We start from the raw sequence: 57,671 nt of genomic DNA, 5'->3' as shown, positions 1-57,671 counted from the left end.
GGCCGAACCTCAACCTCGCGGTGTTCACCTTCGCCGACGACGAGACCAAGAACCGCCGGCTGCTCAGCCATGTCCGGTCATCGCGCGGACCAGGCATCGTGTACGTCGCGACCCACCGCCACGCCGAGGACCTGGCGCACGAGTTGGTGATCGCTGGTGTGCCGGCGCAGGCGTACCACGCGGGTCTGTCGGCCAAGCAGCGCCGAGAGGTCCAAGACAGTTTCCTCGCCGATCACTGCCGGGTCGTCGTCGCCACGATCGCCTTCGGGATGGGCATCGACAAACCGGGGATCCGCTGGGTCAGCCATGCCGAGCCGCCGGGCTCGATCGACGCGTACTACCAGGAGATCGGGCGCGCCGGCCGCGACGGCGAACCGGCCGACATCGAACTGTTCTACCGGCACGCCAACCTCGGCCTCAACCGTTTCTTCGCCTCGGGCGGGGTGACCGACGCCGACCTCCTCGCCGTCGCCACGGCGATCCATGAGCACCGCCCGGCGGACATCCCCGAACTGGCCGCCGCGAGCGGCCTCAGTCCGGCCCGGGTCGAACGCGCTCTCGGCCGGCTGACGGACGCACGAATGGTTGCCATCAGCCACCGTTTCCACCTGGCTCCCCGAGTCGACGTCGACCGGGCAGTCGCCGCCGCGTCGGCGGTCGAGCACGATCGCCGCGAGGCCGCTCGCTCGCGCGTCGAGATGATGGCCGCGTACGCGGAGTACGGCGGCTGTCGTCGCGAATGGCTCCTCAGCTATTTCGGCGAGCAGTACGACGGCCCCTGCGGCAACTGCGACAACGATCTCGCCGGACGCACCGCTGCCCCAGTCGCCGACCAGCCCTTCCCGGTCGGCAGCAGAGTCACCCATCCCACCTTCGGTGGCGGCCAAGTCGAGCACTACACCGGCACCGCCATGACGGTCCTCTTCGACCGAGTCGGCTACAAGGAACTCCGCACCGCCTTCATGATCCACAACCACCTGCTCAAGCCCGAGTCCTGAGCCGCTACAGGGCGAGCTCGGCCACGGCCGCGGGCCGCCACCGAACTGTACGAGCACTGTGTGAGTCCTGCCTGTGGTCTGTGGCGCGCTCGGGCCCGAGGCTGGAGTCATGACAACAATCGCATGGCTCCCGGACGAGTGGAGCCACCCGGTGCGGGTGCCGCTGACGACAGGACATCACCTTCGCCCGATCCGGGCGACCGACGTCGACCTGGACATGCAGGCGGTGATGGGCTCACAGGAGCGGCTCTGGTCGCTGTACGGCGAGTCCTGGGGATGGCCTCCCGCGACGATGACCGCCGACCAGGACCGCGAGGACCTGGCCCGGCACGAGGCGGAGATCGAGCGGCACGAGTCGTTCAACTACGCACTGTTCGACAACGGCGAAACCGAGTTGCTCGGCTGCGTCTACATCGATCCGCCGATCCAGGACGGGACGGGCGCGGAGATCTCGTGGTGGGTCGTCGACTGGCTCGTCGGCGGGCCGATCGAGGCAGCCCTCGACGAGCTGGTACCGCGCTGGATCGCCACCGACTGGCCCATCACCAACCCGCACTACACGCATCATCAGGGCAAATCAGCATGACCACCACAAGCTCGCCGGGAACGCCGTCTTCCTCGGCATCAGCCCGGCGCAGTACATAGCCGGGGTCAGTGGATCAGCTCCGGTTTCGGGAGCTGGCCGCAGGCGCCGGCGGCGTGGTGCTGCGCGGTGACCGTCACAGTCTGGTTGAGGTCGTTGTAGCCGGTCGCGGCCTGCCAGGTGCCGGTGTTGGCCAGCTGGATGGCGTACGCCGAGTTGTAAGTCTGGGTGGAGCCTGGCAGCCGGTCCTGGGACTGCAGCCGAGGCGCCGGGTCGGCGAGGTTGAGCAGCAGGCGGTACTTGCCGGGCACGGCCGGTGCACAGACCTGCTTGTCGAGCGTCGTGGTCGTGCCGGCCGGCCAGCGACGTGGGTCGGCGGGCAGGTTCACGCGGTAGCTGTGCTTGTCGCCCTGGAAGATCAACTGGACCTGACGCGGGTTGTACGGCGCCGCCCACCCGTCGTTGCGGATCCTCAGGCCGACGTCGACCGTGCCGCGCGGCCGGGTGGTGCTCGTGACCGTGCTCTGCTCGAGGGCGAACCGGTAGCCGAGCCGTTGCTGGGCGATCGTGATGTTGTCACCCCAACTCGCCAGCACGTCCGGGTGGTAGTCGGTGTTCAGGAAGGAGAAGTGCAGCCTGGCCATCTCCTCCGACGCCGACGGCCAGTCGGACCGCGGCGAGTTCACTCCGCAGGTCTCACCACCCTCGGGCACGTACTTGGTGTCCTGGGCAACGAATTCCTTGTCGAGCTCGATCGGATCACTGAGGTAGGTCCCGAAGTCGTCCGGGCTGGCCAGGAAGCAGTCGTTGTGATGACCGACCCGCGCCAAGGGCGACCCGTTGTACGCCTGCTCCGCGGTGAGACCGCCTTCAGCCCCAGTCGGTACGCCGAGCATTCGCTGTTTCATGTACGGCGTACGTACCTGGATCATCCGGTCCTTCGGAAGGGCCTTGAGCAGCGCCATGATCACCGCACGACGGTCGGCCCAGTTCTGGTCCGAGACCTGGCTCGGGTCCTGCGGGTCGGCGAAGTAGTCGGTGTAGTACCCCTCACCCCACAGTCCGACGAAGCCGGACTGGACGACCGCGATCACGTCGGCGTTCTCCCGCAGGATCGGCGTCAGTTGCGCGATGTGCTTCTGCACGCGCGCCAGCGGAGCGTCGCCGTACGGGATGGTCGGCGGCCAGCCGGGCGGCTGGGCGTACGCGAAGCGGACGATCGCCTTGATGCCGGCCGCGCGGATGGTCCGGAAGTCGGCGCGGACCAGGTCGAGGTACGCCTTGTCGAGCGTGTCCTGGCCGGCGAACTTCTCCAGGTAGAACACCCGGAGGATCTGGGTGACGTTCTCCTGGGTCCGGAAGTTGCGCAGCGTGGCCACGTTGAGCGGCACGTAGCCCGAGCCGTCGGCACGGTAGTGCGTCTCGGTGTGGTGGTAGAAGCCGCGCTCCTGGTTGGAGATCACGGCGTCGGTCTGCGCATAGTCGCGGGTCGTGACCGGCCCGGTTCCGTGGGCCGCGGCAGCGGCCTGTGGCGCGAAGACCAGACTGACGAGGGCGATGATCGTGACGAGCCGTCTCATGGGCGGGGCCTCCCTGACGCATCCTGCGACCTGGGAATAATCATGGAGTCCAGGAAAACTATGTCAAGAGCTCGGCGGGGTCAGATCGCCGAGACGGGCAATTTCCCGTCGTACCGGGTCGCCTCGACCTGCTCGAGGGCAAGCCGGACGGCGCCGAGCGCGACCCCCTCGGCACCGAACCCGGACACCCTGATCTCCGGGGTCCGCAGGCACCACCGATCGAGCTCGCGGCGCAGCGGCTCGACCAGGACGTCGGCGGACCGGGAGAAGCCGCCGCCAATCACCACCAGCTCCGGATCGAGGGTGAGGACCAGCGCCGACGCGCCGACCGCGATGTCGCGTATGTACGCACGCACGGCCCGGATCGCCGTCCGGTCCCCGTCCCTGGCGGCGAGGAAGACATCTTCGACATCGTCGCCCCCACCCAGCCAGTCGTACAGGTGCTGCGGCGCCCTCAGCCACCCGGCCGCCGGCAACGCACCGATCTCCCCTGCCGCGTTGCCGAACCCTCGGTGCAGCTTGCCGTCGATGATCAGGCCGGCGCCCGTCCGGAGACCGGCGAGCAGGAAGACGACGTTCCCGGCGTACCGGGCGACGCCGCGCCAGGACTCCGCGAGCGCGGCCAGCTTGCAGTCGTTCTCTACCCGGACTGGCCCGGGTACGAGTCGGCGAAAGTGCGCGGCGAGGTTGACACCGGTCCACTCCGGCACGGAGTCGGACAGCATCACGTTGCCGGTGCCGTCGACGAGCCCGGTGGAGGCGACTCCGGTCGACCAGATCTGATCGGGGGTGACGCCGGCTCCGGCAAGGGTGGTGGTGACACAGTCGTCGAGCATTGCAAGGCGTTCCCGGCGTCCGATCCGCGGGCTCACCGCGACGCGGGTCTGGTTCAGCACGACGCCCTCGAGATCGGTGACCATGGCAAGGATCTTGTGGCCGCCGATGTCGACGCCGAGGATCCGGCCCGCGTCGGCGCGGAATCGGTACCGACGGGCGGGACGACCGACGGTGCCCACTGCCGGCGCCAGCTCGCTCACCCAGCCACGGGCCAGCAACTCGCGGGCGACATCCTCGGTCGAGGCCCTGGACAGGCCGGTCCGCTTCGCCAGCTCCGTGAGCGTCAACGGCCGCTCGTCGCGCAGGGCTCGCAGCACGCTCAGTGCGTTGAGTTGCCGCAGCCGGGACAGATCGCCACCGCTCGGCTCATCGGTCATCGCGACCCCCGGAGTTCGGATGGACTCCCTGATAACTATAGACGGGTAGCGTCGTACCACCTGGACTGGAGGTAGGAGCCTGTGACGAGCGCCGAGGGTCGCCTGGTGTGTATCGGCGATCTGGTTGAGGACGTTGTGGTCTGGTCGGAGGGCGCGCTGCGGACCGGCACGGACAACTCGGCGCAGATCCGGCGCGGGCGGGGTGGTGGGGCGTCCAATGTGGCCGTGTTCGCGAGCAGCCTCGGTACGCCGGTCCGGTTCATCGGCCGGGTCGGGGACGACACCGCCGGCGAGGCACTCGTGCGGGAGCTGGCGCTGGCGGGCGTTGACGCCAAGGTGCAGCGGCAGGGTCGGACGGGCACGATCGTCATCCTCGTGGATGCTGCCGGCGAGCGAACGATGTTCCCCGATCGAGGTGCCGCGGCCGAGTTGGCCGACGTTCCGGACTCCTGGATCTCCGGTGCGGCGGCGGTCCATCTCTCGGCGTACTCGCTGACTGGGCCGTCCTTGCCTGTCCTCCGCCGGGCTGCGGAGATCGCCCGGGCCGAGAACGCGATTCTCACGATCGATGCGTCGTCGGTCGCTCTGATCGACTCGATCGGACCCGGCACCTTCCGCTCGCTGATCGGAGCGCTCCAGCCGACGTACATCTTTGCCAACGGCATCGAGGCCGACCTCGGCTCCCTGCGAGAGCTCGCGAGGTCCAGTACGACAGTTGTCGTCAAGAACGGTGTGGAGCCCACCGAAGTGCATGCTGATGGCAACAAATCGGCCAGTGTCCAGGTGCCGGCGATCGACGAAGTACGCGACACGACCGGAGCCGGGGATGCGTTCGCGGCGGGCTTCCTGTCCGCGGTGCTCAGTCACGCCGAGGTCGTCGACGCGGTGGAGGCCGGCCACCGGCTCGCCCGACGGGTTCTCACCGAACCTGGCGCCACCTTGACCACAGGGAGTTGCTCGTGACTGACAATGGCAGGGTGCAGACCTTCCAGCCCATCGTGGCCGACGACGTAGCGGACGCTCTCGAACACGGCCGCGCGGTCGTCGCCCTCGAGTCGACCATCTTCTCGAACCTCGGGCTGCCCGCCCCCGCGAACGCGGAAGCCCTCGAACTCTGCAAACAAGCGGTTCTCGACCAAGGCGCGACCCCGGCCGTCACCGCGATCCTCGACGGCCGTCCCCATGTCGGGCTCTCGCCGGACGAGGAGAAGCGGGTGCTGCAGGGCACGCGCAAGGTCGCCGAGCGCGATCTGGCCGTGGCGCAGGCACAAGGGTGGGATGTCGGCGTCACCACCGTCTCGGCCACGGTCACTCTGGCGCACGCGGCGGGGATCTCGGTGTTCGCTACCGGCGGCATCGGTGGTGTGCACCGCGGATCGGAACGCAGCGGGGACGTCTCGGCCGACCTCGACGCGATCGCCAACCACCCGGTCATCACCGTGTGCGCCGGAGCCAAGGCGTTCCTCGACCTGCCGCGAACCCTCGAGTACCTCGAGACCGTCGGCGTCCCGGTCCTAGGCTGGCAGCACGACTGGTTCCCGGCGTTCTACACCCGGTCGAGTGGTCTGCCGGTTCCGCACCGGGTCGACGACGAGCGGGTCGTCTGCGACGTACTCCGGTTCCGCTCGCGGCCGAACACCGGCGTCCTGCTGACCGTCCCGATTCCCGTCGAGGACGAGATCCCGGAGTCACGGATCACCGACGTACTCGCTGCTGCTCTGGCGGCAAGTGCGAGCGCTGGCGTGACCGGGCCGGCCGTCACGCCGTACGTCCTCGAGCGGATCGAGAAGGAGACGGACGGCGAGAGCATTCCGGCGAACCTCGCGTTGGCCCGAAACAACGCGGGCGTCGCCGCCCGGGTAGCTGTCAGCCTCGCGCGGTAGTGAGTACGGTTCGGGCGAGGCCCTCCGCGTCCAGGCTGTAGGTGTGCAGGAGGTCCTTGCGGGAGCTGACTGGGACGAAGTCGGCCGGCAGGGTCAGGCTGTGTAGGCGAGTGGTGGCGCCGGTTTCGCGTAGTTCTCTCGCCAACGCGTCGCCGAAGCTGCCCGATGGTGCGTTGTCCTCGATGGTGAACACGGTCCGGAAGCGGCCGGCGGCCTGCACCAGCGCGGGATCGAGGGGTTGCAACCAGCGCGGGTCGGCAACAACTACAGGTACGCCGTGACGCCGCAACTTGTCGGCCGCGTCAACAGCCGCCTCCGCTAGCGGTCCGACCGGCAGGAGCAGGATCTGCGCATCGGGCTCGGCGCGCAGTACGGACGCACTCCCCCAGCGTCCGACCGAGGCCAGGGTCCGTCCGCTGTCGCCGCGCGGAAAGCGCAGTACGGTCGGTCCGTCATCGCACGCGACGCACTCACGCAGGAGGACGCGCAGCTGGTCGGGATCGCGTGGAGCCGCGACCCGGGCACCCGGCACCAGCCCGAAGAGGCCGACATCCCACATGCCGTGGTGCGACGGCCCGTCCGGACCGGTGATGCCCGCACGGTCGAGGACGAAGGTGACCGGAGCGTGGTGCAGTGCGGTGTCCATCAGGACCTGGTCGAAGGCGCGGTTCAGGAACGTCGAGTAGATCGCCACGACCGGGTGCATGCCCGCACCCGCTAGTCCGGCCGCCGACACCACTGCATGCTGCTCGGCGATGCCGACGTCGAAGATCCGATCGGGGAACTCCACGGCAAACGCGTGCAGTCCCGTCGGCCGAAGCATCGCAGCGGTGATCGCGACGACGTCCGGTCGCTGCCGGCCGATCTCGACCATGACGTCGCCGAACACACTCGTCCAGGACGGACCCGAAGCGGCGGATGATGCGGCCGGCGACACGGTGTGCATCCGATCCGCCTCGTCCTCCTCCGCGGCTCGATAACCCTTGCCCTTGGTCGTGACACAGTGCACCACGACCGGACGACGCAGTACGGCGGCCGCTCGTAGCGCATCTTCCGTCGCGGCGAGATCATGTCCATCCACAGGCCCGACGTACGCGAAGCCGAGATCTTCGAAAAGGTTGCCGCGGGCCACGTTGTCGCGCAGTTGCCGCAAGTGCCGCGGCAGGTAGCCGGCCGTGGGTTCGTACGAACGCCCGTTGTCGTTCAGCACCACGACAACCGGCCGGCTTGGAGCAGCGGCGAGGTTGTTCAAGGCCTCCCAGCACATGCCGCCGGTCAGGGCGCCGTCGCCGACGATCGCGACGACGCGCCGATCACGGGTCCCGGCCAGCTCGAAGGCCTTCGCGATGCCGTCGGCGTGCCCGAGTGCCGTGGATGCGTGGGAGTTCTCGACCAGGTCGTGCGGACTCTCGAGCCGGTTGGGATAGCCCGAGAGTCCACCCGCCTGCCGGAGTGTGCCGAACGAATCCCAGCGGCCCGTGAGCATCTTGTGCACGTAGGCCTGGTGCCCGGTGTCCCAGACGATCGCGTCGGCCGGTGACTGGAAGACCCGGTGTACCGCGATCGTCAGCTCGACCACGCCGAGATTCGGCCCGAGGTGACCACCGGTGCGGCAGACCTGCTGGATCAGCTCGCCTCGGATCTCCTCGGCCAGTGTGGGCAGCACATCGGCCGGCAAGCCGCGCAGATCCTCGGGACCGCGCAGACCGGGGAGGAACTGCGCCGCCGCGTCGGCGCCGAGCACTGTGCTCATCGAAGCCACCCCGCGCTGAAGGACATCGTCATGCCCCGACCGCCGCGCGGAGCGACTGTCGCAGCGAGCCCATCGTGGCAACGACCGCGGTCGGCTCGTAGCCGCAGTGCGCCATACAGTTCGCGCAGCGCGGATCCTTGCCACGCCCGTAGGAGTCCCAATCCGTGTCGTCGAGCAGTTCCCGGTACGTCGCGACGTACCCGTCGTCCATCAGGTAGCACGGCCGCTGCCAGCCCTTCAGCGAGTAGAGCGGGATCGCCCACGCCGTGCAGTCGAAGTCGACCCGGCCTTCGAGGAAGTCGAGGAACAGCGGCGAGTGGTTGAGCCGCCACTTCTTCCGGCGCCCGTCGGCGAACGCCTTGCGGAACAACTGCCGGGTCTCCTCCGGACCGAGCCAGTGCTCCTGGTCGGGCGCCTTCTCGTAGGCGAACCCCGGCGAGATCTGCATGTTGTCGACACCGAGATCGTCGTTCAGATAGTCCAGTACGTCGATGACATCTTGCGGGCTGTCGGTGTCGAAGAACGTGGTGTTCGTCATCACCCGGAAGCCGGCCTCCTGCGCCTGCTTGATCGCCGCGACCGCTTCGTCGAACACGCCGTCCTTGCACACCGACTGGTCGTGGCGTTCGCGGAGTCCGTCGATGTGCACCATCCACGCGAAGTTCTTGTGCGGCGTGAACTTGTGCAGATGCTTGGGCATCAGTACGGCGTTCGTGCAGAGGAAGACGATCTTGTTGCGGGCGAGCAGTTGCCGGACGATCTCGTCGATCTCCTTGTGCATCAGCGGTTCGCCGCCGGCGATCGAGACCATCGGCGCGCCACACTCCTCGACCGCGGCCACCGCCTGCTCCACCGGCATCCGCTTCTTCAGCCAGTCGTGCGTCTGCTGGATCTTGCCGCAACCTGCGCACTTCAGGTTGCAGGCGTACAGCGGCTCGAGCTCCAGCAGGATCGGGAACTTCTCCCGCCGGAGCAGCTTCTGCTTCATCAAGTACCCGCCCAGGCGGACGGACTGCCGCAGCGGCATGCTCACTGCTGGGTCACCTCTTTCGGTAGTGAGAACCGGACGTCTTCGGTGACCGCCCCGCTCTCGGTCACGGTCACGGACCCGAGTCCGGACAGATTGCGGATCAGATTGTCGACAAGGGTCGGCGGCGCCGAGGCGCCAGCGGAGATTCCGATCCGCGTCGCGCCGGTCAGCCAGTCCAGCCGCACCTCGGCGGCGTCGTCGACGAGTACGGCGCGGGTGCCCTCGGCCTCGGCGACCTCGGCGAGCCGTAGTGAGTTGGAGGAGTTCTGCGAACCGATCACGATCACCAGATCCGCTTGGCGGGCGATCTCGCGGACCGCCGCCTGACGGTTGCTGGTGGCGTAGCAGATGTCGTCCTTGCGTGGACCGGCGAGGGCAGGGAATCTGCGCCGCAGCACGGCGGCGGTCTCGGCGGCTTCCTCGACCGCGAGCGTGGTCTGCATCGCGTAGGCGACTCGCGCGGGATCTGGCACCTGGACTGTCTCCGCCTCGGCCGGGCCGGGAACGACGATCACGTTGCCTGCGGCCTCACCCGTCGTACCGATGACTTCCTCGTGGTCGGGATGGCCGATCAGCAGGACTGTGCTGTCGCGTGCGGCGTACCTGCGGACCTCGTGGTGGACCTTCGATACCAGAGGGCAGGTGGCGTCGACCACCTGCAAGCGGCGCTCGGCAGCCTGGGTACGCACGGTCGGCGCGACTCCGTGGGCGGCGAGCACCACGACGCTGCCCTCGGGGATCTCGTCGACCTCCTCGACGAAGACCGCGCCGCGTTGCTCCAGATCGCGGACGACATGGAGATTGTGGACAATCTGACGACGTACGTAGACGGGTGCGCCGAAGCGGTCCAGGGCGCGCTCGACGATCTCGATTGCTCGCTCGACACCAGCGCAGAAGGAGCGTGGTTTGGCGAGCAACAACTCGCGGTCGCCGGTCGCGGCGGCCCAGGCATCCAGGACGGGTGCCGCTCGGCGCAGGGAGGCGAGTGCCTTGATCCCACGCAGCGGCATTCCGGCCCGCGCCAGGGGTTGCTCGGGATTGTCGACCATCGCACGGACGACAATGCACCGACCCTCGTCTCCGGCGATCAGAGCCGACTCGGTGTCGACAGCAATCGCGCCGGATGCGGCCAGCGCTCTGCGCTCATCAGCCGAGTCGACAACGTGGTCGGTAGTGACCAGCGGCCCGGTGTGCACGGTCAACCCAGCCCGCCGAAGCTCTCCCGCCACTATCTCGGCCGCATGACTCGGCACGGTCCGTCCGCCACGGCGGAGCTCGCCCGCGACGAGGTCGGCCGCGTGACTGGGGTCGGCGCGGCTCGGATCGGGCTGGCTCGGGGTGGTTTGGCTCGGGGTGGTTTGGTGGGCGTGGCGGATTTCGGTTGCGATCACCAGGTCGCCGGGGGCGATTCGATCGGTGAGGGCGCCGGCGACGCCGGCGACGAGGACGGGATCGTCGCGGATCGTGCCGGTCGCCCGCCCGGTGCGGACCGGGGGCGCGGTGAGCTTGTCGCGCAGGGCGAGCCACTCGACGTACAGCGGCGTGCAGACCGTTCCCAAGGTCATCGCGAGACCGCCCCCTCGTGATGCGGACGGTCTCTGCCGAGGTAGCGACCGAGCGCCCAGATCGGGAACACCAGCCGATACAGGTGATAGCCGATGTAGAAGTCACCGGGGAACCCGGTCCCGGTGTAGCGGTGTTCGTCCCACCCGCCATCAGGCCGCTGAGTGTCGACGAGGTAGCCGATACCCCGGCGTACCGTCTCGTCTCGCTCATCGGCCGCCACCAGGGCAAGCAGCGCCCACGCCGTCTGTGACGGAGTCGAGTCACCACGGCCGATCCAGCTGGGATCGACGTACGAACGCAGGTCCTCACCCCAGCCACCGTCAGGATTCTGGTGATCAGCCAGCCACCGAACGGCACAGCGGATGACCGGATCGTCAGCGGAGGTTCCAGCCGCGATCAACGCGGGAACGACGGCACCGGTGCCGTAGACGTGGTTCGTGCCCCACCGACCGAACCAGGACCCATCCGATTCCTGGGAATCGAGCAGCCACCGCACGCCGCGGCGGCACTCGTCGGTGCCGGTCTTGCCTTCGGCCGCGAGCATCTCCACGACATGAGCGGTGACGTCGGCCGACGGCGGATCGATGACCGCACCGAAGTCACAGAAGGGAAGCCGCAACGGTGTCGTGTCGGTGTTGTCGGCATCGAACGCACCCCAGCCACCGTCGGCGGACTGCATACCGGCCGTCCACTCCACCGCGTCGTCGAGGGCCGCTCGCAACACCTGCGGCTCCGGGTGCACCACCCGACGCAGCGCGAGCACAATCTCCGCGGTGTCGTCCGTGTCCGGGTAGCCGTCGTTGGCGAACTCGAAAGCCCACCCGCCCGTGGTCAGCGTCGGCCGCCGCACCTGCCAGTCACCGGGAGCATCGATCTGCTCGTCGAGTAGCCAGTCGGTGGCCTTGAGCACGGCTTTGTCGTCCGGCGCAACGCCCGCGTCCAGCAGAGCGCCAACCACCAGCCCGGTGTCCCAGACCGGCGACTGACAGGCCTCCAGCCAGCGCACGGGACCGCCAACGGTGTCTGCGTGAACCGTGAAGCCTTCGAGCCCGCGCAGCCCAGCAGCCATCACTGGATGATCCGTGGCGTAGCCCATCAGGTGCAGTGCGATCAGCGAGTACACCCACGGTGGCTGGATGCCTCCCCAACCACCATCGGCCTCCTGCCGAGCAACGATCCACTCGACCGAACGTCGCATCGCCAGCCGACGGATCCCACCGAGCGGGCCGCGAGGACCCCAGCGCGTGTAGGCGTTCAGTACGACGTCCAGCAGCTGGAAGCCACCGTCGAGACTCCATGGCGGAGCCTTGCGCGCAGCCGGCGTACCCGCGCGGAGTTGGTCGATACCGAAGTCGACCGGCCGGACCGGACGGAGCGCGCTGACGATCGTCAACGGCACGATCGTCTGCCGTGCCCAGCAAGCCCAGTTGTAGACATTCAACGGAGCCCAACCGGGCAAGAAGATCAGCTCCGGTGGCAGGTCCGGGCAGTCGTCCCACTCCCACAGGCCGAACAGCGCGAGCCACAGGTGTGTGAAGACTCGCGCCTTCTCGACTCCACCCGCACTGCGGACGAACTCCGCAGCCTTGGCCAGGTGCGGCTCGGCCGGATCGTCGCCGGCCATCCGCAGCGCCACCCACGCCTCGACCGTGGTGGACAGATCACCGGGTCCGCCGGGGAACGTCGCCCATGTGCCGTCGTCGCGTTGCTGGGACCGGATCCACCGCGCCGTCTCCGCATCGGTCTGAGCGGTAGCCACTCCGAGGAATCGCCGCAGCATCAGATCCTCGGCGTCCATCGTCACGTTGGTTGCGAGATCCCCCTTCCACCAGCCGTCCTCGTGCTGCAGAGACCGCAGGTACTCCACCGCCGCGTCCAGACAGTTCTCGACGCGGAGGTCGGACTTCTCGTCCTGGGCAAGCCTTTCGGCCGTCACAGCTGTCGCTCCGCAACGAACTGCGCCAATTGATCGAGCTGGTCACGGTTGGCCGGTGTGACACCTGCGGCGTCGAGTGCCTTGCCCGCCTTGCGAACCCGTTCGTCGGCCTCGGCCAACGCCCACTCCCGACCACCAGCGCGTTCGATCAGTACGGCGGCCTGCCGCAAGCTGTCCTCCGTCGGTGTCGTGGGGTCCGCGAACCAGTCCGCGAGCTCGCGACCGACTGCACCGCCGTGCTCGAGCGACCACACCACCGGCAGCGTCTTCTTGTGTGCACGCAGATCCGAGAACACCGGCTTGCCAGTCCGCTCCGGTGCTCCCCACACGCCGAGGATGTCGTCGACGAGCTGGAACGCCAGTCCCAGCTCCCACCCGTAGGTGCGGAACGCGTCAGAGATCACCTCGTCGGCGCCGCCGAGGATCGCGCCCAGCTGCGCCGACGCACCCAACAGTGCGCCCGTCTTACCGCCGGCCATGTCGAGGCACTCGGCCAGCCCGACATCGTCCCGCCGTTCGAACGCGACATCGAGGACCTGCCCGCGGATCAGCTCACGCGTGGCCACGGCGAGCGCACGACCGGCGCAGCGCGCGGGTGGAGCCTCGCACTCGGCCAGTACCTCGTCCGCCAAGCAGGCGAGCGCATCACCGACCAGGACCGCCGTGGCGTCACCCCAGATCGCCCAGACCGTACGCCGGTGCCGTCGCTGTGTGTCCCGGTCCATCAGGTCGTCGTGGATCAGCGAGAAGTTGTGCACCAGCTCGACCGCAACGCCGCCTGGCACCCCCGGACCGGGCGACCCGCAGACCGCCTCGGCGACCAGCAGCACCAGACCAGGTCGGATCGCCTTGCCGGAGCTGCCGCTGGCCGGTCTCCCCTCTTCGTCGCACCAGCCGAGGTGGTACGACGCGACGAGCCGGGTGTGGTCGTCGAGACGAGCCACGGCCTCACGCAGTTGGGGCTCGACCAGGTCCCGGCTGCGGGCGAGGAGCTCCAGGACGTTGCTGTCCGCCGGCATGGTCGAGGGCTGGACCGCCGTCACGACAACACGTCCTCGGACGGCAGCGATGGGCGAAGGGGCGCCCGCAGTACCGAGGCCGCGGCCGACTCTCCGCTGCGTACGGCGCCCTCCATGGTGGCCGGCCAACCGGTGGCGGTCCACGCGCCGGCCAGATGCAGGCCCGGACGTGCGGTGGTCGCGGTGGGCCGGAAGCGACCGGAACCCGGTGCCGGCCGGAAGGTGGCATGTCGCTCTCGGGTCACGAAGAACTCCTTCACACGTGCGTCGGCAGCCGCGGGGAGCAGCTGCCGGAGGGCGGGCACCAGCACCTCGCGCAGCTCGGCAACTGGCATGTCGATGAAGTCATCCGCGGCCGACAGCGAAATCGCGAGGTACTGCTCGCTGCCGGCGTGGTTCGCAAGGCTCTGCGGCGTACGGTCGAAGACCCACTGCAACGGGCTGTCCACACCGGCGACGAACGGGTCGTCGAGAGCAACCCGGTCGAGAACCACGTGTGCGTTGACGATCGGCGAGCTGCCGAGCGCCTCAGCCCATCCGGCCGGCAGGTCGACCGCGCCTTCTGGAAGCAGCCGCGCTGCCTCCGACGGTGGCACCGCGAGTACGACGTCGTCGTACCTCTCGGCGTCGATCTGCCAGCCACCGTCCACGTCGTCGAGCGATTTCACCCGCGCGTGCAGGCGGACATCGACACCTGCGGCGGCGAGCGCGCGAGCGGCGGCATCACCATGGAGTTGTTGCAGCGGGATCAGCGGCCAACCGATGTCGGCGGCATCGGTCTGCTCGAGCAGACCGACCTGGAAGACAGTGGCTGCGACCGCGAGCGAGGCGGCGTCGGCGCGCGCGTTCAGGGTGGCGACACCGATCAGCTCCCAGAGCGCCTCCACGGCGCGGGCGTCCTGCCCATGCGCGGCCAGCCACGCACCGAACGACTGTGCATCAGTCGCAGCGTCCTCCCGGTCCACCCGCCCCAGCGCCAGCGCGGCACGCACCGCCTGCATACGCTCCGAGAAGCTGAGCCAGCGGTACGTCGCCAAGGCCCGCCCAAGGTGCAGCGGTGCCGGCATCTTCGTACGCCGGATCCGCCCAAGACCAGCGTGCCGGCCACTGCGCACCGGTACGTCGAGACGCGGCTGCAGGTGCACGTGGTCGCGCACACCGAGCCGATCGAGCAGCCCGAGGTACGACGTACAGCAGCGGAGGAAGACATGTTGCCCGTTGTCGATCCACCGGCCGTCGCGTTCGAACGAGTGGGTCAGCCCGCCGAGCTTCGGCCTGGCCTCGAGCAGATGCACCTCGCGACCCGCGTCGGCCAGCGCGAGAGCGGTGGTGATGCCGGCGAGGCCACCGCCGACGACAGCCACCCGGCTCACGAACGAGCTCCCGCCAGCGACGCGATCGCGACCTGCGCCTTCTCCCCCGCCGACAACGACAGCCGGCGGTCGTACACGAGCACCGGGTTGGCCGCGATCCGTCGCAGCAGGTGGTGATAGATCCCCGACATGGCCCGACAGGACGCGCCGCTGCGCCAGTCCAGGGACGGCAGCAGTCGCCACCCGAGCGAGTACCAGTCCTGCGCCCGTCCGGTGGCGAAGCGGATGTACGCGGCCAGCCGGCCTTGCGGGTCGTCGAGGTTGCCCCGCTCGTCGAACGTCAGCCGGACTCCGAAGCGCTCGAGCTCGTCCGCGGGCAGGTAGATCCGGTCGTTGCCGAGGTCCTCGCGGATGTCGCGCAGGATGTTGGTCTGCTGCAGCGCGATGCCGAGCTGGTCGGCGTACAGCGCGAGGGTGTCGAGGTCGGCATCGGCCTCCGTCGGCCCGAAGATCGACAAGCAGAGCCGGCCGACCGAGCCGGCGACGCGCCGGCAGTAGACGACCAACTCGTCGAAGTCGGCGATGCGGACCTGCGACAGGTCGGTCTCGACTCCGTCGACGAGCTCCTCGAAGGCCCCGATGGGCACCGGGAACCGGCGTACGGCGTCGGCGACGGCCACGTAGACGGGTTCATTCACGTCGTCGAGCCGCCCGAGGTTCTTCCGGATCCGATGCAGCGCCGTTCGCTTCTCCTCCAGCGGCAGGTCGCCGTCACCGATGTCGTCGATCCGCCGGGCGAGCGCGTAGAGCGCACACAGCGCGTTGCGCTTCTGCGGGGGCAGCAGCCGGATGCCGTAGTAGAAGTTCCGGGCTTCGGTCCGGGTGATCTCCGCACAGGCGACGTACGCATCCAGGACCGTGGGGCTTCCCGTCATCGTCATCGAGCAACCGCCCCGGCGACCAGTCGGAGGGCTCGGGCGGCGGTATCCAGCTTGGACGGACGAGCAGACCGGGCCAGGACGTCGCCGCCGGTACGTCGCAGCGCGCGGACTGTGGCCTGGCCCCCGGCAACGAATCCCGCCACACTCACCCGAGCCCATCCATCGAGCCTGGTCACGATCGCGGCCCCCTCCTCGAGCAGGCCGGCGGCGCGCTCGATCTCGAAGTTCATCAACGCTCGCAGTTGCGGTGTTGCCTCGCGGTTGTCCAGGTCGGCCTCCGCAACGGCGTATGTCCGGAGATCCTGCTGCGGCAGGTAAATCCGGCCGGCCCGCCGGTCCTCGGCCACGTCCTGCCAGTGCTCCAGCAGTTGCAGCGCGGTGCAGACCCGGTCGGACAGCCGCTCGGTCTCCGAGTCGTGTACGTCGAAGACGCCGAGCACCATGCGGCCGACCGGATCGGCCGACAGCCGGCAGTAGCCCTGCAGTTCCGCAAAGGTCTGGTATCGCGAGACTGACTGGTCCTGCAGGTTGGCCCGCACCAGCTGGTGGAAGGGCTCCGCGGCCAGGGCGTGCTCGAGGACGACCGGGCGTAAGCGGCGCAGTACCGGGTGATCGGGCTCGGTGCCGGCCCAGATGTGGTCGAGGTCGGCCGCGAAGGCGCGCAGCGCCGCCGTCCGGTCTCCCGCCCGGCTGTCACCCAGCTCGTCGACGGTCCGGGCGTACCCGTAGACGGCGTGCAGCACCATCCGATGCCGCGCCGGAAGCAACCTCAGCGCCACCGGGAAATTCTCGCCTTGCTCCCTCCTAGCCAATGCCCGTTCGCCGACCCGGTCCGATGGGACCTTCTGCACTCCTTCAGGATGCACGTTCCCATGATGGGAAGCGGTTTCATGCCAACTCTGCCCCGCTGGACCACATTCGGACGGCAAGAATTTGTCACGGGGATACAGTTACCCGTGGGATGACGTATCCGTAGGACACCTGTCTGGCCGGCGTTCGGCAGGGAACGCATGGGAGTCTTCACATGACCGTCGCCACATTCGACCGTGCCCGCCTCGAGGAGGCCTTGCTCGAGGGGCTGCCTGGCCTGCTCTCCGAGGTTCGTGACCGGCTCGCCGAGCACTGGCCGGACTACGCCGCGTTCCTCGATGCCGAGCGCGACGCGGTGGTGGAACCCGCCGCCCTGTTCGTGCATCGGCTGCTGGACATGTCGATCGCCGACCTGTCCAGCCCGGAGCGGGCCAGCCTCGACCGTGCCGACGAAACGGTACGCCTGGTCTTCGAAGAGATCGGTCGCCGGCAGCAACAGGTCGGCAACGACCTCACCCGGCTCCTCACCGCCTTCCAGCTCGGTGCCCGGATCGCGTGGCGGCACGTCGCGGCGACAGCGCTGCGGCTGGATTTCGCACCGGACAACCTGGCCGCGCTGGCCGACTCGGTCTTTGTCTTCGTCAACCAGCTCTCGTTCTCGGCGGCCAACGGGTACGTGCAGGAGCAGCTCGACGACGCGCTCGCCCGCGAGCGCCGCCGCGAGGAGCTCGCGAACCTGCTGCTGTCCGGCCGAGCCAGCACCGAGGCGATCCGGACCGCCGCGCTGCAGGCGGCGTGGCGGATCCCTGAGACGGCCGCGGTGGTGATCTACATCGACGGCGACCACGAGCTCGCTCGCACGATGGTGAGCCGCCTCGAGCCGGGCGCACTCCCGATCCGCCGCAACGGCGTGGTCTTCGGCGCGATCATCCCGGAACCGTCCGGTCCCGGCCGCCGGCTTCAGCTGAGCCGGGAGCTCACCGGCCTCGGCGCCGTGGTCGGCAATCCGGTGCCACTGGCCGAGCTGCCCCGCAGTCTCGAGATCGCCCGGATCGCGGCCCGCCTGCGCAAGACGGGAGTGCTCACTGACGACCCGGTGTTCGCCGACGAGCATCTCGATGCGCTGATCGTCTGGCGCGACGAGTCGCTGGTCGCGGCGCTGCGCGAGGAGATGCTGGCTCCGTTGCAGGGCGAGACCGAGGCTGCGAGAGCGCGGCTCACCGAGACGCTCGCCAGTTGGCTGCGCCAGTTCGGGGACCGCCACGCGATCGCCGAGGAGCTGCGGATCCATCCACAGACCGTTCGTTATCGGATGGCGCGACTCCGGGCGCTGTTCGGCGACCGCCTGGACGACCCGGAGTCACGCGCTCGGCTCTTCCTCGCCCTCGAGTGGCCTGCTCCCTGACACCGACACGGGACTGCTCTCCCGCAGCCGTGCCAAGGTGGCGTCGAGGTGGTTGGCCACCGCCGCGGCGTCGAGCAGTTGCGGATCGGTCGCCAGCCCGATGCCCAGCACGCCGTTCCAGCTGAGCGCGCCGACCGCGAGCGGAGTCTCCGGCACCAACGGCAGGATCGGGTACGTCGGTCCCGTGCCGACCCCCGCGAACGTCAGCGCGACCGTCGGCCCCGGCATGTTGGACACGACCGCGTGCAGGAAGCGTGGACCGTAAACAGTCTGTGCGAACCATCGGGCGAACGGCTCAGGGACGAGCCGCAACCCAGTGGCCATGACAAAGCGGGATGCCATCGCCCGGGTGGGCCGACGGAGCCGCCGGGTCCGTGTGGCCACCTCCACGAGCAGATCGTCGAACGGCCGGCCGTCGACCGGTACGTCGATGATCACCGCAGCCGTCGCGTTGCCCTCGGCCACGCTGTCGGGTGTGCGCACCATCGTCGTCACGGAGAACCGCATCCGGCCGTCCACCGACCGCGCGAGTTCGGGTGCCACGGCGTACACCGCGTCGGCGAGCAGCGCGATCACGAGGTCGGTGACGCGCACACCGTGAGCGGCAGCGGTACGACGTACCACCTCGAGCTCGACGTCGGCGACGCCGAACCCGCGCTGCGCTGAACTCGGTGGCAGTGAGGCGGCGGTGCCGTCGGTGGCCAGTTGCGCGAGGCCAACGGCCACTGCTGCGGCGCGCCGGAGCCGGTTGGCCGCCTGTCCCGACGGCACCGGGAGCGTGGCTCGCGGCTCGAACAGACTGAGGGCCTGCAGCACCGTTCCGATGCCGTCGGCGATCGAATGGTGCACGAGCACGACCAGCGCGTCGGCGCGGCCCGGCCCGACATCGCGGACGATCGCCACCCGCCACATCGGCCGATCCCGGGGCATCGAGGTCTCGGCGAGCTCTCCCAGGATCCGCATCAGTCCGGCCTTCCCGTCCGGGGAGTGGAGCTCGGTGACGTGCCAGTCCAGATCGACGTAGTCGGCCTCGATCCAGCGCGGTCGTCGCCACCGTGACGTCGGAGCGAGGCGCTGGTGCATCCGTGGCAGGCGGGCGAAGCTGTCGCGGACCAGCGCCCGTACGTCGTCGATCGAGGGCCGGTCGTCAGTTGCTTCCAGCATCACCAGGCCGCCGACGTGCTGCGCGGCCCCGGTGCCCTCGATGTGAAGGAAGAACGCGTCACTGGACGGCACGACGGTGCCCGGCGTCCCGCGCAGCCACGTGGCCATGCCTTCCTCCTTGCTCACCGGCGTGCCTCCCCGGATCGTGATACCACCTGCTCTCCGAACCGAGCCACCAAACGCCGATAGAGCCCGGGAGCGAGCGCTCGTACGACGGGAGCGACGCGGAGCCAACCGGGGACCCACACCTCGGCGCGGTCACGCGCGATGGCGTCGACCAGCGCCTTCGCCACGTCCTCGGCGCGGACTGGGCGCGGGCGGCCGCGGTCGTACGGTCGGCCGCGGGCGGTGAAGAATCCGGTGTCGACCACACCCGGAATCGTGAGGCTCACGGTTACGCCGGTGCCTCGGAGCTCCGGCCGCAGGCTCTCGGCGAAGACGTCGAGGGCGGCCTTGGTCGCGGCGTACACGGCCTCACCGGCGACGCCCGTGCGACCGGCGATCGAGCCGACGAGTGCGACGTGGCCGGCTCCGCGATCGAGCATCGGTGGTAGGAGGCGGCGTACCAGCTGAAGAGGTGCCAGGAGATCGAGCGCTACCAGGCGGTCGATCTCGGTCGCGGTCATCTCGGCGAACGGGCCTGACCAGCCCAGGCCGGCGTTCGCCACGACGATGTCGATCTGGCCGTGAACGTCGAGCGCGGTGTCGGCGAGCTGCGCGGCCGCACCGGGGACGGCAAGATCGCCGAGGAGTGGCGCTCCCCCGATCCGCTTGGCGACTGCCTCGGTACGCTGCTCGTCCCGGCCGTGCACGATCACCCGGGCGCCGGCTGTGGCCAGCTGCTCCGCGACCGCCGTACCGATGCCCGCCGACGCACCGGTCACCAGCGCGATCATCCCGTCAAGTCGCATCCGCACCTCCTCCGCCCCCATTCCAGCACGCGCCGCCGGCGGGAACTTTCACGCAGGGTGGTACGGCGGCTGGAGGGCGAAGGTGAGGTTGTCAGAGCTTGGTGAGTGGATTGTCGGGATAGGGCAACGTCCCGTCGCCGGCGGGCTTGCCCAGGTGGGCGCGCAGGCCGGTGTCGCAGATGACGTATCCCCAGTTGATCAGCTGTTCCTGAACGGTGTCGTCCATCGCGTTCAGGCGCGTCGAGATCCCCGCGAGCCTGGCTGCGACAACGGGATCGGACGGCAGTGGGTCCGCGAGCGGGAAGTCGTCCACGTGGCTGCGGATCCCGACGTACATGCCGGGGCGTTTGTTGCGGAAGGCATCGATGACCTGACGTTTGCGCAGCGACCGGACCTGGTTGTCGATGACCTTGAGAACGCGGATCGTGTGCTGGGCCCAGTCCACCGGCGGATCCGCGACCGCACCCAGGTGACCGCCCGCGTCACTGACCAGGACCGTCTCGTACCGCTTCCACGCGGTCTCCAGCCCGAGGTTGTCGTATACACCGCCGTCGCTCAGCCGGATCTCGTTGCGGAACTCCGGCGACGTCAGGTCGTTACCCGGCTGCGTCACCCACTCCTCCCGATCGAGGTCGACCGTGCAGGGCGAAAGGATCGGCGGGAACGCCGACGAGGCCGCCACTGCGACAGCCAGCGGCAGCCCCGGGTTGTCGATGCGGCCGACGCGATAGTCGGCCAGATACTGCTTGCTGAAACGCATCAGTACGCCGGACTCGACGTTCGTCGCGTTGATCACGAACGTCGGCTTGTCCGGAAGATCCTGCAGCGTCTTCTGACCGAACAACTGCTTGCGCAACGCCCGGACGACCCGGTCGGCCACCGAGGTGAACGGGAGCCCGATCCCGGTGAGCACAGCCGGTAGATCCACGTGGGTGCTCGCCATCGCACGGACCGGATCGACGACCTGATCCACGAATTGCTTGGCCACCCCGGCTTGGTCGAACAGCAGTTCGTTCCAATTCATCCCGAGTACTCCGGCGGTGATCGAACCGCCGGACACACTCGAGACACGATCCAATTCAGCCAGCATCCCGGCCTCGTTCAGGCGCCAGAGAACACCGACGTGGAACACCATCGCCCGATATCCACCGCCCGACAGGCACAAGGCCATTCCCGGCTGAGGATTCCGGGAGTCATCCCCCGGAATCCGGCGTACCGGCTCACCAGAAACGTGCACCTCGTCCGGTGCCGACGCAGGACTCATGTTTCCCCCTGAAGATCTCCCCTTGCGATGAGCGTCCTCCCGCCCACAACCAATTGCAAGAAGTCACCCCAGGGATCGAACGGGGTCAGGACTTGGCGTACGTCTCGGCCGCGTGGGACTCGAACTCCAGGCCGATCGCGGGCTCGTCGCCGACGACCCAGGCGTCGTGCCCAGGCTCGATCAGGTACGCGCTGCCGGCCGCGAGTCGCGCCTTGCTGCCGTCGTCGTGCACGACCTCGATCTCGCCCGACAGAAGGGTGCCGACGTGCCGGACCTGGCAGGACTCGCCGCCGACGACGGGACGAATGCACTCCGACCAGCGCCAGCCCGGTTGGAAGGTGATCTTCGCGACGCTGGCGCCGGGAAACTTCACCACGTTGACGACGGTCTTGTCCGGCGTCCTTTGCTCATCGGGTTCGTCGAACGACTTACTGTAAACGGCCATGCTCCGGCCCCCTCGATCGGGAAAGAATCATTTTCGACAATGGCCCGGATCGTCCGCCCTGAACAGATCCCGCCACTTATGGCGTGCTTACGGAGCCGGCCGCTGAGGAAACGGTGGGGTTCGTCAGGTGCAGGTGGGGCGGGTGCGGTGGTGGTGGGAGTGAGTGGCGATTGTGTGTGAAGGGCGCGGGATCAGCGTCGGTGGGTGTGATGCCGGTCAGGGTGAGAATGCCCCAGATGGCCACCGACCGGGCGATCAGTGCGAGCGGACGCTCAATGGTGCCGGACGGAACGATTCCCACCGCGCGCTCAGAACGTGACCGAACGTACCCACCGCGGAAGTAGCCGTCGCGAAGACCAGACCGCCCACCGCGATCCTCGACACGGGCCATGGCGCGGTACACGACGGCTCACGACCGCGCGACATCACCCGGCAGAGGGATCCGCTTCCATCGATCGGGTGGAGTGTTGACTAAGAGGCTGGCGGGCGACGGATCTGCGTGGCTTGGCGGAGTACTGACCAGGCGTCGGCTACTGGGCCCACGTGGATGAGTTTGTCGGGGTTGAGGACGGTGCGGATCGTCTGGATGTGGCCCTCGAAAATGTCCAGGGTCCAGGTGTTGATGACCTTGCCGTCGCGGTCGCGGAGGATGGCGCCTGGTTGGCCGTTCAGCGAGTGGGGTTCGACGGTGCCGCCGATCTGGGTGAACGGCGCGACCAGGGAGACGAGTAGGCGGGCAACCTTGTCGGCGCCGGCGATGCCGGTCCCCCACTGCGGGGCCTTGCCGCCGCTGTCGCTGACCATGCGTACGTCGGCTGCGAGCAACTCCTGCAGACCGTCGACATCTCCTTCGCTGAAGGCGTCGAAGAACCGCGAGGCGAGTACGTCGCGCTCGGCGCGGTCGGCCTCGAACCGGGGTCGGCCCGCATCCATATGACGCCGCGCCCGCACCGCGAGCTGACGGCACGCCGCCTCCGACCTCTCCACCGCCGACGCGATCTCCGGGAACCCGAACCCGAACACATCCCGCAACACGAAGACCGCACGCTCGAGCGGACTCAGCCGTTCGAGCAGGAGCAGAGCGGCCATCGACAACGAGTCGGCCAGCTCCGCCGCCCGCTCCGGATCCTCATACGGGTCCGCCAGCAACGGCTCGGGGAACCACGGACCGACGTACGTCTCCCGCCGGACGCGGGCCGACCGCAGTACGTCGATCGAGACGCGGGTCACCACCGCGGACAGGAAGGCCTTGGTCGAGGCGGGTGCTGTCGGCGAGGATTCCCAACGCAGCCAGGTCTCCTGGACCGCGTCCTCTGCCTCGCTCACGCTGCCGAGGAGCCGGTAGGCGATCGAGAACAGCAACGGTCGCAGCTCTTCGAACTCCTCGGCACGCGTCATGCCAGCTCTTCCTTGAAGCCCTGCCGCCAGGACGGGTAGCGCAGTTCCCAGCCGAGCTCCCGCTTGGCCTTGGCGTTGGAGAACCCCCGGCCCTCGGTCATCATCATGACCGCCACGTCCCCGGCCAGCGGGCGAGCGAGCCAAGTGGGGAACCGCATCGGCCGCTTCGCTCCCGCCGACGCGGCCAGGTAGGGCAGCCATACGTTGGCCGGCGCCGGTTCGTCGTCGACGATGTCGAACACACCCTTGGCCTGCTGCTCCACAGCCAGGACTGTAGCGCTCGCGGCGTCGTCGAGATGCACCCACGAGCAGTAGCCGCCGCCTCCCCCGACGACCGGGAACTGCCGCTTCAACACAGGCTCGACCAGGTCGTCCATCGCACCCGGCCCGTAGAACCAGCCATACCGCAGTACCGCGCCGCCGGCCTTGACCACCACGTCCTCGACGTGACCGATCGCCGCCATCCCGGGCTCGGCCGGCGTACCGGTCATCGGGTCCACCGGGTCCTGCTCGGTCTTCACCCAGCCGCCGGTACGAATGCCGTTCCAGGCGCCGTACCCCTGCGCGACGAAGTTGGTCACGCCGGTCGCCTCGGCGGCGGCGAGCAGGTGGTCCGTCCCCTCGGTCCGCAGCCGGTTAGTGCCGGCGAACCACCGATCCATGTGCTTCATGTCGGGCTTGCCCGCGTGGGCCACGGAGATCGCCGTCATCTGGTGCACGATCGCGTCCGGCCGAGCCTTGGCCACCGCCTCACCGACCGACGCGGCATCCAGCCCGTCCATCACGACGGCCTCGGCTCCCAGCTTCTCCAGCAAGCCCAGCTTGGCTGCGCTGGTCGTCGTAGCGGTCACCTGGTGCCCTCGCGCCACCAACTGCGGCACCAACCGCCGCCCGAGCACCCCGGTTCCACCTGCCACGAACACCCGCATGATCATCACCCATCCGATCTCAAGACTGTTCCTTCAACCCCGAGACGAGACACCCCAGCCAGCTGTGACATCGCCAGCGGCGAGCACCCACGGCGTACCCCCTGAGGGGTGTGCCGACTGACCCCGTTGGGAGGACGTACGCCGTACCGCCACACGCCTACCGTCCTTGCATCAGACGCAAGGAGGGGCCATGCACACAACGACAAGCACGACACCGACCCGAGTGCCGGCGATCCCGCAGTACTCACGCGGCATGGTGCTCGCGGTCTGGGCCGCGGCCACCGTACCGATGGCTGTCTTGGCATGGGTGGTGGCACCGGCCATCGCGGGCGACGGCGCGTCCTCCAGGCGGTTCTTCATCACGCTGCTGTCGGCGCTGACGTTCGGACTGCTGTGGCAAGCAGCTCTCGTGGTGATCCTGGTGCTGCGTGAACGACGTGATCCATCATGGACGAATGTCCGTGACCGGCTGTGGCTACGACCACCACAGACAGCGTCGAGGCGCGGTGGCCGGCTGTGGTGGTGGGTCGTGGTCTTCGCCCTGGCCCTGGCGGCGCTGGACATGCTGCCGTTCGGACCGAGCGGACCCGCTGAGCGGAACTTCGGTCACTTCCTCGAGTCCGACGCCGGGCAGGCGACGTTCCATCACGCGTGGTGGCTGTACGCACTGGTCGCGTTCGAACTGTTCCTGAACACGGTCATCGGAGAGGAGTTGCTTTTCCGCGGGCTCCTCCTGCCGAGGATGGGCAAGGCGTTCGGGCGGGCCGACTGGATCGTGAACGGCGTGCTGTTCGGCTGCTACCACCTGCACGAGCCGTGGGTGATCCCGAACGCCATCGCGACCGGGTTCCTCACCGCGGGACCGACCAAGAGATATCGCAGCGCACTGATGGGAATCGCCATCCACTCGGTAGAGTCGGTGTTCTTCCTGGTGGTGTTGCTGCCCATGGTGATCAGCTAACCGAGGGGTGCCATGAACCCCTCTCGATCGATGGTCCGGCGCCTCGCCCGCCTCCGTGCGGTCCCGGCGCCGGCCGTCGACGCGGCCATCGCCGTCGTCTTCCTGGCGCTGGTCGTGGTGGACCGGACCCAGGAACCTGTCGACGGCGGGGCGGCCATGGTCACCCTGTCCGTCGTCCTCACGCTGATGATCGCGGGCGGTCTCGTCGTACGACGTTCCTTCCCGCTGGCCGGGTTCGTCGCCGGCACGGTGGGGTTGTCGGTCGAGGCGTTGGCCGGCATCAGCAGCGCGGTGTCGCCGTACGCGAACCTGATCGGGATCTACTCGCTGGGCCTGTACGCCACGAGGCGGCGCGCCCTCCTCGGACCGCCGATGGCTGTGGTCGGTACGGCGATGTACTTCGCCGGCAACCGCGATGCCGCGGCCTTCGAGGGCGTGGGTGTGCTGTTCTCCTGGATCGCCACCTGGGCGGTCGGCTACAGCAATGCCCGACGTCGTGAGGAGCAGGAGCGTGCCCGGCGTGCGACCCGGCAGCAGGCGATCGCCGAGGAGCAGATCCGGGTGGCGCGCGAGCTCCACGACGTGGTCGGCCACACGGTGAACCTGCTCATCGTCCAGGCAGGTGCGGCCCGGCTGCTCCTGGACACCAACCCGACCAAGGCCCGCGAACTCCTGGCCGGGATGGAGCAGACTGGTCGGGACTCTCTCGCAGATCTGGACCAGGCGCTCGGCAACCTGCGCCCGGCACCGCATCCCGTCCCGGGCTTGGCACAGATCCCCGATCTGGTGCGCCGGCTCACCAGCGCCCGGGTGCGAGTGGTCCTGAGCCTCGACCCGGCGCTGCAACTGCCTCACACGCTGGATCTGTCGGCGTACCGGATCGTCCAGGAAGGATTGACGAACGTCCTCAAACACGCCGCCCCGTGCGCCGCGACCGTCGACGTTCATCGAGACGGTGACGCCGTCGTGATCGAGATCGCGGACGACGGGCCTGGACTGCCCGAACAGCACGTCCCGGGACGCGGCCTGCTGGGAATCGCGGAGCGGGTCTCGCTCTGCGGCGGCGTGCTCGAACAGGGCCGCGGTCCGGGGCGTGGGTTCACCCTGAGGGCGGTGCTTCCGCTGCCATGACGATCCGGGTACTGCTCGCTGACGACGATGCGCTGCTCCGCGCGGGACTGGCCGTCGTACTGGGAACCGCGCCGGATCTCGACGTGATCGCCGAGGCCGAGGACGGGTTGCAGGCCGTCGAACTCTGCCGCGAGCACGCACCGGACGTCGTACTGATGGACGTCCGGATGCCCGGCATCGACGGGATCGAAGCCACCCGGCGCCTGGTCGCGACCAGCCCCGACTCCCGGATCCTGATCCTGACGACCTTCCAGTACGACGAATACGTGTGGGGCGCACTGCGCGCCGGAGCCAGCGGCTTCCTGCTCAAACGCACCTCGCCGGAACGCCTCATCGACGCCGTTCGCACGATCGCCGCCGGCGAGGCGCTCCTCGACCCCGCCGTCACCCGGGACCTCATCCACCGCTTCGTCACCGGCCGGCCTGGGACCTCCGCCGAGGCTGAGTTCCTGACCGTCCTGACCGACCGCGAACAACAGGTTCTCACCCTGGTCGCCGACGGTCTGTCCAACGACGAGATCGCCGACCTGCTGGTCATTGCCGAATCCACCACCAAGACCCACGTCAAACGAATCCTCGCCAAGATCGGCGCCCGCGACCGAGCCCAGGCCGTCGTCTTCGCCTATCGCAGCGGCCTCGTCACCCAAGACCACCCCCACAACTGACCGAGACCTACGGCACTGGAGAGCGGTGTGTTGGTACGTCGAAGGGGAGGCCGCTGGATTCGGATTGGCAGATGGATTGGAGTTGGGAGTAGAGGGCGGCGACTGTCTCGGGTTCGGTGGACCAGAGGTTGGTGGATTCGGTGGGGTCGGTGGAGAGGTCGTAGAGCTGGCCGTCGGGGTGGTCGGCGTCCCAGGCGGGGTTGGCGTGCGCCTTGCCGGAGCCGGCGCTGAACAGGGCGCTGATCGACGGTTCGGAGAAGCCGCCACCGGAGCCGGGCGCGAAGATCGCCTTCCACCGGCCGGAGCGGATCGCGAAGCGGCCGCCGAGGCTGTGGTGGACCACCGGCCGGTCCGCCGAGAGCGACTCGCCCCGAGTCAGCGCGCCGAGCAGGTCCTGACCATCCTCGGCCGCTCCATCCGGAAGCGCCGTACCGGTCGCGGCCGCGACGGTGGGCAGGACGTCCGTCAAGCAGATCGGGGCCTCAAGCAACGAACCGGCCGGGATCTGCCCGGGCCAGAAGGCGATGAACGGCTCGCGGTGGCCGCCGTCCCACAGGTCGCCCTTCTGCCCACGCCAGTCCCCGTTGGGACGGTGCTGCGACATGTCGCCGTCGTCTTCGAAGATCATCGGCGCACCATTGTCGCTGGTGACGACGACCAACGTGTTCTCGGTCTCGCCGCGCTCGGCGATCGCCTGCAGTACCTCACCAACGGCCCAATCGACCAGACAGACAGCATCCGCCCGATCCCCCAGTCCGGAGCGACCACGAATGAAGTCCGGTGGTACACACGGCCGGTGCGGCGCTGAGGGCGCGAGGTAGCACAAGTACGGCGTACCCGGCTCGATCCCCCGCAGCCAGTCAACAGCCTCGCCGACGAACCGTACGTCGGCCTCGTCCTCGCGCCAGCCGTCCACCTGCAGCCCCGGCCGCTGCTCGGTCAGGTACACCTCCTTCTCCCGTTCGGGCACCCCGACCGTGCGATCGTCGGAGATGAAGGCGTACGGCGGCATGTCCAGCGACCCGGCGATCCCGAAGAACCGGTCGAACCCCAGCTCCGTCGGACCACCGGTGACCGCGGCGGTGTAGTCGATATCGTGCCCGAAGTCCGTCACGATGTCGTCGTGCAGCACCGCTCCGGGCTCGAACGCATCCCGGACCGATCCGTCACGATGGCGCCAGCCAAGCCCCAGGTGCCACTTGCCGAAGGCACCGGTCGTGTAGCCGGCGCCGCGCAGAACGCTCCCCATCGTCGCCCGGTCCGGTTCGATCAGGGCCGGACCGTGTCCCATCAGCACGAAGTTCTTCAGCGGCCCACGCCACGCATAGCGTCCGGTCATCAGGGCGTACCGGCTCGGCGTACAGACCGCGGATGCCGAGTGACAGTCGGTCAGTCGAGCACCCCCGGCGGCCAGCCGGTCGATGTTCGGGGTCGGGATGGCGGAGCCGTAGCAGCCCAGGTCCCCCCAACCCATGTCATCGGCCAGTACGACGACCACGTTCGGTCTCACGAGGTTCCTTTCAACGATGCGAGCAAGGAGCGTGCGCGCTCTTCACGATCCGGACCTGATCGGTCGTCGCCGGATCGATCTGGAAGTTGCCGTCGGCAGCGTTCGCCACACACGTGCCGTTCATGGCGACGTTCATCAGCGTCACGTCAGAGACCCGGTGATCGGGATCCCCACCGGTGAAGACGTTCGGCATCGTGAACGGCGTCTGCGCAGTGATGTCGCGGAACACCAGGCCGGAGATCTGCCCGAAGCCGAGCGCCGGGTCGTACCACTTCGGATGCTTCTCCAAGATGATGTAGAACAGCCGCCAGTTCGCGTCCTCCACCCGGATGTCCTCGAACAGGAACCTCTGCAGCTGCCCGGGGGTGGCATGCCGGGCCCGGAAGATCGCCTGCGGCGAGAGCCAGTAGTGCTCGGCATGAATGACGTCGTTGTCGTAGACGTGGAAGTCGGCCTGATCGGTGAGGATGTTCCAGCTGATCATGAACGGCGCACCGTTCTCGAGCTGCCACACCACGTTGTCCCGGATCACCGAGTCGCCGGTCATCGGCTTCAGCGCGTCGTCGTTCACCTTGCAGAAGTTGCCTTCCACCAGGCTCGCCGTGCCGGCCCAGATGCAGTCGGTGCTGTACCACCAGCTCATCACCTTCAGGTTGTGCACGGTGACGTGGTCGCCCAGCACCCGTACGTTGAACCGCGGGCCGTTGACGAACGTGAGCCCGTCGACCACCACGTTGCTCGAGTTCGACGACCCCGTCGAGCAGGCCGCGTGCGGAGGCTGGCCGGGATCGTGACAGTCGATGTCGATCAGCCCGGGCTGACTCTTGTTCGAGTCCTGATCACCGGTGTCGAGGTACGTCCCGTCGATGACGCCGCGGCCACGGATCACCACGTTGTGCACGCCGAGACCCTTGAACGTCCCCTGCACCCACGCGCCACCCGCAACGTACACGGTCTGGTTCGAGTGCAACTGCACAGTGCCGAGCTGATGCAGTCCGGGGCCGAGGTACAACACGTTCGGGTCGCTCGCCGGTGGTACGTCGATCTCGGGCGGATTCGCGAACACCAGCATCGGATGCAGCACCGGGTTGGTGGTGTTCGGCGTGAACTCCACCGAGACGTTGGCGGCCGCGGTCAGAGTGAAGGAGCACGTGCTGCCGGAGAAGTGCGTGCGGATCCGCGCCGACGCCGGCCGCACCAGGCAACCGGTCGCCGCACCGCTCAGCTTGTTCACCTCGACCGTCACTGGCCCGGCGAACGAGAACGACGTCCAGGACGTGTCCTTCTCCAGGTTGGTGTCGGTCTTGCGCGCCGCGACCTGGTAAACGAAGGAGCTGGTACTCCGGCCCCGCTGACCGACCGTGACGGAGTACTGATCGGAGACCGGGCTGCCGGCCGCCGGTGGGTACGTCGTCAGCTGCGGCCGGGCGTGGTGATCGGCCTCGATCGAGCCGTACGGGAGCTTGGCGCGTTCGCGGGCCAGATCACGCAGCATCGTGTCGGTGGTGCGGGTGATCTGGTCGGCGAGTTGCTGCACCTGCGGCAGCGGGCCGTCGATCGCCTGGCTGCTACCGCCCTGGTCGTACTCCGTTCCGACGTACTGCGGACCGGGCTGGGCGCCGGCCGGCGCGGCCGCGATCAACCCCGCGACCGAGACGAGCGCGGCGACCACACGTGCGAGCTTCATCATGCCTCACCTCTCGACGATGTCAGCCGAAACGACGGTGTCAGCCAGAGCGACGCCGTCAGCCGAAGCGGCGCTGGAACTTGGCTTCGGGGTCCCACTCGTTCAGGCCCGGGCACCCGAACGCGGGCGCGAGCACGTAGTGGTCGTAGGTCTCGACCAACCGGTCCCGCAGCAGCGTGTGGTGATGCCGGAGCTCGTCGACGTGCTTCTCGCTGTCGACCAGGTTGGTCATTTCGTACGGGTCTTCCTCGAGGTCGAAGAACTGCCAGGGCTTTCCGCCGTGGGCGTCGCCGAGCACCGTGTACTTGTAGCGACTGGTCCGGAAACCGCGCCACGTCTCTTCGTGGAACGGCATCCCCGGCCGCATCTCCGCGACGAACTCGAGCAGCACACCCTCGCGGTCGAGGCCGGTCTCGTCACCGCGGGCGAGCGGCGACAGGTCCAGCCCGGGCTTCGGGTCACGCGGTACGACGCCGGCCAGTCCGAGCAGGGTCGGGAACAGATCCTCGGTACTGACCGGATCGGCCACCACCGACGACGCGATGCCCGCGCCGGACAGGATCAGCGGGATCCCGAGCGACTCCTCCCACGGACGCTGCTTCGCGAGCAGGCCGTGGCAGCCGAGCAGTTCACCGTGGTCCGCGGTCAGCCCGATCACGGTGTTCTCCAACTGACCGGTCTCACGCAGGGCGCTCACCAGGCGTCCGATGTTGTCGTCGAGATTCTCGATCATCGCGTAGTACACCCGGAGATCGTCGATCAGGTCCCGGCCGTGCGGTCCGCGTTTGTTGTAGTCCTTGCCGACGTCAACGTTCTCCCGCAGGACGATCTCGCGATCCTTCCAGCGTTCGACGTACTCCGGTGGCGCGGTGAAGATCGGGTGCGGCGGCTCGACCGACAGCACCGTCGCCCACGGCTTGTCCGACGGCTTGCGCAGGTCGGAGATGGCGAGGTCGAACAGGCCGTCGGTCTGGAACCCGTCGATCTTGTGGGCCTGCGGATCGTCCTCGTTCCAGTAGTAGGTGTCCCACGGGTCGTTGCAGATGTCGAAGCCCGCGAAGCGCTGGAACCGGCCCTGGTACGGCCGCGGCACCTGGGTCCGCGACGTCTTCACCACCGTGTGGCCGGGGTAGTGGCCGAAGTTCCCGTACAGGTGCCACTTCCCGTAGAGCGCGGTCTGGTAGCCGGCCCCGTTCAGCTCGTCGGCCAGCGTGCGTTCGGCCGGCGACATCCGCCACTCGATCGAGGGGATGAACCGGGTGTGCGCGTACTCCCCCGTCATCAGCGAGAACCGGTACGGGACACAGACCGGGTACGTCGAGCACGCGGCGTCGAAGCGAGTCCCGGCGGCCGCCAGGGCATCGATGATCGGCGTGGAGACGTTCGGGTCGCCGTACGCGCCGAGGGCCTGGCGGCGCAACTGGTCGGCGACGATCAGGACGAGGTTCGGACGGGGGTCGGGTGACGTCACTTGAGTCCTCCTGCGGTGAGACCGCTGACGAATCGGCGTTGCAGTACGAGGAACAGCAGGACGACCGGGCCGAGCATGAAGATTGCCGCGGCGCTCGTCATCCCCCAGTCGGTCGAGTGCTGGTCCTGGAAGGCGAGGAAGCTGGTCGCCACCGGGCGCAGCTTCGGGTCGTGGATGAAGGTGATCGCCCAGAAGAACTCGTTCCACGACCACAACGCCACGATCAGCGCGACGGTCAGGAAGCCCGGCCAGGCCAGTGGCAGCACCACCCGGCGGGCGATCTGCAGGTCGGACGCGCCGTCCAGCCGGGCCGCCTCGGTGTAGTCCTTCGGGATCTTCAGCAGGAACGATCTCAGCAGCAAGGTCGCGAACGGCGCGTCCGTGGCCCAGTAGATGACGATCAGCCCGAACAGATTGTCGACCAGGTGCAACTGGGTCCACAGGAAGAACAACGGCACCAGGAACAACTGCACCGGGAGCGCACTGCCGAGGAACAGGTACCCGACCACGATCCCGCTCCCAGGCACCTGCAGATGACTCAGCGCGTACGCCGCGAGGCCGGCGATCAGGCAGGTTCCGAGGACGGCACCGAGACAGATGATCGCGCTGTTGCGCATGGTGGTGGCGAAGTCGCCGCGGGTCCACGCCTCGGTGAAGTTGTCCAGGCTGAGCGAGGTCGGCGGTGCCAGCGGATTCGTGCCGATCTCCGCGTTGTTCTTGAACGCGTTGAACACCACCGCGACCAATGGGCCGATCGCGAACAACGCCAGCGCGATCAGCACGATGTACGCCCCGGCGCCTCCGCCGGAGCCGCGCCGGCGGGATCGCCGCGGGCTCGCGGACGACGGATCGGACGTCCGGGTGGTGGTCGCCGGATCGATGACGGTGGTGGTCACTCGTCCTCCCATCCCTTCTTGCGCAGGTACTGGTAGACGGCCAGGATCACGGCGGTGATGGCGGTCATCGAGAGTCCGAGTGCGGCGGCGTACCCGGCGGAGTACTCGTTGAAGGCCTGCTTGTACATCAGCGTCGAGACCACTTCGCTGGACCCGGCCGGACCGCCCTGGGTCATGATGAAGATGTAGTCGAACGCCTTGAGCGTCCAGATCACCGTCATCAGGATCACGAAGATCATCGTCGGGCGGATGCCGGGCAGCGTGACCGAGAGGAACTGCTGCCACCTGCCGGCGCCGTCCACACTGGCCGCGTCGTACAACTGCGGATCGATGCCCTGCATCGCGGCCAGGAAGATCACCGCGAGGAAGCCCCAGAAGTGCCAGTCGACGACGAAGTTCACGCTGAAAAGCGACGTGGCGGTGTCACCGAGCCACGAATGATCGATCCCGAACTGGTGGCCGATCCCACTGGTCGGTGAGAGCAGCATCTTCCAGACCGCCGCGTTGACCACGCTGGCCACGACGTACGGGATGAAGTAGAGCGCCCGGAACAGGACCTGGAACCGGCGGACCTGACTGAGCAGGTACGCGCCCAGCAAACCCATTGCCATCGGCACCGAACCGAACAGCACGAACCAGATCACGTTGTGCAGCAGGGCTTGATGGACATCGGGATCGGTGAACGCCTTGGTGTAGTTCTCCAGGCCGATGAACTCGGCCGGCCCGAGCCCGGACCAGTCGGTGAGCGAGTAGTACACCGTCGCGATCGACGGACCGAGCACCACCACCAGGTTGAGCACCAGCAGCGGTGCCAGGAAGGCCCAGCCGATCACCGCCGACCGGCGCCGCGCACGAGCGGCGCCGGGCGCCCGTACGGCGGTGCCGGCGACGGCGGTCGTCATTTGGCCGGGCCCTGGGCGGGCAGCGCGGGGATGGTGCCGTCGGCCTTCTCCTCGGTGAAGAGCCGGTCGAGTTCCTTGCAGTAGTCGGCCGCCTTGATCTTCTTGGTCAGCACCTGCTCGAGTCCCTCGTAGACGTACACGTCCGTCTTCGGTGGCCACCAGGTCCACGTGACGTACCCGTAGTCACCCGTCGAGACCGCCTTGTTCAGCGAGGTCAGCACGCGGGCCGAGCGAGGGTCGATCTTCTTCGGGATGTCGGCGTCGGCGAAGTCGATCGGGATGTTGTACGTCGCCGGTACGTCGGCCATCCGCTGGAGGGCCGCGCCGCGGTCACCGTAGTACCAGTTCATGAACGTCGCGGCGGCGTCCTTGTTCTTGCTGGCCTCGTTGATCCCGAGCGACCCGCCGATGCCCAACTCGAACAACGGGTACTTGACCTCGTTGCGCAGCGCCGGGATCGGCATCCAGTCCCACTCGTTGTCGTTCTTCGCCTTGGCACCGAAGTACTGGCCGACCTGGCTCATGAACCAGCCGCCCTGCGGGATCATCGCGACCTTGCCCTTGCCGAAGTTCGCACCGATCTCCTGCGAGGGAACGGCGAAGTACTTGTCGACGCCGCCGGCCAGCCAGCCCTTGTCGAAGTAGCTCTGCACCAGTTCGACCGCCTCGACGAAGACCGGGTCGGTGAACTTGATGTCGCCGGACAGCGCCTGGTGCAAGGCGTCCGGACCCGAGTAGTGGTTCCAGAACACCGTCATCAGCCACTCGCCGGCGGCCTTCCAGTCCACGTTCGACGAGCCGAACGCGGTGATGCCCTGGCCGTGTGCTTCGGCCGCCAGTGCCTCGAGCTCATCGCGGTTCGTGGGCTGCTTCCAGCCCTTCGACGCGAACAGCGTCTTGTTGAAGTAGAGCATCATCGTGTCCACCCGCATGGGCAGCGCGAAGAGCTTGTCGTCGGTCGTGAACGCGTTCATCGCCCAGGCCGACAGCTTGTCCTTCCAGCCGTACTTGTCCGCGTACGGCGTCAGGTCGGCGAGCGCATGCGCCTTGCTCCAGGCCAGGGTCTGGGTCGCCGACGGGCCGCGGACCACGTCCGGCCCGGACCTGGCCTGCAGTGCGGTCTGGACGAGCCGGCGCAGGTCGTCACCCTTGTAGTAGGTCGTGTTCAGGTCGACCGACGGGTTCGCCTTCTCGAACAGGGCGGCGACCTGCTCGTTGAAGTACTTCTGGTTCGCGTCGCCCTGGATGTCGAGCCACAGGTCGACCTTGCCGCTGCCCGAGCCGGCCCCACTGTCGTCGCTGCCTCCACAAGCGGTCAGGACACCGGGCGCGGCGATGGCAGCCGCGCTCAGGCTCGCACCGGTCAGGAAGCGGCGGCGGCTGAACGAACGTGCGGTCATGATTCCTCCTCGCGGGAGATGGGGGTGATGCGGACTTGCTGAGTCGCTGTCCGGCCCTCGGTGACCACCAGCGCGACGCCGCCGCAGTCGTACGTGGAGTCGGTGAGGTCGAACAGAGCCTCGCCGTCGACAGTGGCGACGAGGCGGTCGCCGTCCACCGTGAGAGCGAGCTGATAGGTGTGGCCGTACTCCCAGTCGAACGCGCGGCTGGCGAGCACGGTGTGGCGCCGGACCAGGCGGACGGTGTTCCGGTCGGCCAGTTCGAGTGCGTAGTACCGCTGCAGTCCTTGGACCCGAGCCGCGATGCCGGCGGACGCCGTCAGGTGTGGAGTCACATCGGCGGTGACGGTGTAGTTCTGCCAGTCCCGTGATCCGTGGCTGAGCAGGCCGGTACCCCGGTTCTGCACGATGCGGAACGGTTCCGGCCAGTGGGGGTCCCAGCGGTCGACCGCACGGAGCCAGGCACGACGCCAGACGGTTCCGCCTGCCGGTCGCGTGAGGGTGAGATCGGGTGCGCCGTCCCAGGTCAGGCGGTCCAGCTGGACGGTGCCTGAAGTCGTCAGACCTACGGCTGCGACCGGCTGGCCACCGAGCTCCGGCACGGTCACGGCCAGATCCGCGGACTCGCCCGCCGACAGCGTCGTCCCCGGTCCGAACACCGTGCGCAGTTCGTCGTTCTCGTCGTACGCCGTGATCGTCAGCGCGACCTCGGCGTCGTCCGTCGCGTCGACGTGGGCCGTGACCGTCTGCCCGGTGTAGAGAGTCGGGCTCGCGAGCAGGCCGTAGATCGGCATGTCCAGGGCCTCGGGCGGGATGAACGTCGGTGTGCTGACCGTGGTACCTGCCGGCACTGTGAGCGTGGACGAATCGTTGCTCACCACACCGTTGCCCTCAGCAACGGTGAAGCCTTGCACCGAGCCCGGGAAGGCGAAGTGGAACCGGGCGCCGTCCTTCGGGACCACCGGTTGCTCGCCGGCCCAGGTCCGGCCGTGTCTCGCGAGAGTCAGGGCCTCGCGCGCCGCATCGGTGATGCAGGACCCACCGTCGGCCGCCGGCAGGTAGAGCCGGTCAGCGATCGGCCCACGCCAGTCCGGTCCGGCGTCGAGTCCGGCCAGCCCACCTCGGACGCCACAGATCGCGCCGACGTTGCCGGCGTTCGAGTCGGTGTCCCAGCCGGAGGTGTTGACCACCGTCATCGCCTGGGCGAACTCGCCGCCGCTGTGCGCGAGGGCGTTGATGATCGTCGCGTGGTTCGGGATCACGTGACAGTTGCCGCCGTACAGGTGGTAGCCGTACCGCTCCTCGATCCGTTCCCGAGTCGCTTTCCAGTCGCCGCCGGTGGCCCATTCGCGGACGTCGGCGACGACGCGGTAGATCAGGCTGTCCTTCGGGATCAGCGTGACGGCCGTGTCGAGCAGCCGATCCATGTCCGGCTCGACGAACGACTGCGCGACCAGCGCCGCGACCACCCGCGCGGCATGGATCGCCTCGCCGTCGTGGCTGACCCTTGCCGCTCGCTCGGCCAGGTCGGCCGCGGCCTGCGGATCGCCAGGCCGCGTCATCGCGAACCCCTCGACGAAGATCTGCGCGCCGACCTGCTCGGCGACCACCTGACCGTTGCGCGCCATCGCACCGCTCTCCGGCGGAACGATGCCGGCCTTCATCCGCAGGTACGCCGTGTGCTCGGTCGAGTTGCCGAGGCCGCCCCACCACAGCACCGTCTGTTCCTCGACGATCTGGTCGAGCCAGGTCTGCCCGACCTGCTCGGAGGTCGGCTCGACGCCGTGGTCACGCAGAGCCCGCGGGAACACCAGCGTGCCGCTGATGTCGTCGTCGGTGACCACCAGCAGGTGGTTCTTCAACGGCAGATCCGCACGGTCGTTGACGTAGTAGGTGATGTCGCCGAGTTCGTCGACGATGCGCTGGTACCGCCAACCCTCGAACGGCCGGCCCAGGTACACGGCGATCACCTTGCCGAGCACACCGGCGTACACCCGGTCTTCGTAGTCAGCCGGAATCATCAGAACGGCACTCCCGCGGTCAGGATCACATTGGCGTACGGCGTGGTCTCGCCGGTGCGGACGACGGCCCGCGAAGTCCGGCAGAGGATCTTGAAGTCTTCATGGCTGGTCCGTTTCAGCGGGACCGAGCCGAGGTGTTCGTCGAGGCCCCGCAGCAACCGCGAGTCCGTCAACTCCTGGGCGATGAGAGCCTGCTCGACCACCAGTTCGGCGATGAGTGCGGCCAGCACCGGCAGCAACGCGGGCTCGTCGCGGGCCCAGACCAGGTCGATCGTCTCGACGTCTGATGGGACCGGCAGCCCGGGATCCGCGAGCACGATCGTCTCCGTATGTCGCAGCCCGGCCACCACCGCGGCCAGCCGCGGGTGCCACAGTCCTGATCGACGCATCTCAGTCCTCCGTTTCGGGTGCGTCTCCGCCCGTCGGGTCGATGCAGCCGCACGACCCGCGACGGACCAGCTGGACCGGCAGAACCTCGGTCCTCGCCTCGTCCGCGTCGACCTCGCCCACGCCCAGTTGCTGCACGAGGTGGCTCACCGCCGCCCGTGCCAGCAGGCGGAACGGCTGCTGGACAGTGGTCAGGCCCGGCGTCGAGTACATGGCCGCGGCCACGCCGTCGAACGACGCGATCGCGAGCTCGTCCGGACAGACCAGGCCGAGCTCGGCGACGGCACGCAGTACACCCATCGCCTGTTCGTCGCTGGCCACGAAGATCGCGTCCGGCCGCTCGTCCGCGGCAAGCATCTTGCGGGCAGCGCTGTAGCCGGCCTGCCGACCGAACGGCGCATGCCACAGCGACATCGCATCCGGCTGAATGCCGCCGTCCGCCAGCGCCGAACGCCAACCGGCGACCCGGTCCATCGCGGGCATCACGTCTTGTGGTCCGGCCAGGCATGCGATCCGCCGCCTGCCGTGTTCGAGCAGATGCCGGGTCGCGGCGTACGCACCGCCGTGGTTGTCGACGAGCACCGCCGGCGCGATCCCTTCCACCGCACGGTCGAGCGTCACCCACGGCGTCTTCGCGCGCTGCAGATCCTCCAGGCAGCCCAGGGGACCGTGCGCCGGAACGAGGAACAACCCGTCGACCTGGCGAGCCAGGAACGTCTGTACGTACGTCGTCTGCCGGTCGTCGTCCTCGGAGGAGTTGCCGATCAGCAACGTGTACCCCTCGGCGAACGACTCCTCCTCGATCGCGCGGGCGAGCTCGGCGAAGTACGGGTTGGCGTTGTCCGGGACGACCAGGCCCAGCGTCATCGTCCGGGCCATCCGCAGTGAGCGGGCGATCCCGTTCGGCCGGTAGCCGAGCTGCTCGATCGCGGCCAGCACCCGCTGCCGCGTCTCCTCCGCGACCCCACGAGGTCCGCCGTTGAGCACGTAGCTCACGACCGAGGGCGACGTACCCGCCAACCGGGCCACGTCCGAGCGCCGCACCGTCACCGCGCCTCCGATCAACACGAGTTGCGTGGATGGAGCGGCCAGCATGTCGCGCCGGTCAGGCCGCTAGCAACACGTGTTGATCCGTCGTGACCCAACCGTGATGAAGGCGCTCTGTCAGCTACTGCTGCGCGTCGGAGCGGGGTCGAGAGGCGGGTACGGCGAATCCGCCAGGCCGAGGTTCCGCCAGACGAAGCGGGGGATGCGAGCCAGGAAGCCGCGGAGGACGTCGGCGCTGTGGGCGATGACCCCATGGCTGTGGGTGCCTGGCGCGAACCAGGCCCAGTCGTCGGCGATCCTGAAAGACGCCGGCGGGTTGGCCATCAGGTATTCCATCTGGCGCGGGTGGATGACGTCGTACGCGAACTTGGTGTCCTGGGCGGTGACGGCGAACTGGTCGTTGAAGGCTTCGCTCTCGAAGCTGATGCCGCGGCCGAAGCCTCGCCGGGCGACCTGGATCCACGGCATCCGGGCCGGCAACTGGAAGCCGAGGATCGGCTCGCTGTGGTTCTCGACCACGGTCCGGGTATGGGTCCGGCCTTCGCTGTCGGTGGAGGTCTCGGTGCGAGTGGTCTTCCAGTGGTGCGTGAACGCGACGAACGGCGGACCGTCGCCGTCGCGGCCTCGGATCACCTCACTGGTGCTGTGATCGTGGCCGGACCGAGTCACCGGGGTGACCTGCAGCAGGCTGTCGTCGACGCCGATCCAGTACCACTCCGGGTGGTGGTAGAAGGTCAGCCGCGGTGGCTGCTCCGGCTGGATCCACTGGTCCAGCGCGGTGGCATCGATCGCCGCGGCGGCGGTGGCCAGTTGCTCCAGCCAGGGACCGAGCAGCTCGACGTCCTTGCGCGGCGGATCCAGGACGACCAGTTGGTCGGCGTCGATGCTGAGGTTCACACCCGGCTGGCCCGCGGCCATCGCGGTCAGCCGCTCACACAGCTGCGGCGTCATCACCGCTGTCGCGAACGCCGGGTCCAGTGCACCGACCTGCCAGCCCTGGCCGAGGTGCGCCGGGGTCTGCATGACGGTCGCTTCGACTCCGGACCGCGGCTGCGTCTGACCTCCGGTGATCCACAGCTCCGGCAACCGCCGGGACAGCGTGACCATCCCGACCCAGCCCGACCAGTACTCCGAGTCGTACTCGATCACCTGGAACGCCCGGCCGGAGCTGGTCAGGCCGGTGATCTGATCGTCCGGCTTACGCCGGAAACCCATCCCGAACGGCGGATTGCCGAGCCGACCGACGGCATCGAACGTCGGACTGTTCACGAACGTCCAGCCGCGATCCCGCAACCTCTTGATGTACTGCTGCCGCCGTACGAGCGCGACGATGCCCCAGATGATGCCGGCCGCACCGACGACCACAACGGACAGTACGAAGACCCCTGACCCCGCCACGTCCACCTCCTTCAGCCCAGAACCCAACCACACGGCCGGGTCCAGCCGCAGGAACGTCTGACGCATCAGCCGCCCGGACCGCTCCGTCGGAACCGGCTCAGTTCGGCAAGGTGGCCTGGACCTGCCAGCCACCGCAGGAGGTCGGCTAGGCCAGCAGCGGGAGGAGGTGGAGGATCGGGCCGCCGAGGCTGCCGAGCCAGCCGGCCAGGGTTTGCAGGGGCTGGACCAGGGCCGCGCCCGCGGAGGCGAGTGAGCCTGCGGACAGCAGCAGCCGGGTGAGTCGCTCCAGCGAGCTCGCGGCGCGGGGCCGATCGGGCTCAGGTTTCTGGATCTCGGCCTCGATCTCGCGCACTTCCGCCTCCGCGGCAGCCGAGGTCTGCTGCTCGAGCGGAGCGAGCCGAAGGCCGGCGCGTAGATCGATGACCGCCTGGCGGGCCGCTTCCGGTGTCACCATCACGCCTTGCTGACCACCGGTGATGTGCTGGTCCCGGCCGACGTTGTTGATGTTGCCGGCGGACTGGTTGCCGATGTTGAAGGTCATCACGCATCCCTCTCAAGGGCCGCGGTACGGCCGCGGCGGCGGCAGTTCCCGGTCGACCCGCTTGCGCCGCGAGGTCGCGACGATGTGCAGCACGATCCCGATGATGATCAGCAGGATGCCGAGGGTGTTGATCAGTCCACCCACCAGCGTCGTCAGGAAGCCGTCGCCGAAGTTGTCCGGCGGACCGGTCGAGTCCATCGGCGTATCGACGATCAGCTTGAAGAAGCTGTAGCCGCCGGCGTAGGCGATGCCCAGACCGGCCACGAAGAGGACGACTCCCGTCCAGACCAGCCAGCGCGCCTTGGTCCTCGTCGCCGCGATCTCGCGGAAGAAGCTCTCCCGCTGCTGGATGATCTGCTGCGAGTAGTTGTACTGGTCCCGCCCGACGTTGTTGATCGAGTCCGCGCGCTGGTCCCTGATGTCGTAGCGAACCGCCTGCTGCGTCGCCGGCGCGCGATCGCCTTCGTAGCGCAGCCGAAGCCCCGCGAAGGCCACCGTGTCGCCGGCGGACAACTGGCGCGGAGAACCGATCGGTACGTCGTTCACGTACGTGCCACCGGACGACCCGAGGTCCTCGACGTAATCCAGACCGCCTTGGCGCCAGAGCGCGGCATGCGTACGGCTCACCTGGATGTCGTCGAAGCGCACGTCACAGCTCGGCAGCCGGCCGACCGTCAGTCGGTTCCCGACCAGACTGATCCGCCGCCCGTGATCCGATCCCGCGCTCTCCACGACCAGGTACGTCGCTCCGGCAGTCGACGGCCCCAAAGCACCACCCCCGGATTCCAGGAAACCATCCCGCAATCAGGCAGGCAAGAGCCGAGGTCGGCACCGTCAGTCTGGTGCCGTCGGAGTTTTTACGTCAAGAGCCCGGAATTAATCCGCGCAGATTAATTCCGAGGTCTTGACAGAAAACGTGAACACGGCCCAGAGTCCTCCGCATGGCCAAGGACACCGCCGGACCGCTGCGCCTGCTCCGGGAGACCCACGAGGATCGGGTGCTGACGGTGTTGCGCACGCAGGGCGCGATGACCCGTGCCCAGCTGGCCGAGCGAACCGGCCTGTCCCGGGCGACACTGTCGTCGATCGTCCAGGAACTGCTGGCGGCCGACGCACTGACCGAGACCGCGATCGACGACACCACCACTCGCGGCCGCGGCCGCCCGGTCACCCAGCTGACACTCAACGCCTCCGGCGGTCTCGCGCTCGGCATGGACCTCGGTCATCGCTTCATCCAGGTGACGATCGCGAACGTCGCGCACGAGGTCGTCGGCTCGGCCGGCACCGACTGTTCCGAACGCACACCGTGGTCCAAGCGACTCGACCTCGCCCTCGACCTGGTCGACACGCTTGCCGCCGACAACGGAATCTCGCTGTCCGCCCTCGCCGGCGTCGGCGTCGGTGTGGTCGGTCCGGTGTCGGAGACCGGCGGCCACCGCCAGCCGAGCCGAGCCACCCGCATCCATCTCGTCCGCGACGGGTTGACCGACCGCTTCGGCGTACCTGTGTACGTCGACAACAACACCCGGCTGGCCGCGCTCGGCGAGGCGATCTGGGGCGCCGGCGCAGGTCTTCAGAACGTCCTGTATCTGCGGCTCTCGTACGGCGTCGGCGGCGGCTTGGTTCTCGGTGGCCATCTGTTCTCCGGCGCTGGTGGCGCGGCCGGCGAACTCGGCCACATCACCGTCGACCCCCGCGGGCCGAAATGCGTGTGCGGCGGCCGAGGCTGCCTCGAGCGCTACGTCTCGCTCGCCGCGATTCTCGAGGAGTGCGGCGTACGCCGGTTCGACGAAGTACTGCGGCGGTTGGCCGACGGCGATCGCGCAGTACGCGCGGTGATCTCGACGGCCGGGACCCGGATCGGTGAGGTCCTCGCGGCAGCCTGCAACACCGTCAACCCCGAGACAGTGGTCATCGGCGGCGAACTGGCTGCGGCTGGTGCGTCGTTGCTCGACCCGATCCGTGACGCCGTCCGCAAACACACCCACAACCAGGTGCGGCACGGGCTGCAGATCGCTCCCGCCGCGCTGGGCCACGACGATGCGGCGCGCGGCGGTATCGCCCTCGTGCTGCGGCGCTCCGCGCTCCTGGCCGGCTATCCGGCCGCCCCCGCCGATCCCGACGAGGCTGCGGCCACGCGGGACCGGATCCCCGACCTCGGCTGAGCCCTGCCCTGAGGAGGCACTCGCCATGAGCACCTCGACCACGCCCCGACCGTCCCGACGCCAACTGCTCCGCACCGCCGGCGGACTCGCCATCGGCCTTCCCTTGCTCAACGCCTGCACCGGCGGCGGCCAGAGTGCCCAGAACGCCGGCGCCGATCCGACCGACGCCAGTGGCCCGATCACCGTTAACTGGTGGGACCACTTCAGGCCGTTGACCGAGCTGTTCGAGAAGAAGTTGTTCGTCGAGTACCACGGCAAACACGACAACGTCACGGTGAAGCGCCGTCAGCTCGATCCCGCCGACCTCGGCCAGGCGCTGCAACTCGCCCGGCGCAGCAAGCAGTTGCCCGACGTCCATTCGACGGCAGGCCTGAGCGGCAGCGTCGCGGCACTCGTCACCAACGGCTGGTTCCACCCGATCGGCGACTTCGTTGATCTCGGCAACAGTCCGATGAAGGACTACCTGTACGACGGGATCCACCGCTTCGACGGGAAGGTGTACACGTTCCCGGTCTTCAGCGGCCGGTGGCACGACTCGACGACCTGGGTGAACAGCGCGCTGGCCAAACAGGCTAGTCTGGATCCCGAGCAGTCGCCGGCCACCTGGGACGAGTACCGTGCCACGGTCCGCACGCTCGACCAGAAGACGCCCGACTCCGTGCACGGCCTGCTGCTGCCGATGAAGGACACCGACTACCTGGGCGGGAAGCTGACCGCCTTCGCCCAGATGGCCGGCGCACCCGGTCAGACCGACTGGAAGACCGGGGAGATCGCCGTCGCGAGCGAGCCGTTCATCCAGGCGATGGAGTTCCTGCTCGCGTTGAAGGCGGACGGCGTACTGCATCCGGCGTCGTCCTCACTCGGTCCGCGCGACGCGCGTGCCCGTTGGGCCGCCGGTGAGGCGGCGCTGTTCCCGTGGGGCCCGTGGTTCATCGGCGGTCTCATGGTCGAGGAGTCGCCGGCCGTCAAGCGAGGCATCAGCGCCTGGCAGATCCCGGCGCCGTCGACGCAACGCGGCACGGTGTACGTCGCGCCCGCGCCCGGCTCGTTCTTCGTCTCGGACCAGGCCAAGAACCCGAAGGTCGCCGCCGATGTGCTGTTCCAGATGACCACGGCCGACTTCGCCGCCCAGTTGGCCACCCGGATGGACCAGCCGCCGATCTTGCTCGACTCGGTGGACAAGGCCGACGTGCACCCGGCGTACAAGAAGAACGTCTCGTTCTTCCAGCAGGACGTGCGGATCGGGCCGGTGCCGGAGGTCCGGAACGGCGGTGTGGCGAAGGCACTGGCCGAGATGCGCGACGTGCACCCGAGTCCCGGTGAGATCGTCCAGGCCGTGCTGACCGGCTCGACCAAGGACTACAAGGCTGCGCTCCAGCAGTACGCCGACAAGGCCACCAAGGAACGCAAGCGCGCGATCGACGCCGCCAAGAAGAAGGGCGCCGAGGTGAGCGAGGACGACTGGGTCTTCGGCAACTGGCAGCCCGGTCAGGACTACACCCAGGCCAGCTACAAGTGACCGTCACCACGGAGGCACCAGTACGACAGAAGGCGCCGGCGCCCGCGCCGAAGCGGCGTACCGTCTGGCGGCGGATGCGGGACGACTGGTGGATCTACCTGTTCCTGCTGCCAACGGTGGTCGGATACGGCCTCTACACGGTCTATCCGCTCGTCGCCAGCTGGTGGTACGCGTTCCTCGACTGGCCCGGGTTCGCCGACGTCGGCACGTTCATCGGCTTCGCGAACTTCGAGCTGCTGTGGGCCGACGACCTGTTCTGGAACTCGTTCCGCAACTCGCTGGTCTTCCTGGCGATCGCAGTACCGCTGCGGGTCGGTCTGGCGCTGCTCCTCGCGATCGTGCTGAACCGGCGGAGTACGCCGTTCCGCGGGCTCTTCCGCACTCTGCTCTTCCTGCCGGTGGTGACCACCGGCGCGATCGTCGGCGTCGTGTTCACACTGATCCTGGACGCCGGCGGGCCGGTCAACCTGGCGCTGGTGAAGTCGGCCCTGGTCGACAGTCCGGTCGACTTCCTCGGCTCGTCCGGGATGTCGTTGTACAGCGTGATCGGTGTCTGGGTGTGGAAGTGGCTCGGCATCACGCTGATCTACTGGCTGGCCGCGTTGCAGACAATCCCGAACGAGCTCTACGAGGCCGCGCGGATCGACGGCGCCGGCAACTGGAAGGAATTCCGGTACGTCACCTTGCCGCTGTTGCTGCCGTTCCTCGTGGTGATCACGTTGATCGACATGGTCGGCGCACTGAACGTCTTCGACCTGGTGATGACGCTGACCGGCGGCGGCCCGGCGTTCTCCTCGGAGGTGGTCGAGGTCTACATCTACCGGACCGCGTTCGGCGCCACGGTCCCGCAGCTCGGCTACGCCTCAGCGGCCGCGGTGCTGTTCGGCCTGCTCACGATGGCACTGGCGATCGCCCAAGCACTGGGGATTCGGGCGGCTCGGCGGGCGATGGCATGACCGCGACCAGAAGCTCCCGCTGGCTGATCGGAACCGGTCTCGCGCTGCTCTGTGCCGTCTGGATCTACCCGTTCCTGTGGTTGGTCTCCGGCTCGCTGAAGACCAATCCGGAGATCTTCGGCAAGGGCCTCAATCTGTTGCCCGAGGCACCGGTGTGGGAGAACTACAGCCGGGCCTGGTCGGAGGTCGGGTTCTCGTCGTACATGCTCAACACCGTGCTCATCACCTTGGGCACCGTTGCCCTGGTCATCATGCGGAGCGCGCTGGCGGGCTACGTGCTCGGGCGGTACGACTTCGTCGGTAAGAAGGTCCTGATCGGCGTCTTCCTGGTCACCTTCTTCCTGCCGGAGGGCTACACGATCATCCCAGTCACACAGCTGACCGACCAACTCGGACTGCTCAACTCCCACCTCGGCGTAGTCCTCGGGCTCGGCGCGGGCGGCCACGCGGCCGCGACGCTCCTGTACGCCGGGTTCTTCCGCACCATCCCGAAGGACCTGGAGGAGTCGGCCCGGATGGACGGCGCCGGGCCGCTCACGGTCTTCTTCCGGATCATGCTGCCGCTGGCCAAGCCGATCACGGTGAGCGTGTTCATCCTGCAGTTCCTCGCCGCGTGGAACGCCTACCTGCTGCCGCTGGTGTTCACGCTCAGCCATCCCGAGTTGCGCACGTTGGCGGTCGGTATGTCCGCGTTCGTCGGAGAGAACGACACGGACTGGGCCGGCATGGCCGCGGCCGCCGTACTGTCCCTGGCACCGGTAGTGGCCGTGTTCGTCGTACTGCAGCGGCAGTTCGTCGAGAGTCTGGCCGGCGCGGTGAAGCAATGACCCCTAGCTCTGGAGACCGAGTGCCGTCGAACATCCTGCTCCTGATGACCGACCAGCACCGCCTGGACACCCTCGGCTGCTACGGCAACCGGGTGTGCGAGACCCCCGCCCTGGACGGGCTCGCGGCCGCCGGCACGCTGTTCACCAACGGCTTCACTCCGACCGCGATCTGCACTCCGGCCCGGGCCACGCTGCAGACCGGCGTACTCCCCTACAAGCACACACTGCTGGCGAACTACGAGCGCAATGTCGGCTACCGCGAGGAGCTCGACGACGACATGTTCCCGCCGTTCTCGTCACTGCTCGGCGAGTCCGGCTATCAGCTCGGCCACGTCGGCAAGTGGCACGTCGGCAAGGTGAAGGGACCGAAGGACTTCGGGTACGACGGTGAGCACTACGCCGGCTGGGGCAACGCCGTCCAGCATCCCGACTACCTGCAGTACCTCGCAGACAACGGCTATCCCCAGTTCGCGGTGCACTCCCCCGTCCGCGGCACCTTCGCGAACGGGGAGCCGGGCAACCTTCTCGCCGGCATCCTCGACCAGCCAGTGGAAGCCACCTTCGAGTACTTTCTTGCCGAGCGCACCATCCAGCAGCTCCGCCGGTACGCCGAGGACGGGCGGCCGTTCTACCTCGGCTGCAACTGGTTCGGACCACACCTGCCGTATTTGTTGCCCGAGGCGTATTACCACCGCTACGACCCGGCCGATGTCGAGCTGCCGGTCTCGATCGCGGAGACCTTCGCCAACAAGCCCCGTGTGCAGCAGCACTACTCCTCGCACTGGACGTTCGACAGCCTCTCGCCGGACACCTGGCGGAAGCTGATCGCGGCGTACTGGGGTTACGTGACGCTGATCGACGAGCAGGTCGGCCGGATCCTCGCCGTCCTCGACGAACTCGGGCTCACCGACGACACGGCCGTGTTCTTCACCGCGGACCACGGCGAGTTCACCGGGTCGCACCGGCTGCACGACAAGGGTCCGGCGATGTACGACGACATCTACCGGATTCCCTTGCTGGCAAGGATTCCGGGGAACCCTTCCGGTCGGTCCGAGGACGGCTTCGCCACCTTGACCGACCTCACCCCGACCTTCCTGGAGCTCGCTGGGCTCACTGTCCCGCAGTACTACCAAGGCCGGTCGTTGCTGCCGCTGATCGCGGGCGACCGCCCCGCGGACTGGCCGGATGCCGTGGTCGCGGAGTTCCACGGCCACCACTTCCCGTATCCGCAGCGGATGATCCGGACCGACCGCTACAAGCTGATCGTCAACCCCGCCGACGGAAACGAGCTCTACGACCTCGCGACCGACCCGCACGAGTTGCAGAACCGCTACGAGCACCCCGAGCTGGCCGGCGTACGGCGTGAGCTGATGGGCCGGCTGTACGCGACGCTGCGGGATCGCGGCGACAACTTCTACCACTGGATGACCTCGATGTTCGAAGTCGGCGCGAAGACCTACGACACCGCCCTCAGCTCCCTGGACGAGGAGAACCCGCACCCGTGACGACCACCGCGACCATCGACATCCGCACCGACCGGCGCAGCCCGATCGACCCGCTGATCTACGGCCACTTCCTGGAGTCGGCGTTCTTCGGCAACATCGACGGCGGCGTCTTCGACGAAGGCTCAGCCCTGGCGTACGACGATCCGGGCGCGCGCAACGGCCTGCGCCGCGACGTCGTCAAGCTGTGCCGCGAACTCGGCCTCCCGGTGGTCCGCTGGCCGGGCGGCAACTTCACCTCGCCGTACCACTGGGAGGACGGGATCGGGCCGCGCGCCGAGCGGCCGCGGCGGCTCGAGCTCGCGTGGGGTGAGGAGGAGGACAACCACTTCGGCACCGACGAGTTCCTCGCCTGGTGCGCCGAGGTCGGCACCGATCCGTATCTCGCGCACAGCTGTCGTGATGTCGACGACGCGGTCCGCTGGGTCGAGTACACCAACTACGGCGGCGACACGACGTACGCACGGAAGCGTGCGGCCAACGGGCACCCGGATCCGTACCAGGTCAAGTACTGGGGTCTCGGCAACGAGGTCTACGGCCGCTGGCAGATGGGTCATCGCTCGGCCGAGGCGTATGCCGCCGACGCCACCGAGCACGCCCGCTTCATGCGCGCCGTCGACCCGTCGCTCAAGTTCATCGGCGTCGGACTCACCGACGACCGGCGCGGCTGGACCGACACCGTCCTGAAGGCGGTCGGGAACCAGATCGACTACCTGTCCTTCCACCTCTACGGCGCGACCACCCAACTGGTCGACGGCGCCACCGAGTACGACGAGATCGTTGCGCAGTCGCAGTACTTCGAGCAGCAGATCCAGACGTACGCCGATCTCGTTGCCGGCCTGGCCGCGCAGCACGGAATCGAACGGCCGCTGGGCCTCGCGCTGGACGAGTGGAACATCCGTCACGTCGAGCCGGACACCTGGCCCGAGCCGCAAGCCTCGGACGACGGCGGCACGATCGAGCGCGACGTCGACGGGCTCTCGACCGAGCGCTGCCGCCGGGTCAATCGGTGGAGCCCACGCACCCTGGCGGACGCGCTGTTCTATGGGGGCGTCTTCCACGCACTGCACCGGGCGAGCGGGCACGACGTACCGGTGACGATGGCGAACACGGTGAACCTGCTCAACGCCAACGGCGTCATTGTCGCCCGACCGGGTGGCGCGGTGCGGGCCACGACGTACCACGTGTGGGACCTGTACCAGAACCACCTCGGCTCGGTCGCGTTGACCGCCGACGTCCGGTCATCCGGGCGGCTGGCCGCCGTACGGCAAGGGGATGCACGTGACGCGGCCGGCGAGTTCCGCACGCGCAGCGGCACCGTGCCCGACCTCGATGTCTCGGCGACGCGGACCGAAGACGGCCGCTCGCTGCGGCTGGCTGTGATCAACCGCCACCGTACGGCCACCATCCGCGCCGACCTCCTGCTCGACGGCCGAGCCGAGGGCTTGCCGACGCAGGTCGCCGTCCGTGATCTCGGCGTGGACGTGGACGACGTACTGGCCTCGAACAGCCTCAGCAGCCCGGACAACGTCGCCTTGAGGGATCGCGGCGTACTCGATCTGACCGATGCCGGCTACGACTTCCCGCCGCACAGCATCACCCTGCTCTCCTTCGACCTGACCTGAACCCGGAGGGTTGCTACCGTCGCGCAGGTGGCCGACCGGACGAGTCCCGAGCCACAGTCGCTCTGGCGTAACCGGGACTACCTGAGCTGGTGGACCGGGACTGCGTTCTCGGTGCTCGGCAGCAACGTGTCCGTGGTCGCGTTTCCGTTGCTGGTGGTCTTCGGCACGGGCTCGGTGTTCGGCGCGGGTGTCATCGCCGCCGCCGGCCGGATCGGTCTGCTGATCACGACGCTGTGGGGCGGGGCGCTGGCCGACCGGGTCAGCCGTCGCCTCATCCTGGTCGGCGTTCCGTTGCTGCAGGCCGTCCTGATGGCCGGCGTCACCATCATCATCTGGACCGGGCACGTCTGGATCCCGGTGCTCGGCGCCATCGGTCTGCTCGCCGGGCTTCTCGTGGGCGTGGCCTCGGGCGCGGAACTGCCGGCGCTGCGCAGGATCGTGCCGCGTGAGCAGTTCGCCGCGCGGGCCGCTCAGGAACAGGGTCTTCACCAAGCGGCCCAACTGATCGCCTCGCCGCTGGCCGCGCTGCTCTACACGCTCGCGCGCTGGCTGCCGTTCGCTCTCGACGCGGTCACGTTCCTGCTCGGCTCGCTGTTCTCCGCACTCATCCGTCGACCGCTCGGGCCGGAGCCGAGGTCGGACGACTCCGGGGGCAAACCCAGCTTCCTGGCTGACGTGCGTGGTGGTCTCCGGGTCGTCCGTCGTACGCCGTTCCTGCGGTACACGATGGTGTGGGTCGCGGTGACGAACATGGTCGGGAACTCGTTCCTGCTCCTGCTGATCGTCCTGCTGAAGGAGCGTGGCGCCGGACCTCGGACCATCGGTGTCATCAACTCGATGGTCCTGATCGGCGGCCTGCTCGGAGCCGTCCTGGCCGGCCGGATCCTGGAACGCGCCGGGTCCCGGCGGGTGTTTCTGATCGGCGGGTGGGTGTACGTCGTCACCCTCGCCCTGGCTGCCGTGTCGCCGCAGCAGTGGCAGATCGCACTCACCGCCGCGCTGTTCGTGTTCGCGTCGGTGCCGACTGTCTCGGTCTGGGAAGCGTACCTGGCCAGTCTTGTGCCTGACGAGTTCGTCGGCCGGGTCGGCTCGGTGGCCAACTTCGCCGCGCAGTCCCTGGTCTGGCTGGGCCTGTTGCTCGTCGGCTTGCTCGTGGACCACCTGGGTGCCACCGTCGGTGTGCTCTGCTACGCCGCCCTCCTTGTCCCCTTCGCGGTCTGCAACCTGTTCGCGCGCTCGCTCGCCGTCCTGAGCACACCACTGGCCCAGGTCCGGGAGGTCGACGTCACCTGAGAGCGGCTTCGATGATGCACATGCGGGTGCCGGTGTCGATGACCTGGTTCAAGCGGAGGCCGGCGGCTGCGAACAGGGCGGCGTACTCGGGTTCGGTGCGTTCGCGACCGCCGGGTAGGACGAGCATGTTGAGGTCTGAGAACGCGGCCACCACCTCGTGGCCGGGCCGGTCCAGGACCAGCTCGACGACGAGGACGACGCCGCCGGGGTTGAGCGCCGCGGCGCAGGTTCGGAGGATCTCGACGCAGCGGTCGTCCGGCCAGTCGTGCAGGATCGACTTGATCAGGTACGCGTCCGCGGACGGGAGCGCCTCGAAGAAACTGCCCGCTATGGCTGACCACCGCGACGCGACTGCCGCGGATCGCGGCTCCTTCGCCACAACATGCGGCAGGTCGAACACCACACCTTGCAGGTGCTCGTGCTGATTCAGTACGGCGTCCAGCAGGATCCCCTGCCCTCCCCCGACGTCGACGATCTTGCTCACCCCGGAGAAGTCGTACGCCGACGCGACCGCCTTCCCGACGTACCAGCTCAGCGCGGTCATGTTGTCGTTGAAGATCGTGTTGTACTCCGGATATTTCTGGCGGTGCGCCCACACATCGACACCCTGCAGGTCCTCGAATGCGTTCTCACCCGTGCGCACACTGTGAGCGAGGTGACCCCAGGCCGACCAGAGTGCCGGGTCCTGCTGCATCCGGGCCAACGGTCGCAACGTTCCCGGTACGTCGGACCGCAACCGCTCACCCATCGCGGTGTTGGAGTACGTCCCGTCCTGCTCGGCGTACACCCCGACAGCCACCAGCGCGCGCATCAGTCGTCCCAGCGTCTCCTCGTCGGCCTGGACGACGGCCGCCAGCTCGGCAACCGTGCGCCGCTCCCCCACCAGTGCGTCGGACACTCCGAGCTCCGCCGCCACACTCAGCGCCGCGGAAGCCCGGAAGCCCGTCACCATCTCCTGCAGATCATCCATACCGCTGATCATGCGCCTGTTTCGGACGAACAGTCCCTTGTCCTGACGGTCCAGGGCATGCCAGGGTGTTCGACCGGCGCGAGCAGCCGCGGACAGCGGCGACGCTGGTGATCCACGTCGTCACCAGACGTCGCCTGCGAAGGGCTTCCCATGAGCACACCCGAACCGACTACGACGACAGATCCTGGATCCGTGTCCGCGGCTCCGCGGCTGCCGGAAGGCTTCACCGACACGTTCACGAGCCGGATCATCGATGCCGGCGGACTGCGCCAGCACGTGGTCGTCGGCGGCAATGGTCCGCCGTTGCTGCTGGTGCACGGCTGGCCGGAGAACTGGTACGCGTGGCGTGAGGTGATGCCGGCACTGGGCCAGGACTTCACCGTCATCGCCGTCGACCAGCGCGGGATCGGGCTGACCGAGAAGACCAGGACCGGCTACGACGCGGCCACACTGGCCGCCGACCTGGCCGCGCTGATGGACGCGCTCGGACATGAACGGTTTGCCGTGGTCGGCCACGACACCGGAATGGTGATCAGCTACGCGCTGGCCGCCGACTACCGTGACCGCGTCGAGTCCCTCGCCGTCGCGGAGGTGCCTGGACCACCGGGAGTGGTCGACGGTCCACCCCTGTTCGTCCCCGACATGGTCAACGACAAGGTGTGGCACATCCCGTTCAACCGCGTCGACGACGAGCTGATCGTGGACATGGTCGGTACGAACGCGGACGCCTACTACCGTTACGAATTCACCATCCAGGGCGGCGGTACGACGGCGCCCGAGCACGCCATCGAGTACTACGTCAGCCTCTACAACCGCGACCGGGACGTACTGCGCGCCAGCTTCGGGTTCTACCGCGCGTGGCAGGTGACCACCGGGCAGAACGTCAAGCGCAAGGAGCACAAGCTGACGATCCCCGTGCTCGGGATCGGCGGCGAGAACAGCTGGGGTCCGCACGTCGCGGAGGGGATGGGGCCGGCTGCGAACGACGTACAGAGCGTGGTCATCCCCGGCTCCGGCCACTGGGTCGCCGAGCAGGCTCCCGAGCAACTGCTCGCGGCGCTGACGACGTTCCTGGCCCCGTACCGCGACGCGGCGCGCGTCGCCACCGTGTCGTAGGTCCTGATGTTCCGGGGTCAGCGGTTGCCCTCCTTCGGGGCGGCTACCGGGTGGATCAACTCCGAGCCGCTCGGTTCCGCCGAGCTGAAGGGCCACGTCGTCCTTGTCGACTTCTGGACGCTGACGTGCATCAACTGGCTCCGCACCGTGCCGTACCTGCGGGCCTGGTCGCAGGCGTACGCCGGCGACGGGCTGATCGTGATCGGCGTGCACACGCCGGAGTTCGAGTTCGAGCACGAGACCGATCTGGTGCGGCAGGCGGTCAAGGAGCGCGGATTCGACTACCCAGTTGCCCTCGACAACGACTACGCGGTCTGGAGCGCCTTCGACAACCACTACTGGCCGGCGCTGTACTTCGCCGACGATCGCGGCATGATCCGCGATCACCACTTCGGTGAAGGACGCTACGTCGAGTCGGAGCGCAGCATCCAGCGACTTCTGGGCATCGAGCGAGAACCCGCGTCCGTGATCGGTACCGGCGTGGAGGCGCCGGCGGACTGGAACCAGCTACGCACGCCGGAGACGTACCTCGGCTACGCGCGGGGCGGACAGTTGCCGGGCGGTGCCGGGCTCGACGACCGCCACGACTACCAGTTGCCGGAGCGGCTCGCGTTCAACAGTTGGGCTCTCGGCGGCCGGTGGACAGTTCGGCCGGAGTTCGTCGTACTGGAGGAGCCCGGAGGGAGGCTCGCCTTCCGGTTCCAGGCGCGCGACGCCCACCTGGTGCTGGCTCCTGGCGCATCGGACGCGATCCCGTTCCGCGTGCTGCTCGACGGCGAGGCGCCGGGCCGGTCCCACGGTGTCGACGTCGACGAGGACGGGAACGGCGTACTGCGCGAGGGCCGCATGTATCAGCTCGTGCGCCAGTACGACGCCGTCCTCGAGCGGACCGTGGAGATGAGGTTCGACGAAGCCGGCGTGGAGGCGTACGTCGTCACGTTCGGGTAGCGGAGTCAGCCTTCGACGAGTTGCTGGCCGCCGTCGATGTCGATGGTGGCGCCGGTGATGGCCGTGTTGATCATCAGGTGGATCGCCAGGTTCGCGATGTCCACGCCGCCGACGACGCGGCCGATCGGGAGGGTGGTCCGGAGTTGCTCACGACGGGCCTCCAACTGGTCGCCGAGGATCGTGGCGGACAGCGGGGTGTCGACGAAGCCGGCCGCGATCAGGTTCACCCGGACCGGTGCCACCTCGACGGCCAGGTTCCTCGTCAGGGCCGGCCCCGCGGCCGTCAGCGACCCGATGGAGGCAAGGCCCGGCGCCGTCCGGCGGCCGCCGGTGCCACCCATGAAGAGCAACGACCCACCTGGACGGACTCGGGTGGCCGCGTGACGGGCGACGTGCATCGGTAGCAGCAGGTGCGCTTCGAGGTCCCGGCGTACCGCGTCGAAGTCCATGTCGGCGAGCAGTCCGTAGTACGGACCGGGACCGGTGACGAGAACGTGGTCGATCGGGGTGGGCAGGTCGCCGAAGAAGGTCTCCAGCTGGTCGAAGTCGGTCGCGTCGAACGCGGCGACATCCGCCCCGAGCTCCTTGCCGGCCTGCTGGAGACGTTCCGGTGAGCGGGCCGTGATGATCACGCTCGCGCCCTCCGCCCGGGCGAGCCGCGCGGTCTCCAAGCCGATGCCCAGGCTCCCGCCGATCACCACGACTGTCTGCCCGGCCAAGGTCTTGTCCGTCATCGTTCCTCCATCTGTGCGGGCATAGGGTGTGTCTGATGGTCCCGCGCCGTAGGCGGGGGACCATCAGACACGCCCTAGGACTCGGCGCCGCGAAGTGCGTCGCGGAGTTCTCGGCGGGAGCCGATCGCGAGCTTGGCGAACACCTTGCGGAGGTGCCACTCCACTGTGCGAGGGCTCAGGAACAGGCGAGCGCCGACCTCCGGGTTGGACAGACCGTCCCGCGCCAGCAGGGCGATCTGCTTCTCCTGGGGCGTGAGCTCGTCGCGCTTCGTCCCGGCCCGCCGCTTGCGGACGGTCTCGCCGGTCGACAGCAGTTCGCGCCGGGCCCGTTCGGCGAACGCCTCCATGCCGATCGCAGTGAGCAGCTCATGCGCAGTACGTAGCTGGCGCCGCGCGTCGACGCGGCGACGATGGCGGCGGAGCCACTCGCCGTACAGCAGGTGCGCGCGAGCGAGCTCCGGTCGCAGGAGCGTCCGCTTCAAGCGATCGATCGCCTCCTGGTACAGGGCTTCGGCGACAGAGCCCTCGCTCAGCAGGGCCCGCGATCGCGCCGCGAGTCCGAGCGCCCAGTCCGTGCCTGCCGCCGCGGTCGCATCGACCAGTCGGTCGAGAGCGCCGGACGCGAGGTGCTGCTCACCGCTCCGGGCACCGGCCTCGACGAGCTCGGGCAGCGCCCACGCGGAGAGGAAGAGTTCCGGCGCGTCCGCACAGGCCTGACGCGCCGCGGCCAGTGCCTGCGGGTAGCGACCGAGTCCGTTGAACAGGATCGACGAGGCCCACCGCGAGTACTGAACGCCGATCCCCTGTCCACCATCGGCCGCATCCTGAGCGGCGGACGTGATCAATGCGGTCGCCTCGGTCTGCCGCCCGCGCAGGGCAGCCAGCAGCATGGCGCCGTACGGCGCGATGCGGGTCTCGGTCGCGTCGGTGACGGCACCGATCTCCGCGATCACCGCATCGGCTTCGGTGAAGTCACCCCGCCAGGCGACCTGGATGGCGTGTGCGGTCAGGTCGATCGGCAGTCGCGCCAGCGCGCCGGCAGCGCGGGCCAGCCGCAGTTGGCGAGCGTTGATCGTGGACCAACTCTCGTCGTCCCAGAGCACGTTGGACGGCACCGTGGTCAACCATCCCCACCGGAAGTTGTCCGCCAAGGACAGGTCCTTGGCGGCGAAGGCGTCGGTGGCGCGCCTGAGCATCGGCGCGGCCGCCGTGCGTCCTTCGGTGACCAGTTGCGCCAGCCCGTCCAGCAGCAGATCGGACGGACGCGGAGCGTCGGCGGGCGGAAGGGCTCTGGCGGCCCGCGACGCCTCGAGCAGACTGCCCGCCGTGGCCAACCGGCCGGCGAACAGGGCCGCTCCCCAGGCGTCCAGGTAGGTCTCGCGGGCGAGGTCCAGATTGAACGGCTCCAGTTGCTTCGCAGCCTTCAGCAGCAGCGGAGGCGCGTCGCTGCCGTGACCTGCGGCGAACGCGATCTGGCCGCGCAACAGATCGGCCCGCGCACGCTGGAACTCGTCGAGTACTCCGGTCTCCGCGGTCGTCAGTAGCCCGAGCGCCGCATCGAGTTCTCCGGCCTGGAGGCTGACCTGCGCGGCTGTCAGTGCACGCTCCGCACGGCGTTCGAGCTCTGCCGTCAGCGCGACCGACCGCTGCAGGAACGCGGCCGCGGCGGCGAGCCCGCCTCGGGCCTGCGCGCGACCTGACGACCGTTCGAGCTCGGCAGCCACTCCCTCGTCCGGTCCCGCTGCCGCGGTACCCAGATGCCAGGCCCGGCGATCGGCATCGATCCTCGCGTCGGTCACCTCGGCCAGCGCGGAATGCACGGCCCGGCGATCCTGTGGCGTCGCCGATCGGTAGACGGCTGAACGTACGAGCGGATGCCGGAACGCCACCCGGTCGCCGATCACGAGCAACTCTTCTGCCTCGGCATCGGCCGCCGCCGAGTCTCCGACGCCCAGCCGCCCAGCCGCTTGCCAGACCAGCAGCGGGTCGCCGACCGGCTCCGCCGCCGCGACCAGGAGCAGCATCCGGGTCGGCTCGGGCAGCGCAGCGATCCGCGCCAGGAAGCTGTCCTCGATCCGCCCGGACAGCGCCTGCGCGCCGAACAGCCCGAAGCCGCCCGCCAGCTGCGCCACGGTCAGCCCACGCGGCAGCTCCAGCAACGCCAGTGGATTCCCGCCGGTCTCGGCCACGAGTCGGTCCCGGACGCTCGTATCGAGTCCGAACCGAACCGCAGACTCCAGCAGCGCCCGCGCCTCGTCGCTGCGCAGCCCGACGACCTCCAGCTCCCGCAGAGCCCGCAGCTCCACCCCGGACTGACGCGTTCCGAACAAGACGCCGATCGGCTCGGCCATCAGCCGCCGCGCCACGACTCCCAGGACCTGCGCCGAGGACCGATCCAGCCACTGCGCGTCGTCCACCACGCACAACAGCGGGCCCTCCTCCGCCAACTCGGAGAGCAGACTCAGTACGGCGAGTCCGACGAAGAACCGATCCGGTGGCCCCGCGTTGGTCAGGCCGAAGACCGTGGTCAGCGCATCACGCTGTGGAGCCGGAAGGCGGTCCAGCCGGTGCAACATCGGCGTACACAACTGATGCAACGCAGCGAAGGCCAGCTCCATCTCCGACTCGACGCCGACCACCTGGAGCACCCGCAGGTCCGAGGCTCTCGTCATCGCATAGCCCAGGAGCGCCGACTTGCCGACGCCGGCCTCGCCGCGCAGTACCAGCGAACGCCCTTCGCCCGAGCGAACGGCGGAAATCAGTTCGTCCAGCGTTGCGCACTCGGAGCGGCGACCGCGCAGTCTGTCTGGCCCTCCCCAGAAGGACGCACCCTCGTCCTTCACCACCGGCATCGCCCGCCCCTCCACGGCCGCCTCGCAACTTTTCCAGACTAGGTGCGCCCCGTTGGCCTGGCTACAGCGCTCACTGATCCCGTACGCTCGGGCGTCCGGGCGGCAGGGGGCCACCGGTGGGGGGAGTATTGATGCACGTCCAGGGAAGTCTGACCATCGACGGCGTCCTGGCGGTGCCGATCGAGGCGTACACGTTCTCGGTGACCGGAGCCGTCGCGGTCGCGACCGGAAAGTCGCGGATCTACCTCGAAGACGCATACGTCGTCGAGACCGTCCGGGCCGCAGTGAACACCGCACCGACCGGCGCGGCGCTGGTGGTCGACGTGAACAGGAACGGCACGACGATCTACACAGACCAGGGGAAGCGGCCGAGTATCGCGTCCGGGACGAACACCGACGCCGGCGACCCGCCGGACGTCACCGCGCTGGCCGCCGGCGACTATCTCACCGTCGATGTCGACCAGGTCGGATCGACGGCCTCGGGTGCCGATCTGACGGTGACCATCCGGGTCCGCCGGGCCGGGTAGACCGTGGCGCAGGCGGCGGGTTACACGTTCAACGCGGACACGGTCGACGGGACGACGGTACGAGACGTCGCCGGCTACTTCCTGCCCGGCACGATCGTCGGATCGGCGGTCCTGGTCGCGGCCAGGTATGGCGACGGCCTCAACTGCACCGGCGGCGCACTGCATGTGGTCGTCCGGCCGCCGAGGGCCGGAGAGGACTTCTACCCACTCAACACCGACGGTGGGCTGTCAGTTGCCGCGTGGGTCCAACTCAACGACACCACCGCCGCGCCACGCTGCATCGCGTCCGCGACCAGCAGCAGCACCCTCAACTGGGCCGTCTACGCGTCCAACTCCGGCGGCAACGTGGAGGCGAGGATCGCGGGCGCGACGTACAGCACGAGCTCGAGCATCCGCGACGGCCTGGAGCACCACGTCCTGGTCGTGTACGACGCGACGCCGGGCACCGACACCGTGACGATCGCCGTCGACGGTGTCG

50 protein-coding genes (2 of these 50 cut by a window edge) are annotated in these 57,671 nt (G+C 68.5%); 19 read left to right on the top strand and 31 right to left on the bottom strand.

Going from position 1 to position 57,671, the window contains the following annotated elements; translation table 11 throughout:
• Together E0H75_RS20405 and E0H75_RS20400 are read left to right on the top strand one after the other, a co-directional pair.
• Positions 1–998: the 3' portion of a RecQ family ATP-dependent DNA helicase gene (locus tag E0H75_RS20405; RefSeq protein ID WP_202873071.1), read on the top strand. The gene continues 607 nt to the left of window position 1, outside the view; 998 of the gene's 1,605 nt are visible here — the last part of the coding sequence; its start codon lies beyond the left edge, outside the window; its stop codon occupies positions 996–998.
• 109 nt (positions 999–1,107) lie between these two features.
• Complete coding sequence (locus E0H75_RS20400) at positions 1,108–1,584, top strand: GNAT family N-acetyltransferase (RefSeq protein ID WP_131515163.1); 477 nt, start codon at positions 1,108–1,110, stop codon at positions 1,582–1,584.
• A 65-nt stretch (positions 1,585–1,649) separates the two neighbouring features.
• Here the strand turns inward: E0H75_RS20400 and E0H75_RS20395 are convergent, their stop codons facing one another.
• Positions 1,650–3,161 (bottom strand): DUF4832 domain-containing protein, encoded by a 1,512-nt coding sequence (locus E0H75_RS20395; protein WP_131515162.1) that lies wholly within the window; start codon positions 3,159–3,161, stop codon positions 1,650–1,652.
• A gap of 80 nt (positions 3,162–3,241) precedes the next feature.
• Positions 3,242–4,375, bottom strand: coding sequence for an ROK family transcriptional regulator (locus tag E0H75_RS20390; RefSeq protein ID WP_131515161.1), 1,134 nt, complete (start codon positions 4,373–4,375; stop codon positions 3,242–3,244).
• Between the two features lie 81 nt (positions 4,376–4,456).
• Here E0H75_RS20390 and E0H75_RS20385 point away from each other — a divergent pair, with 81 nt between their 5' ends.
• Together E0H75_RS20385 and E0H75_RS20380 are read left to right on the top strand one after the other, a co-directional pair.
• Positions 4,457–5,338, top strand: coding sequence for a carbohydrate kinase family protein (locus E0H75_RS20385; RefSeq protein WP_131515160.1), 882 nt, complete (start codon positions 4,457–4,459; stop codon positions 5,336–5,338).
• Entirely contained in the window at positions 5,335–6,258 is a 924-nt protein-coding gene (locus E0H75_RS20380; RefSeq protein ID WP_238163155.1) for a pseudouridine-5'-phosphate glycosidase, read from the top strand. The genes E0H75_RS20385 and E0H75_RS20380 overlap by 4 nt, the downstream gene beginning before the upstream one ends.
• On the opposite strand, the gene E0H75_RS20375 is transcribed toward E0H75_RS20380, so the two are convergent.
• The 8 genes from E0H75_RS20375 to hpnC are packed head-to-tail and all read right to left on the bottom strand — an operon-like array spanning position 6,242 to position 16,667.
• A complete protein-coding gene (locus E0H75_RS20375) occupies positions 6,242–8,011 on the bottom strand; it encodes a 1-deoxy-D-xylulose-5-phosphate synthase (protein WP_131515159.1) in 1,770 nt (589 codons plus the stop codon). The genes E0H75_RS20380 and E0H75_RS20375 overlap by 17 nt on opposite strands.
• A 28-nt stretch (positions 8,012–8,039) precedes the next feature.
• Positions 8,040–9,038, bottom strand: coding sequence for an adenosyl-hopene transferase HpnH (hpnH, locus tag E0H75_RS20370; protein WP_238163184.1), 999 nt, complete (start codon positions 9,036–9,038; stop codon positions 8,040–8,042).
• A 2-nt stretch (positions 9,039–9,040) separates the two neighbouring features.
• Positions 9,041–10,606 carry a 4-hydroxy-3-methylbut-2-enyl diphosphate reductase gene (ispH, locus tag E0H75_RS20365; protein WP_131515157.1) on the bottom strand — a complete coding sequence of 522 codons (1,566 nt, stop codon included), beginning with the start codon at positions 10,604–10,606 and terminating at the stop codon, positions 9,041–9,043.
• A complete protein-coding gene (gene shc, locus E0H75_RS20360; protein ID WP_131515156.1) occupies positions 10,603–12,543 on the bottom strand; it encodes a squalene--hopene cyclase in 1,941 nt (646 codons plus the stop codon). Before shc ends, ispH begins: the two co-directional genes overlap by 4 nt.
• On the bottom strand, positions 12,540–13,586 hold the full coding sequence (locus E0H75_RS20355; RefSeq protein WP_238163154.1) for a polyprenyl synthetase family protein: 1,047 nt from the start codon (positions 13,584–13,586) through the stop codon (positions 12,540–12,542). The genes shc and E0H75_RS20355 overlap by 4 nt, the downstream gene beginning before the upstream one ends.
• The gene (hpnE, locus tag E0H75_RS20350) at positions 13,583–14,935 is read right to left on the bottom strand and encodes a hydroxysqualene dehydroxylase HpnE (protein WP_131515155.1); all 1,353 of its coding nucleotides are present in this window, start codon (positions 14,933–14,935) and stop codon (positions 13,583–13,585) included. The genes E0H75_RS20355 and hpnE overlap by 4 nt, the downstream gene beginning before the upstream one ends.
• Complete coding sequence (gene hpnD / locus E0H75_RS20345; RefSeq protein WP_131515154.1) at positions 14,932–15,816, bottom strand: presqualene diphosphate synthase HpnD; 885 nt, start codon at positions 15,814–15,816, stop codon at positions 14,932–14,934. The genes hpnE and hpnD overlap by 4 nt, the downstream gene beginning before the upstream one ends.
• Positions 15,813–16,667, bottom strand: coding sequence for a squalene synthase HpnC (gene hpnC, locus E0H75_RS20340; RefSeq protein WP_272948917.1), 855 nt, complete (start codon positions 16,665–16,667; stop codon positions 15,813–15,815). Before hpnC ends, hpnD begins: the two co-directional genes overlap by 4 nt.
• A gap of 173 nt (positions 16,668–16,840) precedes the next feature.
• Here hpnC and E0H75_RS20335 point away from each other — a divergent pair, with 173 nt between their 5' ends.
• On the top strand, positions 16,841–18,031 hold the full coding sequence (locus E0H75_RS20335) for a PucR family transcriptional regulator (RefSeq protein WP_131515153.1): 1,191 nt from the start codon (positions 16,841–16,843) through the stop codon (positions 18,029–18,031).
• Here E0H75_RS20335 and E0H75_RS20330 read toward each other — a convergent pair.
• The 6 genes from E0H75_RS20330 to E0H75_RS20305 all read right to left on the bottom strand — a co-directional run bounded on the left by E0H75_RS20330 (position 17,987) and on the right by E0H75_RS20305 (position 24,142).
• Positions 17,987–19,303, bottom strand: a complete 1,317-nt coding sequence (locus E0H75_RS20330) for a wax ester/triacylglycerol synthase domain-containing protein (protein WP_131515152.1) — start codon at positions 19,301–19,303, stop codon at positions 17,987–17,989. The genes E0H75_RS20335 and E0H75_RS20330 overlap by 45 nt on opposite strands.
• A 14-nt stretch (positions 19,304–19,317) precedes the next feature.
• Positions 19,318–20,106, bottom strand: a complete 789-nt coding sequence (locus tag E0H75_RS20325; protein ID WP_131515151.1) for an SDR family NAD(P)-dependent oxidoreductase — start codon at positions 20,104–20,106, stop codon at positions 19,318–19,320.
• Positions 20,107–20,197: 91 nt separating this feature from the next.
• On the bottom strand, positions 20,198–21,370 hold the full coding sequence (locus tag E0H75_RS20320) for a patatin-like phospholipase family protein (protein ID WP_131515150.1): 1,173 nt from the start codon (positions 21,368–21,370) through the stop codon (positions 20,198–20,200).
• 85 nt (positions 21,371–21,455) lie between these two features.
• A complete protein-coding gene (locus E0H75_RS20315; protein ID WP_131515149.1) occupies positions 21,456–21,815 on the bottom strand; it encodes a cupin domain-containing protein in 360 nt (119 codons plus the stop codon).
• Between the two features lie 471 nt (positions 21,816–22,286).
• Positions 22,287–23,213, bottom strand: coding sequence for an RNA polymerase sigma-70 factor (locus tag E0H75_RS20310; protein ID WP_131515148.1), 927 nt, complete (start codon positions 23,211–23,213; stop codon positions 22,287–22,289).
• A complete protein-coding gene (locus E0H75_RS20305) occupies positions 23,210–24,142 on the bottom strand; it encodes an NAD-dependent epimerase/dehydratase family protein (RefSeq protein WP_131515147.1) in 933 nt (310 codons plus the stop codon). The genes E0H75_RS20310 and E0H75_RS20305 overlap by 4 nt, the downstream gene beginning before the upstream one ends.
• A 190-nt stretch (positions 24,143–24,332) precedes the next feature.
• On the opposite strand from E0H75_RS20305, the gene E0H75_RS20300 reads away from it, so the two are divergent.
• The 3 genes from E0H75_RS20300 to E0H75_RS20290 are packed head-to-tail and all read left to right on the top strand — an operon-like array spanning position 24,333 to position 26,899.
• On the top strand, positions 24,333–25,103 hold the full coding sequence (locus tag E0H75_RS20300) for a CPBP family intramembrane glutamic endopeptidase (RefSeq protein WP_131515146.1): 771 nt from the start codon (positions 24,333–24,335) through the stop codon (positions 25,101–25,103).
• 12 nt (positions 25,104–25,115) lie between these two features.
• Positions 25,116–26,234 (top strand): sensor histidine kinase, encoded by a 1,119-nt coding sequence (locus tag E0H75_RS20295; RefSeq protein WP_131515145.1) that lies wholly within the window; start codon positions 25,116–25,118, stop codon positions 26,232–26,234.
• The gene (locus E0H75_RS20290; protein WP_131515144.1) at positions 26,231–26,899 is read left to right on the top strand and encodes a response regulator; all 669 of its coding nucleotides are present in this window, start codon (positions 26,231–26,233) and stop codon (positions 26,897–26,899) included. The genes E0H75_RS20295 and E0H75_RS20290 overlap by 4 nt, the downstream gene beginning before the upstream one ends.
• A 7-nt stretch (positions 26,900–26,906) precedes the next feature.
• On the opposite strand, the gene E0H75_RS20285 is transcribed toward E0H75_RS20290, so the two are convergent.
• From E0H75_RS20285 to E0H75_RS20230, 12 genes are all read right to left on the bottom strand, one after another.
• Positions 26,907–28,409, bottom strand: a complete 1,503-nt coding sequence (locus tag E0H75_RS20285; protein WP_131515143.1) for a sulfatase family protein — start codon at positions 28,407–28,409, stop codon at positions 26,907–26,909.
• A gap of 10 nt (positions 28,410–28,419) precedes the next feature.
• Complete coding sequence (locus E0H75_RS20280; RefSeq protein WP_165553876.1) at positions 28,420–30,096, bottom strand: hypothetical protein; 1,677 nt, start codon at positions 30,094–30,096, stop codon at positions 28,420–28,422.
• Positions 30,097–30,154: 58 nt separating this feature from the next.
• Positions 30,155–31,567 carry a sulfatase family protein gene (locus E0H75_RS20275; RefSeq protein WP_165553874.1) on the bottom strand — a complete coding sequence of 471 codons (1,413 nt, stop codon included), beginning with the start codon at positions 31,565–31,567 and terminating at the stop codon, positions 30,155–30,157.
• Entirely contained in the window at positions 31,564–32,463 is a 900-nt protein-coding gene (locus tag E0H75_RS20270; protein ID WP_202873070.1) for a carbohydrate ABC transporter permease, read from the bottom strand. Before E0H75_RS20270 ends, E0H75_RS20275 begins: the two co-directional genes overlap by 4 nt.
• The gene (locus E0H75_RS20265; protein ID WP_202873069.1) at positions 32,460–33,365 is read right to left on the bottom strand and encodes a carbohydrate ABC transporter permease; all 906 of its coding nucleotides are present in this window, start codon (positions 33,363–33,365) and stop codon (positions 32,460–32,462) included. Before E0H75_RS20265 ends, E0H75_RS20270 begins: the two co-directional genes overlap by 4 nt.
• Positions 33,362–34,765: an ABC transporter substrate-binding protein gene (locus E0H75_RS20260; RefSeq protein WP_131515139.1), complete on the bottom strand. Its 1,404-nt coding sequence runs from the start codon at positions 34,763–34,765 to the stop codon at positions 33,362–33,364. The genes E0H75_RS20265 and E0H75_RS20260 overlap by 4 nt, the downstream gene beginning before the upstream one ends.
• Positions 34,762–36,786, bottom strand: coding sequence for an ADP-ribosylglycohydrolase family protein (locus tag E0H75_RS20255; protein WP_202873068.1), 2,025 nt, complete (start codon positions 36,784–36,786; stop codon positions 34,762–34,764). The genes E0H75_RS20260 and E0H75_RS20255 overlap by 4 nt, the downstream gene beginning before the upstream one ends.
• The gene (gene rbsD, locus E0H75_RS20250) at positions 36,786–37,175 is read right to left on the bottom strand and encodes a D-ribose pyranase (protein WP_131515137.1); all 390 of its coding nucleotides are present in this window, start codon (positions 37,173–37,175) and stop codon (positions 36,786–36,788) included. Before rbsD ends, E0H75_RS20255 begins: the two co-directional genes overlap by 1 nt.
• 1 nt (position 37,176) lies before the next feature.
• Positions 37,177–38,223, bottom strand: a complete 1,047-nt coding sequence (locus E0H75_RS20245; protein ID WP_202873067.1) for a LacI family DNA-binding transcriptional regulator — start codon at positions 38,221–38,223, stop codon at positions 37,177–37,179.
• A gap of 114 nt (positions 38,224–38,337) precedes the next feature.
• Entirely contained in the window at positions 38,338–39,618 is a 1,281-nt protein-coding gene (locus tag E0H75_RS20240; protein ID WP_238163152.1) for a hypothetical protein, read from the bottom strand.
• A gap of 145 nt (positions 39,619–39,763) precedes the next feature.
• Complete coding sequence (locus tag E0H75_RS20235) at positions 39,764–40,159, bottom strand: hypothetical protein (protein WP_131515135.1); 396 nt, start codon at positions 40,157–40,159, stop codon at positions 39,764–39,766.
• 12 nt (positions 40,160–40,171) lie between these two features.
• Positions 40,172–40,927 carry an FHA domain-containing protein gene (locus E0H75_RS20230; protein ID WP_165553872.1) on the bottom strand — a complete coding sequence of 252 codons (756 nt, stop codon included), beginning with the start codon at positions 40,925–40,927 and terminating at the stop codon, positions 40,172–40,174.
• 173 nt (positions 40,928–41,100) lie between these two features.
• Here E0H75_RS20230 and E0H75_RS20225 point away from each other — a divergent pair, with 173 nt between their 5' ends.
• Genes E0H75_RS20225 through E0H75_RS20195 form a run of 7 tightly spaced genes read left to right on the top strand, consistent with a single transcriptional unit; the run spans position 41,101 to position 50,046 of the window.
• Positions 41,101–42,324 (top strand): ROK family protein, encoded by a 1,224-nt coding sequence (locus tag E0H75_RS20225; RefSeq protein ID WP_131515133.1) that lies wholly within the window; start codon positions 41,101–41,103, stop codon positions 42,322–42,324.
• Between the two features lie 25 nt (positions 42,325–42,349).
• On the top strand, positions 42,350–43,843 hold the full coding sequence (locus E0H75_RS20220) for an ABC transporter substrate-binding protein (protein WP_131515132.1): 1,494 nt from the start codon (positions 42,350–42,352) through the stop codon (positions 43,841–43,843).
• The gene (locus E0H75_RS20215; RefSeq protein ID WP_238163151.1) at positions 43,840–44,799 is read left to right on the top strand and encodes a carbohydrate ABC transporter permease; all 960 of its coding nucleotides are present in this window, start codon (positions 43,840–43,842) and stop codon (positions 44,797–44,799) included. Before E0H75_RS20220 ends, E0H75_RS20215 begins: the two co-directional genes overlap by 4 nt.
• Entirely contained in the window at positions 44,796–45,626 is an 831-nt protein-coding gene (locus tag E0H75_RS20210) for a carbohydrate ABC transporter permease (protein ID WP_131515131.1), read from the top strand. Before E0H75_RS20215 ends, E0H75_RS20210 begins: the two co-directional genes overlap by 4 nt.
• Positions 45,623–47,131, top strand: coding sequence for a sulfatase family protein (locus E0H75_RS20205; protein ID WP_131515130.1), 1,509 nt, complete (start codon positions 45,623–45,625; stop codon positions 47,129–47,131). The genes E0H75_RS20210 and E0H75_RS20205 overlap by 4 nt, the downstream gene beginning before the upstream one ends.
• Positions 47,128–48,753, top strand: a complete 1,626-nt coding sequence (locus E0H75_RS20200) for an alpha-L-arabinofuranosidase C-terminal domain-containing protein (RefSeq protein WP_131515129.1) — start codon at positions 47,128–47,130, stop codon at positions 48,751–48,753. The genes E0H75_RS20205 and E0H75_RS20200 overlap by 4 nt, the downstream gene beginning before the upstream one ends.
• A gap of 27 nt (positions 48,754–48,780) precedes the next feature.
• A complete protein-coding gene (locus tag E0H75_RS20195; protein WP_131515128.1) occupies positions 48,781–50,046 on the top strand; it encodes an MFS transporter in 1,266 nt (421 codons plus the stop codon).
• Here E0H75_RS20195 and E0H75_RS20190 read toward each other — a convergent pair.
• A complete protein-coding gene (locus tag E0H75_RS20190) occupies positions 50,039–51,016 on the bottom strand; it encodes a methyltransferase (RefSeq protein ID WP_165553870.1) in 978 nt (325 codons plus the stop codon). The two genes, E0H75_RS20195 and E0H75_RS20190, sit on opposite strands and share 8 nt — an antisense overlap.
• A gap of 150 nt (positions 51,017–51,166) precedes the next feature.
• Here E0H75_RS20190 and E0H75_RS20185 point away from each other — a divergent pair, with 150 nt between their 5' ends.
• Positions 51,167–52,132 (top strand): alpha/beta fold hydrolase, encoded by a 966-nt coding sequence (locus E0H75_RS20185; RefSeq protein WP_131515126.1) that lies wholly within the window; start codon positions 51,167–51,169, stop codon positions 52,130–52,132.
• A gap of 6 nt (positions 52,133–52,138) precedes the next feature.
• A complete protein-coding gene (locus E0H75_RS20180) occupies positions 52,139–53,080 on the top strand; it encodes a redoxin domain-containing protein (protein ID WP_131515125.1) in 942 nt (313 codons plus the stop codon).
• Between the two features lie 5 nt (positions 53,081–53,085).
• Here E0H75_RS20180 and E0H75_RS20175 read toward each other — a convergent pair whose 3' ends face one another.
• On the bottom strand, positions 53,086–53,814 hold the full coding sequence (locus E0H75_RS20175) for an SDR family oxidoreductase (protein WP_131515124.1): 729 nt from the start codon (positions 53,812–53,814) through the stop codon (positions 53,086–53,088).
• A gap of 74 nt (positions 53,815–53,888) precedes the next feature.
• The gene (locus E0H75_RS20170; protein WP_131515123.1) at positions 53,889–56,666 is read right to left on the bottom strand and encodes a helix-turn-helix transcriptional regulator; all 2,778 of its coding nucleotides are present in this window, start codon (positions 56,664–56,666) and stop codon (positions 53,889–53,891) included.
• A 131-nt stretch (positions 56,667–56,797) separates the two neighbouring features.
• Here E0H75_RS20170 and E0H75_RS20165 point away from each other — a divergent pair, with 131 nt between their 5' ends.
• Complete coding sequence (locus E0H75_RS20165; RefSeq protein ID WP_131515122.1) at positions 56,798–57,193, top strand: hypothetical protein; 396 nt, start codon at positions 56,798–56,800, stop codon at positions 57,191–57,193.
• 3 nt (positions 57,194–57,196) lie between these two features.
• Positions 57,197–57,671, top strand: the 5' portion of a protein-coding gene (locus E0H75_RS20160; RefSeq protein WP_131515121.1) for a LamG-like jellyroll fold domain-containing protein. 1,490 nt of this gene lie beyond the right edge of the window; only the first 475 of its 1,965 coding nucleotides appear in the window; it begins with the start codon at positions 57,197–57,199; its stop codon lies beyond the right edge, outside the window.

The organism is Kribbella capetownensis, from assembly GCF_004331485.1.
GTDB classification, from domain to species: domain Bacteria; phylum Actinomycetota; class Actinomycetes; order Propionibacteriales; family Kribbellaceae; genus Kribbella; species Kribbella capetownensis.
The sequence above is the reverse complement of the archived record's forward strand: the minus strand, read 5'-3'. Positions and strand labels throughout refer to the sequence as shown.

Coding starts and splice junctions, on each gene's coding strand:
- E0H75_RS20400 (WP_131515163.1), top strand. CDS start 1,108: ATGACAACAATCGCATGGCTCCCGGACGAGTGGAGCCACCCGGTGCGG.
- E0H75_RS20395 (WP_131515162.1), bottom strand. CDS start 3,161: ATGAGACGGCTCGTCACGATCATCGCCCTCGTCAGTCTGGTCTTCGCG.
- E0H75_RS20390 (WP_131515161.1), bottom strand. CDS start 4,375: ATGACCGATGAGCCGAGCGGTGGCGATCTGTCCCGGCTGCGGCAACTC.
- E0H75_RS20375 (WP_131515159.1), bottom strand. CDS start 8,011: ATGAGCACAGTGCTCGGCGCCGACGCGGCGGCGCAGTTCCTCCCCGGT.
- hpnH (WP_238163184.1), bottom strand. CDS start 9,038: ATGCCGCTGCGGCAGTCCGTCCGCCTGGGCGGGTACTTGATGAAGCAG.
- ispH (WP_131515157.1), bottom strand. CDS start 10,606: ATGACCTTGGGAACGGTCTGCACGCCGCTGTACGTCGAGTGGCTCGCC.
- hpnD (WP_131515154.1), bottom strand. CDS start 15,816: ATGACGATGACGGGAAGCCCCACGGTCCTGGATGCGTACGTCGCCTGT.
- E0H75_RS20335 (WP_131515153.1), top strand. CDS start 16,841: ATGACCGTCGCCACATTCGACCGTGCCCGCCTCGAGGAGGCCTTGCTC.
- E0H75_RS20330 (WP_131515152.1), bottom strand. CDS start 19,303: ATGGCCACGTGGCTGCGCGGGACGCCGGGCACCGTCGTGCCGTCCAGT.
- E0H75_RS20325 (WP_131515151.1), bottom strand. CDS start 20,106: ATGCGACTTGACGGGATGATCGCGCTGGTGACCGGTGCGTCGGCGGGC.
- E0H75_RS20320 (WP_131515150.1), bottom strand. CDS start 21,370: ATGAGTCCTGCGTCGGCACCGGACGAGGTGCACGTTTCTGGTGAGCCG.
- E0H75_RS20315 (WP_131515149.1), bottom strand. CDS start 21,815: ATGGCCGTTTACAGTAAGTCGTTCGACGAACCCGATGAGCAAAGGACG.
- E0H75_RS20310 (WP_131515148.1), bottom strand. CDS start 23,213: ATGACGCGTGCCGAGGAGTTCGAAGAGCTGCGACCGTTGCTGTTCTCG.
- E0H75_RS20305 (WP_131515147.1), bottom strand. CDS start 24,142: ATGCGGGTGTTCGTGGCAGGTGGAACCGGGGTGCTCGGGCGGCGGTTG.
- E0H75_RS20300 (WP_131515146.1), top strand. CDS start 24,333: ATGCACACAACGACAAGCACGACACCGACCCGAGTGCCGGCGATCCCG.
- E0H75_RS20295 (WP_131515145.1), top strand. CDS start 25,116: ATGAACCCCTCTCGATCGATGGTCCGGCGCCTCGCCCGCCTCCGTGCG.
- E0H75_RS20290 (WP_131515144.1), top strand. CDS start 26,231: ATGACGATCCGGGTACTGCTCGCTGACGACGATGCGCTGCTCCGCGCG.
- E0H75_RS20280 (WP_165553876.1), bottom strand. CDS start 30,096: ATGAAGCTCGCACGTGTGGTCGCCGCGCTCGTCTCGGTCGCGGGGTTG.
- E0H75_RS20265 (WP_202873069.1), bottom strand. CDS start 33,365: ATGACGACCGCCGTCGCCGGCACCGCCGTACGGGCGCCCGGCGCCGCT.
- E0H75_RS20260 (WP_131515139.1), bottom strand. CDS start 34,765: ATGACCGCACGTTCGTTCAGCCGCCGCCGCTTCCTGACCGGTGCGAGC.
- E0H75_RS20255 (WP_202873068.1), bottom strand. CDS start 36,786: ATGATTCCGGCTGACTACGAAGACCGGGTGTACGCCGGTGTGCTCGGC.
- rbsD (WP_131515137.1), bottom strand. CDS start 37,175: ATGCGTCGATCAGGACTGTGGCACCCGCGGCTGGCCGCGGTGGTGGCC.
- E0H75_RS20235 (WP_131515135.1), bottom strand. CDS start 40,159: ATGACCTTCAACATCGGCAACCAGTCCGCCGGCAACATCAACAACGTC.
- E0H75_RS20225 (WP_131515133.1), top strand. CDS start 41,101: ATGGCCAAGGACACCGCCGGACCGCTGCGCCTGCTCCGGGAGACCCAC.
- E0H75_RS20220 (WP_131515132.1), top strand. CDS start 42,350: ATGAGCACCTCGACCACGCCCCGACCGTCCCGACGCCAACTGCTCCGC.
- E0H75_RS20210 (WP_131515131.1), top strand. CDS start 44,796: ATGACCGCGACCAGAAGCTCCCGCTGGCTGATCGGAACCGGTCTCGCG.
- E0H75_RS20205 (WP_131515130.1), top strand. CDS start 45,623: ATGACCCCTAGCTCTGGAGACCGAGTGCCGTCGAACATCCTGCTCCTG.
- E0H75_RS20190 (WP_165553870.1), bottom strand. CDS start 51,016: ATGGATGATCTGCAGGAGATGGTGACGGGCTTCCGGGCTTCCGCGGCG.
- E0H75_RS20185 (WP_131515126.1), top strand. CDS start 51,167: ATGAGCACACCCGAACCGACTACGACGACAGATCCTGGATCCGTGTCC.
- E0H75_RS20180 (WP_131515125.1), top strand. CDS start 52,139: ATGTTCCGGGGTCAGCGGTTGCCCTCCTTCGGGGCGGCTACCGGGTGG.
- E0H75_RS20175 (WP_131515124.1), bottom strand. CDS start 53,814: ATGACGGACAAGACCTTGGCCGGGCAGACAGTCGTGGTGATCGGCGGG.
- E0H75_RS20170 (WP_131515123.1), bottom strand. CDS start 56,666: ATGCCGGTGGTGAAGGACGAGGGTGCGTCCTTCTGGGGAGGGCCAGAC.
- E0H75_RS20165 (WP_131515122.1), top strand. CDS start 56,798: ATGCACGTCCAGGGAAGTCTGACCATCGACGGCGTCCTGGCGGTGCCG.